Raw genomic sequence first — 54,667 nt, forward strand, 5'->3', positions numbered from 1 at the left:
CGCCCCATGCCCACAACAACGAACCGGACCGGAAGCAGTCACATGATCGGCCGGACAAGTCCTAGGGGTGTTTTGTCCTGGTGGCTCAGATGTCCCGGAACTCATAGACAAAGCTTCTGACCTGCGCAAATGACCCCTCTCGAAGATCATCTTGCACGGTTGTTGCACAAGCCGAACGGAGCAGGACTCACGCGGCCCTGGTGTAGGCGCTCCGGACCGCGATGCGGACCTTGGAACCGGCTCCCACGACCCGGTGCACGTATTTACGCAGGGTAAACGCGGGATCGGCGTGTCCGAGTCGGTCCGCAAGCGTGTACACGTCTACCCCGCCGTTGATCATCATCGACGCGTACAGGTGTCGGAGCGCGTGCATCATCACGTCGCGGGACTTCTCCCAGCGTCGTCCCTTCGCGTCGGGCTCAAGGGGCTTGATGAGGCCGGCCGACGCCAGGGCGGGCTTCCAGCGGTAGGAGTTGAACCAATTCGACTGAATGGCGGTCTTCTCCCGGGTGTAGAAGATCAGCCGCACCGTGACCGGGTCGCCGCCTTTGCTGCCCCACGGTCGGGTCACCTCGACCGGCGGGTACTTCTCCATGTGCTCGCGCAGGGGGATGGCCACGTCGTCGGTCAACTCGACCCACCGGTCCTTCGGATCCTCGTCGCTTCCACCCTTGGGGAGGGCATATGCCAGGAACGAGCCGTCGTGGACTACTTGCCGTTGCACGTGCACCATCGGGCCGTCCGGGTGCGCCCAGTCGATGTCATCTGGAGACAGGCCGAATATCTCTCCTTGACGAAGACCCAGGCCGCGACCGCAGTCGACGAGTGCCTTGTAACGGTCCGGCAATTCGGCGCGGATCTTCTCGGTGTCATCCCAGGCGAGGGTCAGATCTGCCCGGCCGCCACCTCCTCGCTTCGGCTTGGCGTCCTGCACCGATTTGGCGAGGCACGGATTTTTGTGTATCAGGCTGTCGTCCACGGCCAGGTCAAAGACAGCCCGAAGATTGTCGAAGACCAGGCGCAGCGTGGAACTTTCGAGCAGCCTGCGACGGTCGTGCAGCCAGTCCAGCAAAGACGAGGCGTTCACGTCCTTTACGCGCATCTTCCCAACTGCGGTAGGAACGACGTGCAGGAGAATCCGCTCCTTGTGGCGTCGGTAAGTCCGTGGATTCTTGTGTTCGTGCCCCTTGAGCCACGTAAGGGCGAGTTCACCGACCCTGACCTCCCCGGCGCGAGGGTTGATGTACGAACCGTCGTCTACTCCGGACCGCATCTTGGTCTCATGCCTGCGGGCTTCGACCTCGGTGCGGAACAGCTCTGTCTGCTGTACATCTTCCCTGTTGCGCCATCGGGCCTGCCACCGCTTCCCCGTCCCGTGATCCCGCGTCGGAACTTTGCCGTGTTCCTTGCAGGTCGACTCCCCGTCTTTCGGGCGCGACTTGTGCCAGCGGTCGTACGGCATCGACTCAACTCCTAGTTTCCAACGGCCCTTTGAGTCTATTTGTGGACTCTTTTTAATCAGGGCCATCGTCGACGGCGAGATTGTCTGCCCGTTCATCGCGCCCTGAGTGAATTGGATGTTGATCCAGGCGAGCTGAAGATGTCAAATGCATTCTTGGGGTCTTCGCGACAAAGGGTGCAGAGTGGTAGAGAAGATTTCACCTAGGCAAATGCTCGCTGAGGGTTCGACGAGGGCTCGCCGAACCCTCAGGGAAGATTCGCCTGTGTCCTTCGAGAGTTCGCAAGAGTCGTAGGCGTTTCGTCGAAAGGCCCTCTGTTTGGTCCGGCCGGAATTTAATGCAAACGTCCTGTGCACCACCACGGCGGAATACCGCTCACGTGGTTCTTTCCTGCCCGCTTCGAACCGTTCTGGAGTGCCCATGCGTCGAACCACTGCCCGCGCGGAAGAAGCCGCTAGTGGCGCGGGGGACCGTTGTCCCTTGATGAGCGCGGAGGAGCTGGCCGACTTCCTGGGCGTACCTCTGAATACGGTCTACATATGGAATCACCGACACCAGGGTCCGCGAGCCCACAAGGTCGGCCGCTATTTGCGCTACCGCTGGTCGGAGGTAGAGGCATGGCTGGAAGCTCAAGCGGTGAATCGCGCGACCTGATCGGCCAAGATTGGCTGGTGCCCTTGTCCTTGGTCGGGCGACAGAACCCGGCGTACAGCCCGACTCGTCTGCCGCCACCAGCGGCTTTGCCTTGAGAAGGGCCTCTGGCCTGCGTCGGAGGCTCTTTCTAGTGACGCGCCATCCTGAAACGGCACGGCCCTACGCCCGGTCGCGCCTGAGAGTCGTCTCGCTGAGCCCGAGGGCCATGCTGCCCATGAGCTGACGAGCGAAGTCCTCCAGAATCGAGGGGTTGGTAGCGAGGAACTCCATGACCCGCTCGGTTCGCTGCTCAGGCGAAAGCTCTTTCAGATCCTGCTGCCATGCCAGGGTGGCAGCACCCCCATCCTCGACCTCGGCATTCACGATGAGGCTCCAGAGCGCCTGCTGGGCGTCCTCACGAGCGAGCCAAGTCATGAACATCTGCTGGAACTGCTGGCTCGTCACAGTGACCTTCGGGTCGCTGGGCGCGGTGGCCAGATCTTGGGAAGGCGCGTCCGCCTCGACCCCCGGGACGGCAGCAGGAGGTGTCGTCGTGGCCCCGGCCCGCAAGGCCTTCTTCTGGGCTCTGCGGGCCTGTTGCTTCAGCACCAAGGCTTCGCCCTGGGCAACGAGGACCGGCGCGGCCCGGGTGTGCCACCAGTGGGCAACGTGAGGTTTTGCGATTTCTACGAGACTCTCGATGGTCTGGCCCGTGATGTCAGCCACGGCCTGTTGGCCGGGGGTGAGCTGAGGACGCTGATCCTCCACGTACTCGGTGACGTAGACGATCTCGGGCTTGTCTGTGAAACATGACTCCTTTTCGGCCTTCAGGCGGATCTCGACGTGCTCCGGTCCCTTGTCACTCGTCTTGGGAGTGAACCCACGGCTCCAGCCTTTGCTCTTCCGCGAGTCGGCGAGGTGCTCGCCCTTGGGGATACGAACAACTGCGTCGACCTCGTCGTACTCCTGGTCCTCGGCCATGCGTCCTCGTCAGTGCTCGGGTCTTCCTCGGCGCTCGGTCGACGAGGAAGTCGCGGTAGTAGAACCTCACTCATGACCGTAGCTGCAGCGTCCGACGATTTGGCAGGTTCGGCGAGCATCGCATCAGCCGCCACAGAGCCGCAGGTCCAAGGTTGTCACCAGTCCCCTTGCCGGATCCGCTCGTCGGACACGATCCCGTAGACGTACCGCCCAGAACGTTCGGGGCATCGTGGAATCTCCGACGGCCCCGCGATCGGCCATGCCTCCAGCGCTGACCTGATCTCGTGCCACTGCACGTTGCGCCGGCTCTCGACGATGACCAGGGTGTAGTGGTTGGTCCGGTAGGTGAAGGGCTTGCCGGTCTTCGTGTAGAAGACCTCGCCCTGGTGCTCCTCGATCCGAGGCCTCGCCGTCTCCATGTTGGGACCGACCGGCACCGGCTCGGGCGGAGGTGGCGGCGGCACTGGATGCCCTGCCCACCGGAGCCGTTCCTCCGGCGTTGGCTCCCGGCTACTCCGATGCCAGGATGCGCTCCCCGGCACGGTGGTCGAGGTGACTGCCAGCTCTGTTCCGTCCGGCAGCACCCCACGGCCAGGCTCTCGGTAGGGCTCCGCAATCCTGATGTCACGCCGCTCATAGCCGAGCCTGCTGGCAACTGACTCCAGGGTCCCCATCTGAGTGTTCCCGACGTACGACCACTGGTCCTCGCTCGCATCGTCCGAGAACTCCACGACGCCGACCAGGTAGACCCCGTTCTCGTTCGGGTCGCCGAAGAGCTGCCGCAAGCGGTCGGGTCCAAAGTCGCCCATCATCTATCCGTCCACCCCTGCATCGCCGCTGTCAGATTCTCCGTCGATTAATGCGATCACAGTCTCCCTTGCGGCTGAGTCGCGTGCTGTGCCATCCGGGACCCGATCACAGCCACCCTGCTGAGCACCTCGGTGGCTTCCTTGAGTGTGGTTGAGGGCGGCAGCACGAAGCGCGCGCCGAACTCGACTTCACCGCTGAGCTTGGCCTGCTTCTCGCCGTAGCCAGCGCCGAGGAACGCTGGAGCACCGAGTGCCTTGAGTCTAGCCACGCCATCCTTCTCCCACTGCAAGGTCTTGCGCGGCGGATGGGGTCTCCACGGAATCCAGTCCTCTTGGGCGAGGTACTCCTGCCAGAGCAGCGCCAGGTGATCCCAGTCGAAGGCCTTGGAGGAGGTGACTCGCTGCTGCGCGAGGAAGAAGCGGAAGTCGACCCCGCGAAGCCCGCTGCTGTCGACGAGCTTGCCAACCTCCTGAGTCGGCAAGCTCTCGGTGGCGTCCCAACGGACGGTGTAGCCGCTGCCCGGAATCGGGGCGTCCACGATCGCGACGTACAGGCCACCGGAGCCGATCTCCCGGATGGCCTTCGATGAGCCGCCGGGCAAGGCGACGTTGTCGTACATATAGGCAGCACGAAGCCGGAGGGCGAGGTACAGGTCGATACCGTCGATCTGATTCCAGATTGTGTGGCCATCCACCTCCGGCACCTGGGACTCGATGTGGCTCGTCCAGGCTGTAGCGGTCGTCGCGGCCCACGGTACCGGGGACGAGGCGAAGGGAGCGATGAGCTCCTCCCAGGTGAGGTTCTGCCAGTCCTGGGCATGGGTGGTGTCGAGACGGATGCGCTGAAGCGAGACCGCCACGAACCGGCAGTCGTCTCGGTCCTCCTCGGCGACGTATCTGTAGTACCGCTCCAACTGTTCAATTCCGAGGCCGGCAAGCAGCTTCACTTCGACGACAGCGACAACCTGACCGTTCGCCTCCACCACCAGGTCGGGGCGATCCGATGCCTTCCGGCCCGGCGACTTCGAGACCTCCCGACGGATCTGGAGCGGGCCAACAGCGTCGATGCCGAGGACGGAGCGGGTGATCGCCTGGTCGGCATTCATGAGGGTGGCGAGCAGATCGCTCCACGCGTTCTCGCTGTTGATCGAGAGCAGGAAGCGAAGGTCCGGAAGACTGCTCACTCGCTGCCCTCTCCCAGCTCCGCGTCGATGTTGAGCACGCGGATCCTGGACTGCGACTGCGCGAGGAGCACCGCAGCGTTCTCGGCAAGGCGACGGGCGGACTTGAGCCGCAGGTCCAGCTCGACATCGTCACCCCAGCGGACTGACGTTGCGATGGCGAATGCGATCGAACCACCGGACTCCAAGTGGCCGACGATCTCCTTGTGGATGCGGCGGCTGGTGCGCTGACTAGAGCGATCCGTCTTGGCGTTGCGGTAGTTGCTGGCTCGCCTGGCCAGCTCCACGGACTCCCCGATGTAGAGCACGCGGATGCCGTCGTCGTCCACACCGAAATCGTAGCGGTAGAGCCCTGGCGCTCGCGGGAGTCCGGGAAACCTCGGCAGGCCGGCTTCGTCCAGCGTGATCGGGCCGGCGCTCAGCCACGAGAACGCAACGCGGACGTCGAGTGCCTCCAGTTCCTTGAGCTGGGACTCGTCGAAAGGCCCACGACGAGACGCGCCGGTCAGCAGCGGGATTGAGCCGCTCTCGGTGGCCGAGGTTCCGGCACCGATCAAGAACCCGAGGTTCTGCAGCCACCGCCGAGAGGCATGCGACTGAAACCGGCTGCGTTTGGCACCTGTCGCAAGGGAGATGACCTGCTTGACCGGCCAATGCACACCATCTACTTCGACCCAGTACTCGCGGATCTCCTCGGGCACGTGACCAGCGAGACGCCTACGAACAAGGGTGGGCGTCAGCTCGAAGGATTCGCCATCGAGGGTGAACTGCATGGAACGGAGGTTAGCCTCAATCGTTCATGAGTTCTCATCAGTTCGCTGACGGGGACGCTGTGCGTGTGGGGTGCGGCTTTCCGGGGGTGAGGCCGCTCCTCCCGGACGACCAGCCGCATCCCTCTGGGCCAGGTGCCCAGGTCGGGCATATCGGTGATCTCCGCGGCCCAGGCGCCGGGCCGTTCGGTGCCGCCGGGGTATTAGGGCTGGCGTCCACGCCTTCTTAGGGATCTTCAGTACGGCCTGGTGGATGGCGTCGGTGATGGTCATTCCGACGGAATACGACAGCCACTGCCCATCAGGCGTGGATGCTGCCGCCGGAGTCGGTGCGGATCAGTGTCTGCCGTCCCAGCCGCAGAGCCTTGAGGAGTTGTGCCAGGGCGAGTCGGGCGGTTTCGATGTGGTCCGCGGCGGTGTTGAAGCCTGCGTTGCCGGGCCGCAGCAGGGAGGCCACCGGCTCCCCGGACCCGGCCTGGCCGTGGTCGACGAACGCGACGAGGGGGTGGTGGCCGAAGGTCTTCTTCAGGGTCGCGGTGGCGTCCTGTTTCTCGGAGTGCGCGAGGGTCAGCACTCCGCCGATGTCCACGATCACCTGGCCGTCGGTGGCCGGACTGTTCGCACCGGCCAGCTCCCAGACCCGCCCCGTGCTCGGGAACGTGCGCCCCGGATCGCCGCGTGGGCTTTCGGGCCGGATGCGGCGGGTCTGTCGATGACACGGGAGACTGTGGGATCGGAGGCCACCGGGCCGAACATCCGGCTCGGCCCGCAGCATGCCGTTGTCGGCCAGACAGCCCCCGCCGAGTGCGACGGCCAAGGCCACATCCAGCAGGATCTTCCCCGGATCGTGCACGGCCCGCGGCTTGCGCCACGGCGGGAGTGCCACCGATATCGCGGTGTTCAGACCGGACTTGCGGACCATCTCGGCCAGCAGCACCGCCCCGGCCTGTGAGTGGAGCCTTTCGCCATTGTTGAGGGCGAGCTCGGTGATGGCCAACAAAGTAGAGAAGCCGTATTCTTGCTGTTCAGAAGCGCGTCTCGCCTACGTGACCACCCGTCGGACAACTCGCTTCATGAAAGCGCGAGGTTAGCGGTCAAACTGCGGGGCGGCGCAGAACTGACCCAGAACGGAGACGCCGTGACGGACCTCCCCGAAGAGGGCCAGCCCATCGAGGCCGTATCGACGGTGTACAGCGGCACCACCTTCCGTTCTCGGCTCGAAGCCGACTGGGCCCGCACCCTCGACACCCAAAGCATCCTCTGGCAGTACGAGCCCGAGCAATTCACCTTGCCGTCAGGGGCGCATTACCTGCCGGACTTCTGGCTGCCCGAGATCGGGACATGGCTTGAGGTCAAGGGGCCAGCCACCCCCCGCAAGGAAAAGGCCGTCGAGCTGGGCAAGGCGCGCGCCTGCCGTTGCGACGGCCCCTGCGCCTGCGCGTGGCCCGGTGGCGAGATGGTCCTCCTTGGCTGGGTCGCGGAACGCGCCCACGGCGACATCAACGTGGCTCGTAGCCGGTCGGGCTACGCCAGTTGGGCTGCCGCTCACGGGCCCAGCGCGTACTTCGCGTTGTGCCCCTGGTGCGGGCTCAGACAGTGGATCACCCTGCGCCGTCCGTGGAAGTGCCGCGCCTGTCGCCGCAGTCTGGAAAGCGAGGAGCTGTACCAGCCCCACGACCGTGTGCTGCCTTTCGGGAGCGGCTCGGGGTGGTCTCCTGCGGACACGGTGGCCATCCGCAGGGAGATCGCCGAACAGATAGCTGAGGCAGAGGCCGCTGACTCGGAGGACTCTCGCTCGGAGGCCCCGTACGAAGCGTGAGGGCGCGGGCGCGTAATGCTCGCCCACTCGCGGGTGAAGGTCCACTCTCGCCCGGCATCGACTGGGCGCCGTGTTGCCGCCACGAGGCGGCGACACTTCGACGGCTCCCCAGGGACGGTCGGCTGGGGGCGCTGAACCCGGCAGGCCTGGAACAGATTCGCGCGCCCGGCGTTTTCAAATCATGGCGGCTCGAACACTACGGGCCGCCTCCGCCCCTCTCGCTGGCCTGCGTCGAACACATGGGTAGGGTCGTGGTACCCGAGGTGGAGAGGTAGCCACATGGACCCCGAGATCGTGATCGCGCAGACGACGAGTGACGACGAGGAGCAGGCGAAGACCCTCGCCAGAGGCGCTGTTGAGAGCAAACTGGCGGCGGGCGTTCACATCGATGCGCCCATCACCGCCTTCTACTGGTGGCAGGGGAAGGTCGAAGCGGCTCAGGAGTGGCGGATCTCCTACATGACGTCGGCGGATCGCCTCCCCGCGCTTGAGGCATGGCTGCACGAGAGGCACCCGTACGACGTCCCCCAGTGGGTCACGCTGCCTGTGACCGGAGGGTCGGAGGCGTACTTGTCCTGGGTCGTCGACGAGACGCGTCCGCAGTAGAGGTCACCACCGCAGCGCCTCGCTCTCACCGAGCCCGTGCGCTTGGACGCTTCACAGCGTCGCGAACGTCAGCAGGTGGCTGGCCAGAGCATGCTCGCTGTCGGGAAGCCCGGCAGCGATGGTCTGCGCCCGCTGACGGCCCATGGTGTTGGGCTTCGACTCCGCCGCTGCTGCGAACTGGTGCGCGACGTGGGCCCCGCGGTCTACGTCGCCGCCGCGCAGAAGTGCGGACGCCAGGTCCCCCAGGACGACCACACCGGACTCGGGTAGTCCACCGCCGAGGCGCTCGACTGCGGAGTCGGCCGTGGCCGTCAGCTCCTGACGCTTGAGTTCGCCGTAGACCGAGAGGGTCAAGGAGTCCATCCGGTACGGCGTCACGAAGCGGACCCACGCCTGCTCGCTCGTATGGTCGGCGAAGTCATAGGCGAACCTGGCCTGGTCCAGCGCGCGAAGGGCGGCGGCGTCATCGCCCGACTGAGCGGCCTCCTCCGCGTACCGGCCCAGGGCCCATGCTGCGGCGGTTGCATTGCCACGTCCGCGTACGTCCTGAGCTGCCTGCGAGAGCATCTCCAGCGCCTTAGCAGGGCTGGGCGCACCGTAGCTCGCGTAGCCCAGAGCCAGGGCGCGCAGAGGGGGGTGCCCAGCCTTCTTCGCGCACTCCGAGGTCACTCCGTAATAGGAAGTGGCCTTGTCGTGCTCGCCGAGGTCCCAGGCAACCCATCCGGCAAGAGCAGCGGTCTCTCCCGCCGCGATGGTCAGCGCTCGCTCGTGGGTTCCGGCGCGGGGGAGGGCTGCGGTGATCGCGTCCAAGTGCGCCTCGACCCGAGACTGCAGGCTGAGCGCGCTCTCGTTCAGCTCGTCCACGTGCAACCGGGCCGCATGATCGATAAGCACCCCCGCGGACTCAGGGTCGATCTTGGAACCCTTGCTGAGTGCGTAGGCCAGCCGGCCCCACGGCTCGGCAGCCGCAGCCGCACCGATGACTGCGCCTCCCAGCAGTGTTCGGCGTTTCACGTCGTCCAGGTCCTCCGCCTCGGCCTTGTTCTTCTCTCGCCGCCTTGCGCGGGCGGCTTTCGCCTCGCGCAGCAGCGGCTCCAGCGGGACGCCACAGGCCAAAGCGATGTTCCCCAGGGTGTGGTCCGTCGGAACGTTGGCACCGTTCTCGTACCGGTTCACCTCTCGGCGGGTCATCGTTGCCCGGCCGGAAGCGGCGTTGATCGCACCGGCCTGCTCGTCCTGCGTCCGATTTGCGTTACGCCGCAGGTGACGGAGCAGCTCGGCAAATGGATCCACTGCCATGAGTCTGACCCCTATCCGTGGGAGAAAGCCAATACTCCCCTCAACTCCCCCCTGATTTTCCCCCCTTGACAAAGATTTCCCCCCTCCGGTTTCCCCTGTTCCGGATCGCGCAGCCACGGTGCGATGTGCGCATGACCACGCACCGGACAGCAACGCCACCCCGACCTGGGGGCGACGACGGTGGCGCCCACGCCGTCGGCGCCGCGACCGCTCGGTGTCCGCTGGCCTCTCACGTCTTCGAGATGGCCATGGAGCCGATGGATGTGCACGTCGCTCAAGCACGACGAACCACGGCCACCGTCCTGAAGCAGTGGTCGTTGCCGGAGGCGCCGGCAGAAGACGCCCGGCTCGTCGTCTCGGAGTTGGTATCCAACGCGATCATCCACGGTTCCGGGGATGTCCGACTGCGACTGCGACACGACGACCACGAGCTTCGAATCCGAGTCACCGACGACAGCACCGCACCGGCGAGGCGACGACGTGCAAGTGCCGCCAGCCTCGGTGGTCGAGGGCTGCACCTCGTCGCCTGCCTGTCGCTTCGGTGGGGCGTCGCGGACGGCGGCCGAACTACGTACGCGGTCATCCCCACTCTCACGGAGGCGCTCCCATGTCGCCGCACGACGCAGTCAAGCACGGACCCGACGTGTTGAGCCTCGTTGCCTTCGACCGGGGTCGTGGGAAGCACACGGGCGGTGGGTCGCCGATCGCTGGCGATGACCACCCGAGATGGCCACGCACCCCTCTCCGGGTGGAGCGCGAGTCCCGAGCTGGCCAACTCCGAGGCGTCCGTGAGCACTTCCTCCGACAGGTCGTCGACACGCAGGACGATCAGCCGCTGCGAGTGCTGGCGTACAGCTTGGTACCGAGTCCGAGGGCCCGACCTGACGAGGACTGGGGGACGCTACAGGCTGAGGCCGACCAGCTCGGTTACGCGATCGCCGCTCGGCTCCACGATGTGGCCGTCCCGGTGACCACTACGTACTTCCCGGCATCCAGTGTGAGTCAGGGCGTCTACACGCCGCCTTGGGATCGACCTGGTTGGCGGGAAGCCGAGCGGCAGCTCCGAGAGGGCTTGGCCGACGGCGTGATCGTCCTCGACCGGCACAACATCAGCTCCGATGACGACGAATACCACGCTGTGATCAAACATCTGGGCGAGCACTGCCGGGCGTTTCTCCACCTCGTGATCTCCGAGGAGCCTGTCGCGCCGACTTGAAGGCGTCCACTGCGCTGGATGGACGGGAAGGGCTGGGGCTGGCGGCAGATCAGCGCCCAAGCCCTCCTGATCGCCACCGTGAGCGTCGCGCTCGCCTTCACCTTCAAATACACCTGACCGAGGGCTGACCATGACTTTCGAGAGACACACCGATCGTGCGCCGCGCCTCCTGCCGCACCGCGAGCAGGGCGAAGCGCTCCTCGCCATCCGGGAGGCCGCCCCGACGGCGCCCAGCGAAGAGAGCATCGACCTCTTCGCCGTGCCCGCCGGTGAGGTTCAGGGGCGTGGCTTCGACCTATCGCGCTTTCACTGGCTCTCACGCCTGCCGGCCGCGCCGAACGGATCGGTCTCGCCTTCGACTGACGGCCCGCCGGACGCGGCCCGATTGGCCCTGCCCAGCACCCCGAGTTGGAACTCGAACCGGCCTCGGCCCTCTGAGGCGCATCGGCCACCCCTGACGAGAGGATGATCATGACCGCTCCCACTCACGAATCGCCACCGGCTCCGGCCGCGCCGAACGACCACAGGTCGCACGCTCTTCTCCTCGACCTCGACGGCGTCCTGCTCGACACGCGTCCCGTGATGCGGAAGGCGTGGCAGAGGGTCCAGGAGATCCATGGCGTCGCGCTCCCCTTCCGTGACTACGAGCGCCACCTGGGCCGGGAGTTCGGCGACATCATGCAGCGGCTGGGTGTGACCGATGCCGAGGCGGTTCGCCGGACGTACGAGGCGGAGTCCGTGGCCACCGCGCACCTCGCGGAGGAGTTCGCCGGCATCGTCGAGACGCTCCACGCCTTCGTGGCCGCCGACTGGCGGCTGGGCGTCGTGACGTCCAAGCACGTCGACCGGGCGGCCCCGCTCCTCGCGCGCCTCGGGTGTCCCTTCGCGACCATCCGCACGCCCGCCGGAGCGGGCCGGACGAAGCCGGCCCCGGACCCGCTCCTCCTGGCGCTGGTCGACCTGGGAGTCGACCCTGCCTCCGCCGTCTACGTGGGTGACATGGCGGTCGACCAGGAGTCGGCCGCACGCGCCGGCGTCCCCTATGTACACGCTGGATGGGGCTACGGGCAGCCGACGGCTCCCAACCCCGAGACGGCCGCGTCCCCCCAGGAACTGCTGAGCCTCCTCCCCACCAAGCAGCTCGTCGAGGGGAGCACGGTGTGAGTCCCCGCACGACTGGTGGCCTCGGCCTGGTCCGCTCCTCCAACGCCGGGAAGCCGACGTGGACGCTCGTCGGAACCGGCGCCCTCGCGCACGCGCGAACCGACCACATCCACACCACGGACCTGGAAGCGACGACCGTCGACAAGCAGGTACTGCGCGCCGGCGTCGCAGACGTCATGGCCGCCCTCGACCACTACAGCGCCAAACTGGCCTCCACCCCGGGCGGAGCCGACTGGCTCCACGTCCAGCACGTCCCCGTGCGACGCTTCGTCGCCGAGATCGTGCGCAAGCTCCTGGCCCTGAACTCCTGGGCACCGTTCGCCTCCGCCCCAGGGCCCCTGACCCTGGCCCCGTACGAAGGACTCGTGGGACTGCGTTCGAGCAGCTCGCGTGAGTACCTGGCCTACACCGTGACGTGGTCCGGCGTCGCGTACGTGCTCGGTGCTGCGGCACCGCACAACCCGACCCGCTCCGCCCAGCTCCGCAACCGCGCCCGGACGACTACGGCGAACACGGAGCCGAGTCCGCTCCCCTCGGATCTCGGACGGCAGGACGTTCTGGCGCTGTCGTGGACCTCCCGCCACGCGGCCACGCTGACCCCGGTTCTCGCCGAACTGGCGCGCGGCGGGCAGAGGAGTCTCCTGCTCGATCTCGCCACTGATGCCGCCGAGCGGTGCAGCGCGGGATCGGTCACGGGTATCGAGCTGCGCTCGGCCCCGAGCGACCTCTTCACCCTCTCCGGCACCGCCGAGGGCTTCCACCGTCCCGACGACGAGCACGTCGTCCAGGTGGAAGGCCACGGTGTCCAACTTGCCCGGCTCATAAGGCTTTTGTCGGTGCTCTTGGAGACCAGCGGGGGCTGCACGCAGCCGTCGTGGCGGACGGTCATGCGGGCGGAAAGCTGGCTCGACGACATCCTGTCGACCACCCGGCCGCACACCGTCCTGCTGAGCAACGACACCAGCCCCCTGGGCGTGCTGGCCGCGCACGCCGCCGAGCGGCACGAGGCGAACTCGGTGAACGTCCAGCACGGGGCGTGGACGGCGGAATCGGTCGCCTGGCCGGCCCTGCACAGCCGCGACATCATCGTCATGGGCGAGAGGGACCTCGCCCTGGGCCGAGAGTGGGCGCGCCACCCCCAGGCCGAGGTGCATGTCCTCGGGCAGCCCCGCTTCGACGTCCTCGCCAGCCTGAGCCGCCAGGCACAGCGCCGATACCTGGAGAAGCTGCTTGCTCCGGGGGGCCGCCGCGCGCCCGCCCGGATCGCGGTGTGGGCCTGCCAGCCCTTCAACCCCGATCACCTCAACTCCCACGCGGACCTCCTCCTGGACGGGCTCGCCGAGGCGGACGGTGACTGGGGGCTCGTCATCGCTCCACACCCGGCGCAGGGAGCCGACGCCTTCAACGCTCTGGTGAAGCGGGCCGGCGGGACGACCCTCGCGGTGGCCGATCCCCGGGTCGGAGCACGAGGCTGCCTCGCCGGCGCTGACGCAGTAGCGAGCGCGTACTCGACGTGCGGGATCGAAGCCGCACTGCTCGGCATCCCGGTCTTCGAAATCGGCCCGCCGGGCGAACGCACCTTGAGCCTGACCGGTCACGGACTGGCGACCCGGTGCGAGGCCACTGGTGACGTCTCCGAAGCGCTCTCCGGCGTGCGCGGGGGCCCTACGCCGATCCCGCGGGCGGCCCTGGACGCGGTCTGCCGGTGGCGCGGCGACAGCGCCGCTCGGATCGCCCGGCTCATCACCGACCGCGCCACCTCCGGCCCGAGGGCCGACGACTCCACCCACCACCACCCGGGCGCCGCTGCGTCGCCCCAGGACGAAGGAGCATCCGTCCGATGACATCCCTCACGGCCGACAGCATCGCCGAGCTGTTCTCCGGCGCCGTCACGCTGGCCAAATCCGGCGAGAAGATCAGCCCCCGGGGCATGGCCACCCACGAAGTCCGCGACGTGCACCTGCTGCTCACCCAGCCGCGCGCCCGCCTGCTCTACGCCCCGCCCGCCCGGATCGTGAATCCGGCCTTTGCCGTCGCCGAAACGGTCTGGCACCTGTCCGGATCCGACGCCCCGTGGATCTTCGACTACAACAACCGGCTGCGGCAATTCGCCGACGACGGCGTCCTCCTGGGGGCGTACGGACCGAGGATGCGGAACTGGGGCGGCAAGGTCGACCAACTCGCCCGCGTTGTGGAGATCCTCCAAGCCGACCCCGACTCCCGGCGAGCCCTGATCCAGCTCTACGACCCGGCCCAGGACGCCGCAGGGCACAAGGACGTGCCCTGCACCCTCGGGTTCCGGTTCCACCTGCGCGCCGGCCGCCTGCACATGGCGACCATGATGCGCGGCCAGGACGTATGGATCGGCATGCCGTACGACGTGTTCTTCTACACCGTGTTGCACGAGCTGGTCGCCGGATGGCTCGACGCGGAGCTCGGCGAGTTCCACCTGCACATCGGCTCGCTGCACATCTACGACGAGCACATCGAGCAGGCCGACGCGCTGGCCTCGCTCTCGGCGAGCGAGGTCATGCCCGACCTGCGAACGCCCTGGACGGGCTTCTCCGGTCTGCTCGACCAGGTCGAGGCCCGCGACGTGACCGGCCATCCCGGCTGGGACGCGATGGCCGAGACGCTGCGCAGTTACCGGTTATGGAAGGACGGCAAGCGCGAGCAGGCGTGGCGGGCGGCCGACGCGATCGACGGGCCCCTCGGCCAGGCCCTCACCGCCTGGTACGGAGAGCTGGAGCGTCGTTCGGCCAAGCGAGCCGTGACGGCCGGATCGAGGTGACCGCCGCTATGAAGCGCACCCCCTCCGTCGTCCTCGGCCTGTGCTCGTACACCCATGACTCCTCGGCCGCCCTTCTCGTGGACGGCGAACTCGTCGGCTTCGTCGAGGAGGAACGCCTCTCCGAGCAGAAGCACACCAAGCTCTACCCGGCTCGCGCCGTGGGCTGGCTCCTCGACCAGGCCAAGCTGAGCGCCACCGACGTGGACGCCGTCGCCTACAACTTCCAGCCCGCCCGCTACCTCGCCGAGTCGCCCGCCGCCCTGCGCATGGCGCTCTCGCCGATGACACGCGACCGGAGCCTGGCCCGCGCCCACGGGTTCGCCAAGGTCGCCCTGCGGACCCGGCGGCGGCTGCGCGTCCTCGGCAGCCAGTTCCCTTCGGCCCGCGTCACACCGGTCCTGCACCACCGCGCCCATCAGCTCACGGCCTTCGCCTCCTCCGGCTGGGAGGAAGCCGCCGTACTCGTGGTCGACAGCCTTGGCGAGCGGCAGACCACCACCATCGCCCACGGCCACGGCGTTCAGCGCCCTCGCGTCCAGACCCTGGAAGCGATCAACGACCCGGACTCCCTCGGGTACGTGTACGGCGCCGTCACCGAGCACCTGGGCTGGCGGCGGGGCGACGAGGAGGGCACCGTCATGGCGCTGGCTGCCCTCGGTGACCCCGCCCGGTTCCGCCACCTGTTCACCACGGCCGTCCGCACGACGGCCACGGGCTTCCGCATCCACCCCGGCTACTTCCCGACGCGCACCCTCACCTCGGGATACCCGAGGACATCCCGGCGGTTCATCGCCGAGACCTGCCCCGAGCGGCACCCGAGCGAACCGCTCACCGACGTCCACCGAGACCTGGCGGCTGCCCTCCAGGAGCGGACCGAGCAGGTGATGGTCCACCTCGCCCGCCGCGCTCGTGTGCTCACCGGCTCCCGGCGCCTGTGCGTGGGTGGCGGCGTCGCCACGAACTGCGTGAGCATCGGGAAGATCATCGAGGCTGGCATCTTCGACGAGGTGTTCGTCCCGCCGGCACCGGGGGACGCCGGAACCGCGATCGGGGCCGCCCTCGCCGTGCACGTCGACGCGCGTACGCCTCGCCCGGTCGCCGGCATCGCCCGCCGCTGTTACCTCGGCCCCTCCTACGAGGACCAGCCCCTCGACCTGACTCCCTGGCCCGGCCTCCACCAGAAGACCCTTGGCATCGAGACCGCCGAGTTCCTCGCCGACCAGCTCGCACACGGCGTGATCGCCGGACTCTTCCAGGGAGGGGTCGAAGCCGGGCCGCGCGCTCTGGGCAACCGCTCGATCCTCGCCTCCCCGCTGGAGCCCGGCGTCGTCGAGCGGCTGAACGCCACCGTGAAGTTCCGCGAGCCGTTCCGGCCCTTCGCCCCTATGGTCCCCGCCGAGCGCGCCGCCGAGTTCTTCACCCTCGGCCAGCCGGCGCCGTACATGTCGATGGCCTCCGGGGTGACAGACCTGACGCGCGAGCGGGTGCCGGCCATCGTGCACGCCAACGGCACCTCCCGCCTGCAGACCGTCACCCGGTTGCAGAACCCGTTCATGCACGCGGTGCTGACCGCCTTCGGCCGCCGGACCGGCGTACCCGTGCTGATCAACACCTCCCTCAACGTCAAGGGCAAGCCGATCTGCGGGACGCCCGAGATGGCCCTGGACTGCCTGGCCAGCTCCGGCCTCGACGCCCTGCTCCTCGAAGGGCGGTGGATCACCAAATGAAGATCGGGTACAGCTTCTGGGGCTTCCTCGGTAACGGCGTCACCGACACCCCCGACGGAGGCCGCAGCCACCGCCGCCCCTTCATTGACGCCCTCATTGCCCGCGGTCACGAGATCGTCTTCCTCCAGCCCGACCGCGACCGCCTCGAAGCCGACGACGACCTCGGCGGCGCGTACACCTTCGACGACGGCCTGCCTGGCATCGACGCCCTGTTCCTGGAGTGGCGCTGGGCCATCCCCGGCCGCAACACCACCGTGTGCGGCAGCGAGGGGCACACCTGCGACCTCCACCGGCAGGCCCAGCTCATCAAGCACTACACGGCCCGGTCTCAGACGCCCACCGTCATCTGGGACAAGGACCGCACCCTGCGCGCCGAGAGCGTGTGGCGCCGTACGGCCCACACCCGCGTCTGCGAGGCCGCGCTCGCCCCGACTCTCGGCGCGCACTCGCTGCTCTTCCCCGTCGCCGAGGACCTCCTCGCCCAGGCCGATCCCCTCATCCTGGCGGCGCGGCCTCGGGATCTCGCGCTCGGCTACGTGGGCAACCAGTACGACCGCGACGAGCCCTTCGACCGCTTCTTCGCCCCGGCCGCCGCCCGCGTCGAGCACCTGGTCGCCGGGAAGTGGACGAAGACCGGCCGCTGGCCGCACGTCCGCTTCGCGGGCCGGATCCCGTTCGAGGACGCTGCCGGCGTCTACGGCCGGTCCCTGGCCACGGTGCTCATGCTGCCCGAGCGGTACGCCGCCGTCGGGCAGATGACCCAGCGCATCTTCGAGGCCGTGCTCGCCGGCTGCCTGCCGCTGGCCCCGGCGGACATCCGCTTCGCCGACCGGTTCGTCCCGAAGGAACTGGTCGTGCGCTCCGGCAGCGACGTGCTCGAACGCCTCTCCTACCTGCGCGAGATCGCCGGCACCGAGCAGCACGCCGCCCTGATCGCCGCGTGCGTCGACCGCCTGCGCCTGTTCGGCCTGTGCAAGCAGGTCAACACCCTGGAGTCCGTCCTGCACGGCCTCCTCCAGTCCACCGCGACCGAGCGGGGAACTGCCTGATGCAGACCGCTCGATCGACCACGGCGCGCGGATTCTCCGGGCGCGTCCCGGAGGATGGGTCCGCCGGACACCCGAACCTCTCTACGCTGGAGCACCATGAAGAAGGTCGCCATCGTCGGCTGCGGAGGCAGCGGCAAATCCCACGTGGCCCGCGAACTGGGCACGATCCTCGACGCCCCGGTGACGCACCTGGACGCCGCGTTCTACGACGACGAGTGGAACGCGTTGCCCATGGACAAGTTCACCGACGTGCAGCGCGAGCTGGTCGCGCAGCCGCGGTGGGTGATCGACGGCAACTACAACTCGACGCTGCAGGTACGGCTCGAAGCCTGCGACACGGTGGTTCTGATGGACGTGTCGACCGTGGCGGCGCTGTACGGGATCTTCTCCCGGCAGATCCGGCACGGGGCCGGGCACAAGGGCAACGGGGTGCACAACCGCATCCACTGGGGCGTGATCAAGTACGTCGCCACGTACCGGCGCAAGATGCGGCCCCGCGTGATGGCGAAGATCGAGGAGTTCGGCTCCGGCACCAACGTGGTGCTGCTGGCCAACCGGCGCCAGACGCGCCGCTGGCTGCGGAAGGTCGCCGCCGAGCAGTCCTGACCGGTCCGCGCTCCCGGTCAGGGGGTGCGGCATGAACGAGCCCAACCCGTTCCTGGACCCCGCCCGGCAGTCGGAGCTGTACGGACACGCCTCGCGGCTGGCCGGGCGGACAAGCGCCCTGATGCGCGCCAAGACCGCCGGACACCCGGTGCCCGAGACGATCGTCAGCCTGGTGCAGACCCACCATGCCCGGCCCGACCGGCTCGGCGTGGTGCTCGACATCGGCTGCGGTCGCGGCACGAGCAGCCTCGTCATCGCCGAGCAGCTCCGGCCCATGCGCGTCGTGGGCCTGGACGCCGCCCCCTCCCTGCTCGCCCAAGCCCGCGAGCGCGTTAAGGACCTGCCCGACAGCACGGTGGAGTTCGTCGAAGGCGACTTCCACGACCTCCCTCTGCCCGACGGGTCGAGCGACGTCGTCGTCGCGGCGTTCTGCCTCTACCACTCGCCGCGCCCCGAGGACGTCGTCGGGCAGATCGCCAGGGTCCTCGCCCCCGGTGGTGTGGCCGTGCTCGTCACCAAAGGCCTCGACAGCTACCGGGAGATGGACCAGCTGGTCGCCTCCGCCGGTCTCGATCCGCGTGCCGCCCAGCACGAGAGCCTCTACACCGCAGCCCACAGCGGCAACCTCGCCGTGGTGGCCGCCTCCTCGCTCGACGTGATCGCCGTCCTGGACGAGAAGCACGTCTTCACCTTCGACGGCCACGACCACACGGCGCAGTACCTGGCCACCAATCCCAAGTACGACCTGGCGCCCGGCTTGTACGGCAACCCCGGGGCCTTGGCGGCGACCCTGCACGAGTTCCTTCCCGACCAGCCGCTGACCACCCGGTCCCGGATCACCTTCGTCGTCGCCCAGCCGAAGGAAGGAGGTGAGCCGGCATGAGCCCCGCCTCGTTCACCAAGCGCTACGCGGAACCGGAGCGCGCGGCGGGGGCGGTGCGCCACTACCGGTGGCTCACCGCGTACGCCAAGCCGCTGCGGCAGCCGGCCCTCCACACTGCCGGACCGCAGTCCCTGACGTTCGAACGGATCGAGGGCCGCCCCGTACGTCCCGAGGACCTCCCGCGTGTGGCGGAACTGCTCGGCCACGCCCACGGTGCCGCCTGGGCCAGCGACCTGCACTCCGCGTCGCTGGACACCCCGCACCACTTCGAGGACGGCACGCAGTTCGACGACTACCTCGGTCCCCGGAGGGTCGCTCTGCGGCGACGCCACGAGCAGGGCTACCTGCCGAACAAGACGGCACTACACGCGATGCTCGGCCTGCTGCAAGCGACCGCCGAGGGACCGTGCGCCTTCTACAAGGACAGCAACCCGCGGAACTTCATCATCACCAGCACGCAGGACATCGTCGCCGTCGACACCGACGACCTGTCCCTCGCCCCGCTGGGCTACGACCTCGCCAAGCTCGTCGCGACGCTCCACCTGACCTACGGGCCGCTCACGGACCAAGCCGTCACCACCGCCCTGCTCGCCTACAACGCGGCAGCCCGACGCCACGACGCCCGGCTGGGCACCACGGACCGGGGTCAGCTCGACAGCTTCCTCGGCCTGCACGCCGTGCTCACCGCCCCGTACGTCGGCCGCAACGGCTACCACTACAGCCTGCCCCTCCGTTTCAGCCACCGAGGAGCCTCATGATCACCACCGAACTCGTCTTCGTCCGGCACGGCCAGGCCCAGTGCAACGCCGACGGCCTCGTCGGGGGCCCGCGCACCTGCACCGGCCTGACCAACCTCGGGTACGCCCAAGCCGAACAGGCCGCACGCCGCCTGGCCACCGAGCACCTGAAGAAGCCCTTCGACGTCATCTACACCGGCCCGCGGATCCGCCTCGTCCAGACCGGCGAGATCATCGCCCAGACGCTCCAGATCCCCGTGCACCACGACGACCGACTCGACGGCCCGGTCCACGGCGACGCCGACGGCCGGCCCTGGGACGCGGTGAAGACGGCCGCCGACGGCGGCCCGCACGCCCACCCCGACACACCCTGGGCCAACGGCTCCGACACCTGGAACGGGTTCCTGGAGCGCGCCAGCAGGAACCTGAGCCAGCTCATCGAGGAGAACCACGGCAAGCGCGTCGTCTTCGCCGCCCACGGGGAGACGGTGATCACCGCACACACCCTGCTGCTCGGCATCCCGATCGGCTCGCCCGCCGGGTTCACCCACAACCACGCCTCCATCACCCGCTGGCAGCACCACCGCAACCGCCTGGGCCAGACCCGCTGGATGCTCGACCGGCACAACGACACCGAGCACCTCAGTCTCCTCACGCCGGAGCCGACCCCGTGATCGCGACCTCGCGCGACCCCCGGATACAACTGGCGCACCTTCTCCTCGGCGCAGTCGACATCGCAGCGGACCCCGCTCTCCCGCCCCGCGTCGTACGCCTAGTGGCCGGCGACGGGCGTCAGTTCATCGCGAAGCAGCACGCGGAGCGAGACCGGTACACCGGAGAACTCCACGCCTACGGGGCGTGGGGCACCCATCTGACCGGTCATGCGCCGGAGTTGGTCGGCCGGGATGACGCCACCCGCACCCTGCTGCTCACCGCACTCGCAGGCGACCGCGCTGACACCTTCGCTCCGGGCTCGCCCGAGGAGGAGCTGGCCCACCACGAGGCCGGGCACGTGTTGGGCAAGCTGCACCGGGCCACGGCCATGCCCCAGGGCGGTGCCGTCGGCGCCTCGCTCGCCGAGCGGTTCCAGGGGTGGATCGACCGGGCCATCCACGCCGACCTGCTCGACGCGGCCGAGGAGAACCTGCTGAAGCACCACGCGGTGATCCTGGGCGCCAGCCACATGGACAGCGCGATCTGCCACCTCGACTATCAGCCGCGCAACTGGCTGCTCGGCGACACCTTCGGCATCTACGACTTCGAGCACATGCGACGCGACGCCCGGGTCCGCGACTTCGCCCGGCTCGAATTCCGACGCTGGCAGGCCGCACCCCACCTCCGCACCGCCTTCTTCGACGGATACGGACGCTCGCCCAACGACACCGAACGCCGCCTCCTGGAGTCCTTCGGCGCCATCGAGGCGGCCACATCCCTGGTCAAGGGCCACCAGGAGAACGACACCGCCCTCAGCGCGCACGGCAGAACCGTCCTGTCCCGGCTCACCTGACCAGCCCCTTAGACGACACCTCTCTGGAGATCCCCGTGCCACAGCACGAGCAGCCCTCGACCAACGCTTACCCCCGACGGGCCGTGGTGACCGGCTCCGCCGGATTCATCGGCTCCCACCTCGCCCACGCCCTCGTCCAGGCCGGCACCACCGTGATCGGCGTGGACCGCCGAGACCCCTCCACCGACCCGACGGCCGCCGCCAACCTCGCCGCGCTGCGGGGCCGCCAGGGATACCACCACGTCACGGCCGACCTCCTCCACTGCGCGATCGACCCGCTCCTGATCGACGCCGACGCGGTCTTCCACCTTGCCGGCATCCCCGGCGTGCGGCCCTCCTGGGGACCGCAGTTCGGCGACTACCTCGCGTCCAACGTGCTGGCCACCCACCGCGTCCTCGAAGCCTCCACCCGGACCGGCGTCCCCCGACTGGTCGTCGCCTCCTCCTCCAGCGTCTACGGTCCGACCGACGGCGACGCGAGCCTCGAGACCGACCGCCCCAATCCCGCCTCCCCGTACGCCGTGACCAAGCTGGCCGAGGAGCAGCTCTGCCTCGCCTACGCCGAGCGTCCCGGCGGCCCCAGCGTCGTCGCCCTGCGGTACTTCACCGTCTACGGCCCCCGGCAGCGCGCCGACATGTTCACCCACCGCGCCCTGTACGCCGCCCTGACCGGACAGCCCCTGCGCCTGTACGGAGACGGCCACCAGCGCCGCGACTTCACCTACATCGACGACGTGGTCGCCGCCACGATCGCCGCCAGCGTCGTCCCGAACGCTCACGGCCCCATCAACGTCGGCGGCGGCTCGAACGCATCGCTGCTGGACGTGGTCAACATCGCCAACAGCCTCACCGGCCGCGAGATCCAGCTCCACCAGGACCACGTGCGCAACGGGGACGTTCTCGTCACGCGTGCCGACCCCAGCCGTGCGGGAGAGGTCCTCGGCTGGCAGCCGCGCGTCGACCTCCACAGCGGACTGCGCGCGCACATGCAGGCTCTGGCCGCCCCGGTGCCGGACTACAGCCGGGCCGCGTAGCCCTACGCCTCGGAACCCGAGAGGAGTGCCCATGGAAACCCCCGAGCGAGCACGGCTGGACGCCTTCTTCCGGAGGATCACCGCACAGTTCCCCGCCGGGCAGGCGATCACGACGCTGGTCATCACCCACCTGCTCCCGGAACGACCGGCGTTCTTGCACGCCATGACCGCGGTGTCCACGATCGGCGCCGTCCTCCCCAAGCCCCGGTCGATCCACCAGCCGACCCTCGACACCGTCCGCCGCACCCTGCCGGTCCACGACCTGAGCCGGGAGCGGTTCACCGACGAGACCCAGGCCCTGCACTACCTGGAGGACACGGCCGGCGGCCAGGACGTCGTCCTGGTCGACATCGGCGGGTACTTCGCGGCCAGCCTCGACACCCTCGTGAACAAGTTCTCTGGGCGCATCCTCGGCGTCGTCGAGGACACCGAGAACGGACACCAGCGGTACGCCGCTCTCGGCTCGCTGCCGTGCCCGGTCGTGTCCGTGGCCCGCTCACCGCTCAAGGACTGCGAGGACCACCTCGTCGGCCGGTCCATCGTGTTCTCCACCGACGCCCTCGTCCGCGCCCGCGGGGACATCCTCACGAGCCGCAGCGCCTGTGTCATCGGCTTCGGCAAGATCGGCCGCTCGATTGCGCAGACCCTGCGCGCCCAGGACCTGCGCGTCACCGTGTACGACAACGACGCGGTCAAGCGGGTACAGGCGCACGCCCTCGGCTTCCGCACCAGCTCGTCCACCACCGAGGCCGTCCACGACGCGGAACTCGTCCTGTGCGCCACTGGCAATCTCGCCCTCCGGCACGAGGATTTCGCCGCCCTGCGCAACGGCGCCTACCTCGGATCGGTGACCTCTTCCGAGGACGAACTCGAACTCAGCAGCCTTGATGACCTCTACGAACGCCAGCCCGTCGAATCGCAGTTGACTCGATACGAGGTCACTGGCCACTACTTCTACGTCCTCGCCGACGGGGGTGCCGTCAACTTCGTGCATGGCGCCGCCGTCGGCACCTACATCCACCTCGTCCAGGCCGAGATACTCGCCGCCACCGCCGCACTCAGCCACGCGCGATTCCAGCCCGGACTGCACGAGATGCCGGCGGCCGACCGCGACACCATCGCCAGAACCTGGCTCCGCCACTTCGAAAGGTGACCTCGTTGCCTCCCTCCACCGAACACGTCCGCGCCGTCACGGAGGCGTACCTCGCCCGCCACCCGGACGAGCGCGCTTCCCTGACGATGCTGTTCGCCGTGCTCGCTGGCGCGGACGATCCCACCAGCCGCAAGACCTTCCCCGCCCACGTGACCTGCAGCGCCATCCTCATCAACGGTGAACGGCACGTGCTCCACATCCTGCACAAGGCGTCCGGGAAGCTGCTGGCGCCCGGCGGGCACAACGAACCGTCCGACCAGCTCCTGCGCGACGCAGCCCTGCGCGAGCTGCACGAGGAGGCCGGCATCCCGCCCAGCGCCGTCGTCGCCCTCGCCGGCCACGAGGACATCCCCCTCGACATCGACGTGCACGCGATCGACGCGAACCCGTCGAAGAACGAGCCGGCCCATCACCACGTGGACTTCCGCTGGGCCTTCCACCTCGGGGCCGATCACGCGGTGACGCTGCAGGAGGAGGAGGTCGACGGCTACCAGTGGCGGCCGTTCGCGACTACCGCCTCACCCACCGTCCGCGCCAAGCTCGCCCAGCTCACCTGAAGCCCCCCGAACCCGACCACCAGGAGGACGCCGTGGCCGCCACCACAGCCCGACCGACCGACGCCGAACGGCGCCGGCACATCGCCGTCATACCCTGCCGCTGGGGTGCCTCCCGCTTCCCCGGCAAACCACTGGCCCTCCTCGGCGGCAAGCCGCTGCTCTGGCACGTCCACCAGCGCTGCCTGGAGGCCCAACGCCTCGCAGGGGCCGTCGTCGCAACGGACGACGAACGCATCGAAGCAGCGTGCCGCGAACTCGGCATCGACAGCATCCGTACCGGGGAGCACCTCACCGGCACCGACCGCGTCGCGGAGGTCGCCGAACGTCTGCCAGCCGACGGATACATCAACGTCCAGGGCGACGAGCCGTTCATCTCGCCGACCGCCATCGACGTCGTCTCCGAAGCCCTGGAATTCACTCCGCCCGGCACCTTCGCCGTGAACGCCTACACCGAGCTGGTCGACGTCGGCGCCGTCCTGGACCACAACGTCGTCAAGGTCGTAGTGACGGCCCGCAGCGAGGCCCTCATGTTCTCGCGCCAGCCCATCCCGTACCCAAGGGGCGACCGGCCGAAGTACCTGCGTCAACTGGGCCTCTACGGCTTCACAGGCAAGGCTCTCCAACACTTCCGTCAGCTCCAGCAAGGGCCCCTGGAGCGTGCCGAAGGAGTAGAGATGCTGCGTTTCGTCGAACACGGCCACGCCGTACAGATGGTCCCTGTCCTGGACGACGGTGTAGCGGTAGACACCCCTGAGGATCTGACGCGAGCCGAGCGCTTCCTCGATCAGCTCGACGGAGCGGTTCATAGGCGTGGGACCGCACGGCCTTCTGCACGGTGGGACGGAATCACCTCATCCGCGACTCGTGTCCGATCTTCGGAAAGCCCCCGCTCTCACTCCTAGCGAACAGCAGCTCCGGGGCCTGCCTACTCGCCCCCAGAGCGGCTCACTCGCTAAGCGACCCTCGGGCTAATTAAGGACGGGAAGCGAGGTCAGACCGCGTACAAGACGGGCGTGCCGCCACTGAAGCTGGTCGGGCGGTGCGGCGAGCCGCAGGCCTGGGAACCGTGCCAGTACCGCGCGCAGCGCGATTTCGGCCTCGGCCTTGGCCAGCGGAGCGCCGACGCAGCGGTGGATGCCGTGCCCGAAGGCGAGGTGGCCGGCAGCGCCCCGGTCCGCATCGAGTTGGTCCGGTGACGGGAACCGTTCCGGGTCGCGGTTGGCGGCTCCGAGGACGACCAAGACCGGTGCGCCTGTTGGGATGTCAGTGCCGCCGAGTGTGACGGCCTCGGTGGTGTACCGGAAGGTGGCCGTGCTGACGGGGGAGTCGAATCGAAGCAGTTCGTCCAGCACCGCAGGGATGTCGTCCGGGTTCTGGCGGAGGCGGTCGAGTTCGGCCGGGTGCTGGAGCAGGGACAGGGTTGCGTTGCCGAGGAAGTTGGTGGTGGTCTCGTGGCCGGCCACGAGCAGGAGCACCGCGAGAGAGACCAGTTCCTCCTCACTGAGCCGGTCGTCGCCGTCGCGAACCGAGATGAGGCGGTCGAGGAGCGAGCTGCCGTGGTGTCGGCGCTTGACGGCGATGAGGTCTGTCATGTAGTCGGCCAGGGAGTGCGAGGCCGCGTCGATGACGCCCGGCTGTCCCGCCGCGAACAGTTCGCCGGACCAGCGCCGGATGTCGGGCCGGTCTTCCTCCGGTACTCCGAGCAGTTCGCAGATCACGATGACGGGTAGCGGGACGGCCAAGCCGGTCACGAAGTCGAAGGGCTCACCGACAGGCCACTTGTCCAGCAGGTCGTCGGTGACCCTGGCGATGAACGGGCGCAGTTCCGCGACCGCCCCGGTCGTGAACGCCCTGGTGACCAGCTTGCGCAGCCGGGTGTGCCTGGGCGGGTCGCTCGACAGCATGTTGTGCGCCACCGCGGGGTGGAGGCGCCGCTTTGATTCCTTGCCCGCGAAGAACGCGGCGGTGTCCTTCGAGAGCCGGGCGTCGGCGAGCGCTTCCCTGGCTTCGGCGTATCCGGTGACCAGGTAGCTGAGGCGCCCACCGGACCCGCTGGGTACGGCCTGTACGGGGCATGCCGAGCGCATGGCCGCGTAAGTGGGGTAGGGATCTTGGAGAAAGCGGGGGTCCTGAGTCGGGTCGGTCATGTCTTCAGGTTCCAATCGTTCGTGGCCGGCCGTCGACGCCGACACGCCCGACGTGGGCGTAGGCGTCGGCCACCAGGAGGAGCCACTGTGTGTCGGCCCGAAGATCCTCGCGGGCGGCGGCGTCTACCGACGGAGGTGCGACTTCGTCCGCGTACCGGCCAGCCTTCGAGTCTGCCAGTGCAGCTCGAACCACAGCCGCCTCCACAGCGGCGGCGCCCTGCTCGGTAGCGGTGTGGAAGTTCGACGCCGCGCTCTCCTGCACCCTGCGCGACCGGTACGGCCGGAGGGCGAGGATGCCGTCGCTGATCTCGATGACGCGCCGCTGCAGTCGGAAGTCGGAGTCGTCGGAGATGCCTTCGATGTCCTCGGCCGGCGACAGGACGATCTGCGGCATCGCGGTTGACAGGTCCTGCCAGAGGGGGCGGAGCGTCTCGAAGGACCGGGTTTCCCAGCGACGACGGCGGGCTTGGTTGATCGGGTAGAGGACAGCAGGCCACGTGAGGCCGAGACAGATCAGCAGGACGGCGAGCGCCGGCGAGGTGACGCTGAAGGCGCACGTCGAGGTCACGAGCGATGAGCACTGCGCGTGCGTTTCGTCGCCCAGCCCCAGACCGAGGCCTACGGTGCGCGTCAGCTTGTAGACGACGTAGACGAGAGCGAACACGCAGCCTGCCGCTGCCATCCGCAATCCGACCCGGATGCTGTCGCGCCGAGTCGCCTTCGACTGGCGTACGGCTTGCCTCAGGAAGTCGACCACGGAGAACCCGAGGAAGGAGGTGTAGGGGAGTAGGTAGAGCGCGTAGACCTGCGGAGAACGAGCTGTCAGCTGCTCGTAGGCGAACAGCGCGGTCATGGTGACGACCGACGCGGTGAGCAGGGCGAGACGGACCCTGATGCGTTGCCGCGCCTCGTAGGGTTCGAGGTTGAGCTGGAAGGAAACGGCCAGGACCGCTGTGGCGGCACCCAGAGAAGCGCAGTTACTCAGCAGTCGGCCGATGTGCGGCACGATCGCCTCCGCGACGTTCCTGAACAGCGGCGCATAGGAGGCGAAGGCCATGGCGAAGGAGCCGAGAAGCGCGCCCATGGCCGACGTACCGGTCGGCCGGGGCGTTCCGCGTCCGAGCACCCAGTAGCTGGCTATGGACGCGAGCAGCAACGCCATCCCGAGGAAGACAGCATTCGTCATGCGCGGAGGCGACCTCTCCTGATGGGCTGGGCGAAGAGAGCTTCCCAGCTGTCCGGGCCCCTCTCGGGGCGGTGCGGAGGGGCCTCACGTTCGCGGTAGATGCGTTGGCGGACGACCGTCGCCATCATCTCCGCCTCACGCTCGTCAGCAGTCGAGTAACTCGTCCGCCCGGACATACGCATCACCAGCGTCGGGTTGACCCCCAGGGAGCGGGCCGTGTCCGCGTTGACCTCCAGGCTTCCCGGATGGTCGCAGTACACGTGGCACAGCTCGTGCGTGAGGATGTGCCGCTGGTGGTGGACGGACGTGCCCTCCTCGTAGAAGAGGAGATCGGCGTCCGGGGTCTCGATTCTCATTCCGCACGGCGCTTCGACAGCGCCGAGCGTGCTCAGCGGCTGCAGGACGATGGGCTTCCCGCGAAGCTCGGCTATGGCCTCGCTCAACTGGCGGGTGGTGAATCGGTGCGGCAGACGTAGGAGGTCGATCTGCTCTTCGCACGATGCGCGCAGTCGACGCGTGTCGACTTCTGGCAAGGACACGGTGCTCCCCTTCGGCCTCGGCGGTGCGTCAACTTGTGGGTGGACGGAAGCCCCGAGGATGCCAAGAGAAGGCAGGAACTCACTCTTCCTGGAAGTGGCGGTTCCGATTACGCATGGTGATTGACGGAGGGGGTGAGCCTTCCCGGTCGCACCTCCTCACCGTTTGCCGGAAACGCAAGGGGCCGGTGATTTGGGCGCGAGGCGGTTCGCACTCTGAGTAGTTGACTACTTGATTATCCGTTATGTCTGACTACGCTGAATGACTGAACCATGATCGACCGGATGGGAGGTTGGACTCCCTATGGCGCATGTCACCCGGTGAGCGCATCCTAGGCTCGCCCTTATGGACGTGCGGGGCGGGCGGGTCGCGGGTGGCGAAGGTGGCGGCGAGTCGCTGCCTGAGCTGCTGCGATCGTGGCGGCGGCGGGTGAATCCCGATGAGATCCCCGGGTTGGCCTCTCCGGGCCGTAGGGCGAAGGGTCTGACGCAGCGTGACGTGGCTCGGCTGACCGGGGTGAGTGAACGCTGGTACGGGGCGCTGGAGCGGGGCATGGACGCCAAGTACTCCGCTGACTTTCTCGATCGACTCTCGTCGGTGCTGGGGCTGAGTCGCGCTGAGCGCGATGCCCTGTACCTGATGGCGGTGGGCCATCCGCCGGTGGTCGCCGCAGTTCCGGAGGTCGATGCGGCGGCGGAGATGGACGAGCTGCTGCAGCGGTTTCTGGACGGCCAGGCCCCCGATCCCGCCTTCGTCACGGACCTCGCCTGGAACGTGATCGGTTACAACGAGCCGCTGCTGGACTGGTTTCCGTGGGCGGCTCACCAGGCGAATCAGATGCGATGGGCCTTTCTCAGTCCGGAGGCTCGCGAGCAGCTTGTGAACTGGGAGCAGGACTGGGCTCGCTCCTACCTGGGGCAGATCCGCTACGAGCGCGCCCGCCATCCGGACCACGAAGCGCTGCGACAGCTGGAGCGCGACATCCTCACGAGTTCCCCGGCCGCACGGCAGATGTGGGACCGCCGCGAGGTGGTCGAACACGCCGACGGAGACCTGCGCAGGCTTCGACTTCCCCACCATCGGGGCCGAGAAGTCGGCGTGCGGATCATGGCCCTGCGGCCCATGCGCAGCGACCTTCTCCGGGTGATCGTGCTGATGGAAACCGACTCTGAACCTGTCGAGACGTGATCGACGGGAGCGGTACGCACCTCTGTGTGCGGCCAAGCCCTTACTCGTCGTCGAGCAGTCCCGACGCTTCCGACTCGTCGGGCATTCCTTCCAGTCTTCGGGCCTGGTCGATCACGGTGTTCACCATGTTCAGGCTCGAAGCGCTGAGGCCGTTCGCGCGCAGAGCGACCCGGCGCACCCCCTGGTCGCGCATGGCGGCGACCAACTGGATCTCGGCACGCTGGCGCTCCGCCTCCTCCTCGTCGAAGAAATAGCCCGGGCTCACGCCGAAGAAACCGGCCAACGCGCGGATGGTCTGCATCTTCGGGTTCGAGTTGGTGCCGGTGCGGAGCTGCTGGATGGCGCTTGCGGAGATGGTGACGCCGGAGGTGTCACGGATGCCCTGCGAGACCTCCGCGTAGGTGTAAGGGCCGCGGCCCTTCGGGTGCACCTCTCGGAACAGGTAGTCGAGCAACTCCGAGAAGGTGCGCTCGCGCGATTCGGTCATCTCCAGATCTCCGTCATGGCGGCCATCATATCCACCTCAGTGGTGATCATGGTTACCCAGGTCCAGTGTCTCGCCATTGCAGTTGACGGCATGGCGTAACTGCAATGTACGTTGTGCATCGAAAGTATCCATTGCAGTGTTTCGCTGCTGGTGGGGGCTGGTTCATGGAAGCTGGACTTGGACCGAGGGTCGCCCTATGGTCCTGGTGCCCACAGGCGGAGATCACTGGCCGACGGAACAGCCGGGAGGGGAAGGAGACGAGCACGCGCGGGTCATGACGACCGCGGGGTGCACAGGGGTGCATGAGACCGGCGCCCGGGAGCTACCAACTCCCGAGCACCGGGCCGACACCCCGAGGGGTACCGATCCACATCTCGCGGGCGGCGGGGCTTTTGCACGAGAACCGCCGCACCGCGTTCCTACGAACAACGGAGTATCACATGCTCGCCACGCCGAGCGTCAACCCAGCCTGCCCGGATACCCGACGACAGCACCGTCTCGCTGCTCAGCTCGCAGAGATGATCCCGGGCGCGGCCACGATCCGAGTCAGCCTCACCGACCCGAGCCGGGCGTGGCCCCACCCGAGCGCCGCTATCCGGGACGAGGGCGGGAAGGCCCTGGAGGTGAGCCGGACGACGGCGACGGTCGCCGCCCGCTGGATCCTGCGGGTCTGGCCGGAGGCGGACTGGACCCGGCCGCACACCTTCGACATCCAGCGCGCCGCCCTCACTTGCAGCGACCTTGTCGCCGCCGGTCGGAGCCGCTGACATGGCCCGGATACGCACCATCAAGCCGGAGGCGTTCTTCTCCGAGTCGCTCGCCGAAGTGAGCGTCGAGGCCGAGCGGACCTTCTTCGGCCTCCTCACGCAGGCCGACGACCACGGACGGCACCGCGACAACGCCGCGATCATCGCTGGGCTCCTGTGGCCCCTGCGCGCCGAGCACACCTCGGTCCACGTCGAGGACGATCTCCACCAGCTCGCGAGCGCCGGCCTGATCTGCCGGTACACCGGCTGCGACGGCCGCCGCTACCTCCACATCGTGACCTGGTCCGAGCACCAGAAGATCGACAAACCGAGCCAGTCCCGCCTGCCATCGTGCCCGCAGCACCAGGCTGGCGGCCGGTGCGGCCCCTGCAAGGGCAACTGCACCAAGCAGACCGAGGGCTCGCCCACCACTCCCGGAGGACTCGCCGAGACCTCGCCGAACGCTCCCCGACCCCTCGATCTGCCCGCCCAGGCCACCTCGACGTCTCCCGGGCACGCGATTGTGTCCCCGGCCGACCGGCAGGCAGCCACCGATCACCTGGTCGACGTCCCTGGCGGCTCCCGATCGGAAACCCCAGGTCAGGAGGCATTCCCCGAGGACTCCTCGAACCTTCCCCGAAGCCTGCCCGAAGGCTCGGCGCCTGGATCTAGGATCTTGGATCCTGGATCTCTTGTCCCTACGGGGCGCACAGCGCCCGCAGCCGGCATCTCCGCCAAGGACCTCGTCGGGGAGTACGTCGCCGGGTGCGACCAGCGCCCCCCGAGCGACGTGATCGGGCACCTCGGTCGGATCATCAAGAAGCTCCTGGACGAGGGCATCGCTCCGGTGCACATCCGAGCCGGGCTGGCGAATTTCACGGCGAACCCGAAGCACCCGAGCGTGCTGACCAGCATGGTCAACGAGGCGATGAACGCTCGCTCCGGCGGTTTGGCGCGGCCGGGAATGCGGCCTAACGTGCCCGCCCACCAGGCGTGGACCAACCCGGTCAACGCTTCCGCCGCCTACGCCGAGGAGCTGTGATGCACACCCGTCACCGCGAACCGCAGCTCCTCGGCAGCGAAGCCACCCTGGAGCGCGTGGCCAGGATCCTGGCCGCCCGCAACATCGACCCGGCCTCCGCCACGCTCGCCGACGACGCCGAGTCCTTCTCCCCGCTGGACGCCCTGTTGGCCGGGATGCCCCCGCGCTACCAGGCGGCTGTCGCCGACCACCCCACGGTCCTGGACTGGGTCCGGAAGGTCACCGAGGCAGCCGTCGCCCCCAGCCGAGGAGCCCGTCGACAGGTCACCACCGGACCTAGCCTGCTGATGGCCGGAGTCGTCGGCGCGGGCAAGACACACCAGGCGTACGGCGCAGTCCGAGCGCTGGTGCAGAGCGGCGTCGGTGTTCGCTGGCGCGCGACCACCGCTGCCGACCTCTACGCCGATCTCCGCCCCCGGCCCGGGGTCGACAGCGAGCGGGAACTGGCGGCGGTCAGCCGCTGCCCGCTGCTGATCATCGACGACCTCGGCGCGGCCAAAGCCAGCGAGTGGGTCGAGGAAGTTACGTACCGGCTGATCAACCGGCGGTACAACTACGAACTCCCCACGCTGATCACCACCAACCTGGCGATCAAGGACCTCCGCTCCTACCTCGGGGACCGCGTCGCCAGCAGGCTCGCGCAGATGACCAACCGAGTCGAGTTCGAGGCCGTCGACCGCAGACGCCACAGCGCCGCCGCCTGACCCTCCACAGGCCACCCCGCCGGACCGCGCCCCCGCCGCGCCGCCCCGGGCACCTGCCGCCAGCGCACCTCTCCGCCGACGCCCCTGCGCGCGGAGAGCGATCGGAGCACCCCGCATGACAAGCACGATGAACAGCCCTGCCCGCCACCGCCAGCTCGGCGACCACACCTGGCAGGCCGACGCCGTCTGCCAGAGCACGGAGTACAACCCGGTGGACCCCGAAGCCTTCTTCCCCGAGCCCGACGAGACCGCCAAGATCGCCACGGCCAAGGCCCTGTGCGGCCAGTGCCCGGTGCGCCGCACCTGCCTGGATGCCGCCCTGGAGAGCGGCACCACCGACGGTATCCGTGGCGGACTCACCGAGGAGGAGCGGCGGCCACTGCACGAGAAGATCGCGCACCGCCTCGACTACAGCCGCGTCAACGACACCATCGGCGGACGCGACATCCACCTCACCAAGGCCGAGCGCCGCGCAGTCGTCTACGCCGCCTTCCGCCACGGGGTAAGCGAGCAGCGCCTGGCCTGGCTTCTGAAGATCACCGAAGAGCACGCCCAGAAGCTCTACCGCGAGACCCGCCGGGCCTTGCGCAACCGAGACCTGAACCAGACAGCGAAGACCGCTTCGCCACCCGACGACAGCGGCGAGCACCTGAACCGTGACGACTTCGGGACGGCGGCATGAACACCAGGAGGCTGGCGAAGCCAGCGCACGTATCCGGCTGGGATCGCGCGGCCGTCGTTGCCCTCGGGGGCGCGGGATGCGCGCTGTCGTACGACGCCCTACAGCAGATGGCCGTCGCCATCCACATCCGGGGCTTCCTCACCTTCGCCTTTCCCCTGGTGATCGACGGGTTCATCGCCTACGGCATCCGAGCCCTCCTGGTCCTGCGCGACGCACCGCTGCGCGCTCGGCTCTACGTCTGGACGCTCTTCGGTACGGCCACCGCCGCCAGCATCTGGGCCAACGCACTCCACGCGGTTCGCATCAACCAGGACACGGTCGCCGGCACCGGCCTCCGGCTCGGTAACGCGGTGGTCGCGGTGCTCTCCACCATCGCCCCGCTCGCACTGGCCGGAGCGGTCCACCTCTACATCCTCATTGCCCGGGGCCCGGTCAAGGACACTGACCGGCAGAACCTCGGTCAGCCCGGTCACCTCGGTCAGACCGATCGGGGCGACGCCATCGAGGTCACCCGGACCGACCGAGCCGGTCAGCAGCGGTCAGCGGCCGGTCAGGTCAAGTCCGGTCAGTCGGTCACCGCTCTGACCGACCGGCTGCCGCTGTCCCCGACCGACGAGGACACCGCCACCCGGTCAGCGACCGGAGACTCGGCCCCGGCCACCAGCGGCCAGTCGGTCACCGACCACCGCAACCGGAGCCACGGTGCCCCTGACCTGCCGGGACAGGCGGACAAGGGGCGGACGGTCGCTGACCGCCCCGACAGTGCGGCCCCGGTCGGTGATGGCCAGGGCAGCCCGGCGGCGGTCAGTGCCCCGCCGGTCACCTCGCCGCCGGTCACTGACCGGGCCGCTCGGCCGACTGGTGACCGGCGTCCTGACCCAGACACCGAGGAGCTGCTGAAGATCGCCCGGTCGGCGGTCAGGGCCGAGGACAAACTGACCCGCAAGGTGGTCGCCCAGGCGATCCGAGGTCAGCAGATCCCGCTGTCCAGCGACACCCTGACCGCGCTGATGGCCCAGCTGCGCGAGCAGCACCGCCAGCCGGTCACCTCCTCCCGGCCCTGACCGAACCTCCACGGAGTGGGTGACCAAGCCGGTCACCCCGGCCGGTCACCCGCTCCGCATGTCTCCGAGACACCCCGCCACAGCAGAAGCGGAGAGCACCCGATGCGCACTCACCCGGCCACGCCCGCCGAAGTCGACTCCTGGCTGACCGTCCTGCACCAGCACGGACACCTCCACCGCGCCCAGTCCGGCCCCGACACCACCTGGATCGTGCAACGCGAGCAGCACGACCGGCCCTGGACCCTGCACCACCCCGTCCTGGCCATGGACTGGATCGAGGAACTCGTCCGCGAAATCCAGCAGCAGGACCCGGAGACGAGCCGGTGAACACCAACGACCCGGTGGCCACCCCCGCTGGACAGCAGCGTGACCCCACCACGGCTCCTGGCGGAGCAAGCTATCGCGTACGACGGTCCTACGGCCCGTCGTACGCACTTGCCCCCGCCCAGGAGGGCGGGGGAAGCCCGGCTGGTCCCCGAGCGAGGGCGCACGGGGACCAGCCGGGCAACCGGCACCAGGGGGCGCCGGTCACCGGGGGAGAAGCAGATGACCCTGCCGACCGCGAGCAGCCGAGCCCGAGCACGCCCGCCTTCCCCGACCGCACCCCGCGCCGCCGTAGCCGCAACCCGAGCGAGCGCGCCCGCAAGACGACCACCCGCCTCTCCGACACCGAGAAAGCCGAGATCACCGACGCCGCCACCCAGCGCGGCGTCACCGTCGCCCGCTTCCTCGCCACCGCCGGCCTGAGCGCCGCCCGCGGACGCGCCGCCGTGCACAGCAACGACCAGCTCGACACCGCCATCGACGAACTCGCCGCTCTACGCACCGCGCTGGCCCGGATCGGCAACAACATCAACCAGATCGCCTTCGTCCTCAACAGCGGTGGCCAGCCGCGCGCCGGTGAACTCGAACACGCGCTGGGCACGCTGACCGGACTTCTCGCCCGCGTCGATGACGCGGCGAACGACCTGGTGACCCGGCGGCTGTGATGGTTCCCGACATCGGACGCGGCTCCCGCACCCACGGCCTCCTCGTCTACCTGTACGGCCCCGGACGGCGCGAGGAGCACACCGACGCGCACCTCGTCGGCTCCTGGGACGGCTTCGCCCCCGACCCCGGCCGCGACACCGGCCTCGACCCCGACCCGAAGGTCACCCTCGCCCGGCTCACCGCCGCCCTGGACCTGCGGGTCAAGCAGGCCGGCGACCGCGCGCCCGCCAAGCACGTCTGGCACTGTTCGGTCCGTACCGCCCCCGGGGACCGGCGGCTGGACGACGAGGAGTGGAACGCCGTCGCCCAGCGCATCGTCCACGCCACCGGCATCTCCCCGGCCGGAGACCCCGACGGTTGCCGGTGGATCGCCGTCCGCCACGCGGAGGACCACATCCACATCGTCGCCACCCTCGTACGCGGCGACCTGCGCAACCCGCGCCTGAACTACGACTTCAACAAGGCCCAGGCCGAATGCCGCCGCATCGAGAAGGAGATGGGCCTGCGGCGCCTGAACGCCGGCGACGGAACCGCAGCGAAGAATCCCAGCAGCGCCGAGAAGTTCAAGGCCGAGCGCACCGGCCGCCCGGAGAGCTCGCGCGAGACGCTCCGTGAGGCCGTTCGTCGAGCCGTGGCGGGAGCGGATTCGGAAGAGGAGTTCTTCACGCGGCTCCGAGAGGCGGGGGTGCGGGTGAAGCTGCGGCACGCTCCGTCCGGTGACGCGCTCGGCTACAACGTGGCCCTGCCCGGCGACCGCAACCGCGACGGAGACCCGGTCTGGTACCCCGGCTCCAAACTGGCCCCCGACCTCTCCCTTCCGAAGATCCGCCTACGCCTCACCGACGGGGCCGCCGAGCCGAGCGCGCCCGCGGTCGGCGCTGACCGGACGAACTGGTCACCGCCCGCCCGTCAACGACGCAACGCAGTCGTCATCGCCGAGCGCTCGGCCACGCTTCTGGAACGCGACGACGGCGGCGAGGCCGCCGCCCAGCTCGTCGGCGTCGGAGAACTCCTCGACGCGGTGGCCCAGACCTCACCGGCCCCCACCCGCGCCGAGCTGGCCGCCGCAGCTCGCGCCTTCGAGCGGGCGACCCGCAGTCATGTCCGCGCAGAACGCGCCGACACCAGGGCTCTCCGCTCAGCCGCCCGGGGCATTGTCCAGGCCGGCGGAGCGCTCGGCCGAGGCGAGGACGGCGGCACCACCGCCATGCTCGTCTCCACCCTCGTCCTGGTCACCCTCGCCGCCGCCCGCTGGCACTCCGCGCGTGGACACGCCCAGCAGGCCCACGCCTCCCGACAAGCAGCCGCGCACCTGCGCACCGCCTACCGGCAGGCCGCTGCCACCCCTATGCGAGTGCTGCACGACCAAGGCCGGGCCCTTCCAGAAGCCCAGCGCCGCACGCACGAAGCCACCCTTCGCGCCGTCCTGCCGGAGAAGGTCGTGCAGGCAGAGGGCATGGAAGCGAGGACCGACGCCTTGATCGCCACCCTCGCCCAAGCCGAGCGGGCAGGCCACGACTCCGAAGCCCTCCTGCGCCAGGCCATCGACATGCGCGAACTCGACAGCGCCGATGAGGTGAACGACGTCCTGGTCTGGCGCCTGCGGCGCATCGCCCAGCTCCCGGCACACCCGGGCGAAGGTGCCCGTCGGTCGCAGGCCGCCACCCGCCAGGCCACCACGCCGAGCAGCCGCACCAGCGAACGGAACGCGACGGCAGCCGCACCGCTCGGGACTGTTCAAGACCCCAACCGCCGCTCGCCACGTCGCTGACCAGGTCGAACCGGTAGTCGACCATCGACCGAGCGGACGCCGCGAAATGTATGGACAGCCGGTTCCACCGGCTGTTACGGATGAAGACAGGACCCACAACCGGGAGATGACGCTCGTGCTCAGAACCACCACCCGCACCACGGAGCCGGCACCTGCGCTGCCCGTCCTCCCCACTGGTACCAACCCGCTGCTGCAGCTCCAGGCCGAGACGCGGCCCGCCGACGGACCCGGGGCGATTCGCTGCGTCGGCCACTCACGCGAACTCGCTCTCGGGGGCATCCCCGTGATGTGCTCCGCCTGCTGTGCCCGACGCGACTGGCTGCTCATCAACCACGGGCGCAACGTCTGGGTCCGCTGCCGGTGCGGCAACCAGTGGCTCGAGCCCGAGATCGGCCGCGCCGACTTCGACGCCCTGGTCGGCGGCCCGCACGGGACGACCTACCCGAGTGTCGAGGTGGGCCTGGCCGCGCTCGGGTTCGACGGCGTATTCGCCGGCATCTATATGGAGTAGGCGAGCACCGGAACGAATAAGCGGAGGCTGGGGCACCAGCCCCCTGGTTCGCCGCTTCTGATCTTCAGCTGCTGGCGGGCGCCGGGTCGGCAGCTTGAGCCTCTGCGAAGGTGCCGTAGTCGGTCGATCGGTCTAGCAGGCTGAAGTCCATGTCACCGGCGGTGAACCGGCTGGTGTAGTAGTGCCCGGTCGCAGTCTTGGGGTGGAGACCGGTGACCGCTATTCGACAGGCCCCTTCGTGCCGCGGGCTTCGATGCTGGTGCTCCACGCGGGGCGTGTTGTCGTACAGGAATCCGATCTCGGCAGTTCCCGAGTTCTCGGGGGCGCCGATGGTGGCGTTGCTCGACCGCGAGGTGCTTTCCTTCGTGCGGAGCGTGGCGTGCAGGCTCCAGAAGGTCTGCTCGATCGTCATGTACGTAATGATCGGACCACGGTTCCCTCCCTCCGGGATGTGGCTCTCCGAGCTCGGGACAAGCACTACCCGCCAGGTGCCCGTGACCCAGGCACGGCCGGTGAAGCGGTGGATGACGGGCCAGCGCCAGGCCCACTTGTCGAAGACGACGGTGCCGTAGCCCACGAGGGCCGGGATGTACGCGAAGAGGTACCGGAACTCGGACGGGTACAGGCCCAGGACGACCAGGACGACCGTGTAGAGGGTGGCGGCGATGGTGGCGCCGACGCGGATGGTGGTCGCGGTGTTCATCGTCAGCTCTCGTAGTTTAGGTAGCGCCACGCGCGCTCGATCAGCTCGCGCGCGTCCTTCTCCGTCCACTTCTGGCCCTCGCCGAACACCTTCTTGATCCCGTTCGGCTCCACCATGCGCAGATAGCTGAACCAGGCCCCCGTGAGTTGCTGATAGACCTCTCGCAGGCTCTCACGGACCACAGCGTCTAGGCTGCCATCGAGGAGCAAGACGTTGTCCGGGACGTTGTAGATCAGGCACTCGGAGAAGTAGGACGGAAGGGCTTTGATCACGCCCTCGGCGGCGAGGTCGTTCTCGACGTTCTTCAGCACCCGCACCACGATCTTGTACCGGTACTTGGTGTTGGTGTTCTTCGTGCGGCCGTTGACCAGCTGGAGCTCGGGCCAGTTGATGACACGCTTGCCGTTGCGCCCGTAGACGACGCTGCCCACGTACTCGCCGCCGGGAGCCGTGGTGTCGTAGGCCACCCACTTGAAGCACGGCACCACGTCGATGCTGGGACGGCTGCCCACAACCTCCGGAACGTACACGGCGAGGTTGTGGTCCGTGTCCACCCAACCGAAGTGGTTGGTGAGCGCGTCCTCGACCTCCTGACGGAGCCTCTGCCGGGTCCACGGCCCCGCGTACCTGGCTGGCTGTCCAAACCACCAAGCCGCCAGCCCCTCCGTATGGATGGGGTCGTTTAGCTTCACCATGATGTCGACGTCGCTGTCACCGCGGACGTTGGTGTTGTTGGGGTACGAGCCCTTCGACGCCACCGTTATGTCGAGCCCCTGGAACGGTTCGTGCCGGAGTACTGCCTGTTTCACCATCCGCTCGGCGCGCTCCAGCCTGAGCTGTTCGGAAGCACCCGGAGGGTTCTTCCATTTGTTAATCAAAGCGATCCGCTGCTCATACGTCAACTGCCGTGCCACGAACGCCTCCAGGCTCCGGCGCGCCCTGCGCCGTCCACAGCGTACGAGCGGGCACTGACAGCGACGCCGCGGCCGGCGTCAGAGATGGCTCACCAACCAGACGTCTGGGTCTCTAGCCGGGGGCGACAGCGCCAGACGCCCCCGAGAACTGACGCGCCACCGTTCAGCACGCCACGGGCTCTGGGGAAATCAGCTCATCGCATCCCCGCGGCACGGCTTCTTGGAGTCGCCCCTCACATCGACCTGATGTCCGCAGTGATAGGAGACCGTGGTCAGGGGGAACACGGTCGGAGAACTCCGGTAGATCTGAGGTATGAACCTCAACGACCTCAGCTCGCTTATGGATCGTCGTCAGGACGGCGGCCTCAGCTTCGAACGCTTCCGATCCGAGCCGGCATTGACCGCACTGCGGTGGCCGGACGACGTGCTGAAGGACTTCCTGTTCGACCATGGCGACAACGGCCTCTTCGTAGACGACTACGGAGCGCTCGACCTGACCGCGATCACCTGGACGCTGGAGACGATTCCGTCCGCGAGCTTCCACAAAATGCCGACCGGTGAGAGCGAAGTCGGACTGATCGAACACTTCGCCAAAGACCCGCTGCACTGGGTCGCAGTGCGAGCCCCGGAAGTCGGCAGGCACTGGGAAGATCACGGGACGTGGTTGCGCCCGCCGCTCCTCATCGACCGGGGTCTCTTGGCCCCGGCGAGCAACGGGCTGCAGGTCCTGGAGGGCCGAACTCGTGTCGGTGTCTTGCGTGGCCGCATCCGCGAGCAGCTGCACGTCGCCCCCGAACACCAGGCGTGGGTGGGGCGCTCGTGAGGACTTACCGCGTCTGGCTGCGTGCGCTGCGAACACCGAGTGCCTCTCGTAGAGATGCGGATGAATGAGTACGCGTCTGTACCCGGCCCGCGCCGGGACCTGGCGAGGTACAAGGACCGGTGGCCCTCGGGTTGGGAGCATGTCCTGCCCTGCCAGGTTTCCCGTTGACCATGCTGATCGGGACCTAGAGCCAGCAGGACTTCACCGGCTCCCTGGATGACCCGGCGCGCGAGACCTTGACGGGCACGAGCACTGGGACATGCTCGGTGGCGATTTCGACGGCCAAGCAAAGCCGCCCCCCGCCTGAACGGCTTGGGTGGCCTGCGGCTCTCGATCAGACTTCGGCTAGTCGGTTAGAGAGGTCGAGGGCGTCGGTCGCGAAAGAGAGGGCGGCGCACAGGCCGGTCACCTCGTACAGGGTCGGACGGACTAGGCGCGGCCAGTCGTCCGGGGCGGCGGGCCAGGAACCGAGAAGCACCTCGACCTTGGTCAGCCCCAGGTACGTCGTGACGTCCCAGCCGCTGCGCGAGGCGGGCTCCCAGCGCAGTCGGATGCGCCCGAGGGGAAGTTGAAGGGTTTCGGCAGCGAGCCAGGTGATGTCGAGGGGGCCGTCGGGGCGGGTGGAGATGCGCTGGAGAAGCGCGCTGTGCACGCCGTGCGGCATGGGGCGGGCCGCGACAGTGTGCAGCGCGAGGCGGGGCTCGGGGCGCGAGAGTGACGAGATCGGAAGCCTCCGTGGTGGTAGGGAAGCGATCAGGCCCAGGTGAGGGCGTCGCGCGCCCCCACCGGGAGGTAGTCCTCCTGGCCGTCGTCGGCGATGTACGCCTTGCCGTCGCGGACAACGACCTCGGCCCCCACGAAGTGGGCGAAGGGGAAATCGGGGTTGATGGCGAGACGGACCGGCAGATTGGGGTCGATTTCCTGGAGCTGGCGGAGCAGGTGGCCGACGGTCAGGTACTGGGGCAAGGGAGTCTCCGTGAACGCTGGACATTGACGGGGCTGGTCGGCCCGACGACGGGGAGTCGTCGAGCCGTCGGTGGATGTATGAGCGGAGCCTGATCGGCGGTCAGCACGAGGAGTTGGTGACCAGGGCGGCGAGGAATCTGGCAACGGCCTCGGAGGGGGTGTGGAGACCGAACTCCTGGACCCATGCGTCGCCATCGGCGGGCTGCACCCAGACGTGCCAAACGATGTTGCGCTGCCAGGCCGACGGGTCTTCGGGGAGCCAGCCGACGTAGACACAGCCGTCGGGGCTGGTCGCGTGGACGTTGGCCTCAGGGGTGCCGACGATCGCCCACCCAAGTGCGTCCAGGAGATCGAGCACCGGGCCCGCACCGTGGTCGGCGGAGAGCCAGTGGAGAGCGTCCGCCGTGGGACGGACAACGGCCGGAAGGAGGGTGGCAGAGGTGCTCACGGTTAGATGGATCCCTTCGTTGACCTGCGGTTTTCCCGACACCCGTACGTTGGCATGTGGCATGCCGAAGTGCGTAGTCGTTTCCCAGCGAGGACGTCTGCCGTGGGCGAACTCGGGTCGTCGGCAGGTGACGGGAGACCGGGGAATGGACAGGCCAACGCGGTTGTCCTACATGGGTTGCGGTGACGGGCCGCAGGCGAGCGAAGGGGGACAGCGATGGCCGAGACGAGCAGACACTGGGACGGCGCTGGGTTGGAGCGCAAGATCCGCGCGGCCGGGCGGCCGTGGACCGTGGGCGACATCGCGATGGTCGCCGACGGCCAGTGGGGAGTTGGCGCACAGCCCGACCAGTGGCCGGACGAGGAGACGGTGGAGCGCCGGGTCGCCGAAGGCCGGCGAGTGGAGCTGACGATGGAGGAGCTGGCCCGCGCGGTGGGCCCCCGGGCCGAAGAGGGCCACCGCGACGAGAATCGGAGCTAAGCGTTCAACGTCGGGGCCCCGTTGTGGGCGATGGCCCGACGACAGCCGCCGGAGAGGACGGTTCGGGCACGGCCCCCGGGGCGTGCCGCGTCTGCCCGGAGCGGGCGACAGCAGCCTGTGCCAGCCGAACCGCCGGTGCCTCAACCTCGGGTGCGGCGGCCTCTCGAGCCTCCACCACGCGCCGGATCGCCTGGAGGTACGCACGGCTCTCCGCGTGGGCGACGCGGAGGCTGACCGCCGTTTCGGTGATCCGGTCGAGTTTGTAGAAGTCAGGCACGTACCCATGCCGGGACAGGGCGTGAAGACGGTCCTGGTGAACGGTTACCGCGTTGTCCGTGATGGCCAGGGCCGTTCGGGTGTGCATGGCGCAGCGCAGGAGCGGGTCGTCGCTGGGGCGGCGGACCCCGAGGACCTCAAGAGCTTCGATGGGCTGGCCCCAGGCGTTCTCGATCATGGCCGTGGCCTGGTCGAGCATGGTGGTGGGCATGGTGGAACTCCTGTTGGGCAGGGACGGTCGCGCGTGGAGTGCGGCTTGGGGTGGGAGTCATCGTCCGCGCCGGGGCGCCGGCGAGCTGGCCGGCAGCCGGGCAGAGGTCGCGGGCGCGGGGTGTCCCGTCCGTTTCTGCGCCGCCCCCGTGGAGCGGCTCTGGGCGGCCATCACTCGGAGGTCGGCTGCTGTGCGCGGTGCCCGCGCGGCACGGTGTACGGCCTGGGTGACCGCGGTGCGGCGTACGTCCAGCGGAGTCGGAGCGCGCGAGACCTGAGCCTCGGCGATCGACGTGGCCGAAGCGACAGGGGTCGTAGTGACCAGGTGCTGCATACGCCGGTCGACTTGGTGGCGTTCGCGGACCACCGGGGTCGACTTCGCCATCACAGCGGCGGTTGCGGTGATCAAATGGGACGGTGTGCGGGCAGTGAAGGTCGCTTCGGCACGAGTGCCCCAGCCCGGCGGGCCGGCCCACAGCTCGACGGTCCTGCGGTCGGAACCGTAGCCGCGCCGATCGATAAGGATGCCCGCTTGGTCGTCAGGAGCGATGATTTCGACGGTGCCGAGTTCAGCTCCGTCAAGGTTCCAGCCGGCATCGGTCAGCGGCCGGACGGTGTCCCTCCAAGGGGCGGTTGGCCCTGTCAAGAAGCGGCCGAGGGTGTCGGAAGCGAGGGCTTCGTCGTAGTCCTGGACCAGTGCGGCGGTGAGGCCGGCGACCATCTCGGCCGGGGTGACGTGGTTGAACGTCGCCGTCCAGCGAGGCGCCGAGAAGGCGTCCTCGGCTGCGCTGATCTTCCACAGTTCGAAGTCGTCGCCAAACCAGCCGATCCGAATCCGTTGGTCGGGAGAGGTTACGAGGAGCTGGCAGGGACCCTCATCGAGGTACTGATGAGGCCAGTGGGCGACGGGCGCGAAGCCAGCCTCGCCGGTCCCGTTGGAACCAGCCAGATACATAGGGCTGACCAGTACCTCTTGGTACCGGGTCGGGTCATCAGGGGCGTACATGGTCGAGTCTCCGGAAGCGAAGGAGGAGAACGGATCCGCGTGAGCAGCGGTGGGAGCCGCCGGTGCGCACGCGGATGCCGTGGCGGCGGCAGGTGGCCTCTAGGGACTGTCTCTCAGATCCGTCTGTGGGATCGTCGTGCTCATGATCGAGTCGTGGGTTGTCGATGACGGCAGCGCTGTGCAGGTGGTGCTGGAGACCCTCCGGGCGAAAATCGGCGAGGGACAGCTTGAGACCTGGCTGGCCAGTTCATCCGGCCGCAAGTTGGCCTTCGTGACCAACGCCGAGCGCGCGCTGGTGGTGTTGATGGATGGTGAGGATGATGCTGGCGAGCACGCCGTCGACCCTGGAGCTGAGGGATCGAGCGGCGGTTTCGTTCTGTCCAATGGGCAGTACGACGAATACCCGGACGTGGACACCGTGCCGCTTGAAGAAGCGTTCAGGATCGTCGACCACATCGTCAGCAGGGGGACTTGGCCCGCAGACGCGCGCCGGGCGGTCGACCGTTGATCGAGCCAGCTACTGCCGAATCCAGATGAGGATGGCGGCAAAGTGGAGTGCGGCCTGATAGGCAATGGCGAGCTTGTCCGTTCGCATCGCCAGGCCGCGCCACTGCTTCAGCCGGTTGATGCATCGCTCGACAGCATTGCGCTGCTTGTACGTCTCAGCATCGAAACCAGGCGGGCGTCCTCCTGCGCTGCCTCGCCGTAGGCGGTGTCTTACCTGGTCGGCGGGCTGCGGAATGACGGCACGGATGCCGCGACGCCGGAGGTGCCTGCGGATCGCGCGGGAAGAGTACGCGCGATCCGCGAGGACAGTCTCTGGTCGAGTCCTCGGTCTCCCGACTGTGCTCCGGGGCACCCGGATCCTCGCCATGACAGCCTCGAAGGTCTGTGCGTCTCCGGCCTGGCCCGCGGTGACATGGAAGCCCAACGGTCGCGCCTGGCCGTCACTGGCAAGGTGAACTTTCGTGCTCAAGCCACCACGTGAGCGTCCGAGTGCATGATCGTCGGGTTCGGCCCGATCGGGATCCCCTTTTTCCTGGCTCCGGCGGCGTGCTGGTGAGCCCGACAGACTGTTGAGTCCACGGACACCGTCCAGCCCAACTCGTCGCCAGCGTCCGCAGCGGTCAGGACGGCCGTGAGGATCCGTTCCCAGGTGCCGTCAACGGCCCACCTGATCAGGCGCTTGTGTGCAGTCTGGAACGAGCCGAGTTCGGCAGGCAGGTCCCGCCAGGGCGAGCAGGTTCGGTACATCCACGCGATGGCCTCAAGGGTTCGACGGTGGTCGGCCCACCGTCGCCCACGGACCGGGTCGGCCGGCATCAACGGCTCGATCCGGGCCCACATCAAATCAGTGATCACCAACCGGACAGACACATCCGATCAACTGACCAACCCACCAAAGAGACACGCTCTAGTTCTCACTCCCATCACCGGCCCCGGCCCGGTGCCGACCGAGCGGTCACGGCCGCCAGCACCCGCGGTTGCGGCTGTGGCGCGTGGCTGAACATGACGTTGGACGTGGCGGTGCTACGCCGTAGGGCCGCCGCGGTCCGGGCGCTGTCGGCTCCCGCCCCAGCGGAATGCCGACGTGGGTGCGCGTGGCTGCCGCTGTCGGACGCGGTGCCGCTGTTCCACTTCGCAGCGCGAAGGGCTGGCTCCAGTGCTCGACACTCGCGTAGACGGCCCCCAACGCCTGGCCGGCATCGGTGAGCACGTAAGGGTCTCCGTGCCGGGAGCCCGTCCGCGTGACCAGGCCATCGGCCTGAAGCCGGACAAGTCGCTGCCGTGCGAGGCCGCAGTCCAGACCGGCCGCCTCGGCGATGTGAACGAACCGCATCTGGCCGTCAGCCGGGTCGAGGGCCTGAATCACGGCAGTTGAGTGCCGAAGATGCAAGCGGCGCAGCGCGTCCTCGACACGCTCGGCTTCGGCCATCGGTTCCTGTGTCAGGTGGGTGCGGGACCAGTCCGACACCGTGCGGAGGACGGGGGCCAGAGACGTGCCGAGCGTGCTGAGCCGGTACGGCGCGCCCCGCCGGTCGTCTTCGCGGATCACCAGTCCGTCAGCGTGCATCGTGGCCAGCCGTTTGCCGACGAACTGCTCACTGACGAAGGGGAGCTGCGCAGCAACGTCGCGGACGCGCACGGGGCCGTTCACCTGGGCCAGGGTCATCGCGGTCCAGGTGGTCCACTTGGGCCCGATCCGGGCGAGAGCCTCCTCGACGCGCTGGGCGTCGATGGAAGCGATGGAGAGGGTGGGAGGCAGGCCGGGGGTAGCCATGGTGGGGTCCTTATCGGGATGAGGTCAGCGTGAGCGGGGGGTCGCGAGGGAGGTCCTGGCGACGGGCGTGGCGGCCGAGTCGGAGAGCGCGCCTGACGTGGTCCGCGTGGTGGTGCGGCCGAGGGCGGCGGACACCCGGGAGGTCGTCGCGCGACCATCACGCAGGGCGGCTTCCCCCTGCGCAGTGAGGGAGAGGAGCTGGCCGGGCCGGTACACGTTCTCGGTGATGTCCTGATGCAGTAGCCCGTCGGCGACCAGCCGCTGCACGGTCTGCGGGAAGACCGCCGGGTCCTGCCACTGGGCCTTCTCCCGCGAGATGTACGGGTCCTCGCCGATCGCGTTGCGGCGAAAGCGAACACTCCCGGCCGCAACCGTTTCGAGGGCTACCAGCCCGCGCTCCCCGGCGACGGCCCAGTCGTCGTCCCGGTGGGGCCTCGTCTTCTGGCCCGGCCCGTGGCTCTTGTTGCTCGCGTGTTGAGCAGGCTCGGGCGAGGAAAGAAGCCGGCGGTAGGCGGACAGGGACTCGACGAGCTGGCTGTATGCCCGGTCCTGCTGGGCCAGGCCGTCTCCGAGGTCCGGGAGAGCTGTGCGCAGCAGCGCGTACGAGACCTGGGCTCGGCCGACTTCACCCCGACCAGTGCCTTCGAGCAGCCGCTGAGCGCGCTGGACCGCGTTGAGCACGCTCTCGTGTCGCTCGTCCAGCGCCGCTGCGGCTTCGATGACGCGTGTAGCGGCCTGGTGCAGCGGCTCCTCCGGACCATGTGCGAGAGCGTGCACGCTGACATCCCCGACACCGAGCACTTCGACGACGAGATAAGGCCCAGGGTGTGTGTCTGCGTCGGACGGGTTCACTCCGTCGTCTCCATCCGGGCGAGCAGGGAGCGAACCAGAGCGGGCAGGCTCCCGGGATCGTTGTCGAGCCGAGGGCGGTCGCTCACTTCGCTGAGGAGATCGGCGTCATCGAGCAGGCCGCTGGAGATCTCCATGCAGGCGTCGGTGATCCGGGCGGCGGCGAGCAGCGACTGGGAGAGAACCTCGACGTAGTCGTCCGGCGCGAGGCCGGCGGCCTCGGCTGCGCTGCGGACCGCCTCCAACTCAAGTGCGTTGAAGGCGAAGTCGAACTCGTCGTCCCGCTCAGTACCACCGGGCGCGGCGACGATCGGGGCGCGTGGCTCCGTGGGTATGCCCACGCGGGTACAGATCTCATCGACCGAGGAGGTCAGCTCGGCGAACGACTCGGTGAGCCACCCCAGCGCGGAGGCATAGGAGGCCAGAGCGAACAGGCCCGCCGAACCAGCAGGGCGTGGCTCGGTGGCCACGAAGCCCTCGAACCGGTCGTTCAGCTCGGTGATCACGCGGGGCCCAGCGGCCAGCGGACCCAAGACGGGATGCAGGTAGGAGCGGGCGGCGGCCGTCGGGTACTCGGCGGCAGGGATGCCGCCGACGTTCTGAGCGGCCTCGGTGAGGAGATCCGCCAGCTCTGAACGGGTGAGCGCAGTACGGTCGTTGGTCATCGCTGGGCAACCTTTCGAGAAGCAGTGGCCGAGGGCGGCGCTGGTGACGGGGCAGCCGCGCGGCCCGTTGTCGGCCGTTCGGTGGTGAGCGTCGAGCGAGACCGGGCGGCCTGCACGCGGGCCTCCGTGGCGGAGTCCGGGCCGACCCCTTGCTGGGGCTCGGTCCGGAGGTGGGCCGCGCGGTAGACCGCGTAGTCCTTCCGGCTGCCAGCCGCCACGAGGTAGATCTCGCGCTTGTGGGTCGAGGTCGGTGGCGCTTGGCGGAACTGGATGACCAGCCGGTAAGAGACCTCCGGGTCGACGTACACCTTGTGGAAGCCGGCGAGGCGGCCCTTCAACGGCAAGCAGTCGTCGCTTCCGTGGACCAGGTTCTGCAGCTCCAGCAAGGCCAAATCGCGCATCTCAGAGGGGAGTTCCCGCAGGTCGGCGATGGCGTCAGGGTGCGCGGCGAAGGCGAAGCGGGCGCGGCTCACAGCAGCCTCCCTTGGACCGCGCGCTGGACCGGTACCGCCGCTGACGCGCGGGGCGCGTCGAGCCCGGTCTGCGGTGTCGGAGAGGTGCCGGCGGACCGGGAAAGGGCGATGCGGGCGATGCGGGCCCGGACGACAGCACCGTTGTGGTCGCTGTACTCCGGAGGCTCGGGCAGCGGTTCACTGCGCTCGTCCAGCCAGGTCTGGGCGACGCCGACGTCGGGGAAGGCGCCTTCGCGCATCGTGTACGTGCCGGCACCGTGGTTCCACTCCTCGTAGAAGAGGCGAACCGGTGCCTGGGTGGCCTGGGAGTCGTTGACGAGTGTCCACGCCTCGCTGGGGTTGTTGTCAGAGGTGTAGGTGTCGAGGACCTGGATCTGCTGTTCCACCTGGAGGGTGAGGTCGTCGGCGGGCTCGATGTAGTCGCTACCGCGCAGTGCGATCCGTTCGAGCGGGCAGCCGCGTTCTGCCAGCCAGTTCTGTGCGAAGGACGCCGTGGCGTGGTGACTCGTCTCGAACGTGAACGTGGACTGCCGCAGATCCCGAGCGACCGCGATCGCAACGAGCTGTGGCTCGCCGGGTATCCCCCAGGTGACTGATCGGTCGTGGGCGAGGACGAAGCTGTGCGAACCGTTGGGCGTGGTGTGGTGTTGGGACAGCACCGTCAAGTCGCCAGCCCAGAGAGCCTCCATCGCTTCCTCGGAGTCGTCGTCGACCGGCGAGAGATCGTCGAGGTCGGAGTCGAGGATGTCGTTCACGCCGCCACCCCCGCCTGCTCGGGCGCCGGGGTGGCCAGCACCCGGTGGTTGGGGCGAGTTGCGCTGGTCGTGCAGGCCGCGAAGGGTCCGTCGGGTGCACGCAGGTGCGCCAGGGTCTGGTCCAGGTGGTCGCGGTGCCAGGTCGAGGGGCCGGACAGGCCGGCCTCCGTGTCGGTGAACTGCTGCCAGGCGAGCCAGAGTGCGTGGAGCCGGGCGACGGCCTCGGGGTGTTCGTGCCAGTGCGCGCACCAGGGACGGCTCGTGCTGATCTCCCGGCCGTACACCGGCAGGAAGAGGTAGTTCACCCAGTCGCTGAGGGCAGCGAGTTCGACGGCGTATTCCTTGCCGCCCAGGGCGAGGATGGACACCGAGGCGGGGCCGTCGGGCTTCTTGCCGTCAGCCGCCTCGGCTTCCGGAGTGCCGTCCGGCGGCTGGATGGCGCCGGATTCGGGCTCGGAGCCGAGGCGGTCGAGGATGACGCCGTGCTGCCTGACCTCGGCCATGGTCTTGGCGAGGGTGCTGGCGAGGTCGTCGAGGTCTGCGTCGGGGACGCGGTACGGCTCGGGGCCTAGGGAGGTCGGGCTGGTGTCGGCCATGGGGCTGTGCTCCATCTGTGAGACGGCGACATGCCCGAGAGGATCCGGAGAATCTGCGGTTTGGCCCGGCCGGAAGAACGCGGTAGTGGAGCGCTATCGGTCGGCGCAGCGAGGACAGCGGGGGAAGGGTGGTGCCAGCAACTGCAGGGCGCGCGCGGCCTGTTGTGGGACGACGCCGTTGCCGAGCGCGGTGAGCTGCGCTGGACGGCCGAGCCCCGGAGTCGCGGTGACCCAGCCGGCGTCGAGGCCCTGCATCCACTCCACGAAGTCCGCGCGGAGCCGACCGGCCGCGTCGGTGGGAGCCGGGGCAGGACGGGTGAGGCTCTCCCATAGGGTGATGGCGGATCCGTACGCTCCCCATCGCCGGTCCGCGCCCCCGCCTCCGGCGTCTCCTCCGCCCAGAGGGGCAGGATCACCGCCGACAAGGGAGGCCGCCATCCCTTCCCGGGGCGGCGGCCCGGGGTGCCCGTGTCGCTGGCCCTCGGCGTCGGCAACAGAGACGCAGCCGCACTGGGCAGGGTCATGTCGCCATTGCCGTGCCGCTGGTTCGGCGAACCCTTGATTCCGTCCGACGCCTTCGGGGTCGGCAGCAGCAGCCACTCGACCTCGTCGGCCAGGTTCGGACCGTGCCCCCCGCTCTTCCGCTTCGATGGATGCTGGCTGCCGCCGTTCTTCCCGATGTTGCTGGTCGGCGTCTTCAGCAGGGTGCCCGGCGGGCCATGCGGCGAGGAAGGTCCGCTCGCGGCGGTGCGGGGCCCCGACGTCAGAGGCGCGAAGCACGAGCCACTTCGCGTCGTACCCGAGGTCGGCCAGGGATCCGAGTACGGCACCGAGTGCCCGCAGAGCAGGCTGACCTGCGGTGTCTCCCAGACACCACGGGCAGGGTTCCACGTCGCCAGGGGAACCGGCGGGGGAGGTGAGGAGGCCGCGCACATTCTCGATCACAACCAGGCAGGGTCGGAGGGCTGCGACCGCACGGACGACGTGCAGCCAGAGCCCGGAGCGGGTCTGGGCGTTGAGTCCGGCCCGGCGGCCGGCGACCGAGACGTCTTTGACAGGGGAAGCCGGCCGTCAGGACGCACACCCGGGGGACGGTGGACCAGCCGACGGCGGTGATATCGCCCAGGTTCGGGACGCCGGGCCAGTGGCGGGCCAGGATGCGTGAGGCGTTCGGGTCGACCTCGGCATGCCAGGCGAGCGTGCCGCCGAGCGCGGACTGCACACCCAGGTCGAGGCCGCCGTACCCCGAGCAGAGAGACCCGATCAACGGGGTGGCGAGGCTCGGGGCCGTGACGCGTAGGTCCGGCGCGGCTGCGGAGACGGGGTAGATCAAGGCGAGTTCCAGGGGCAGAAGAGGCTGGTGGGGAGGGGGCCTCACGGGTGGCCGCGCGAGGGTGGTCGGGCTGCTGACAGCGTGGGGAGACGGCTGGCCGGGGCTGGGGGTGACGCGCCTGGGCGGGGTGTGCTGCGGGCGCGGGCGGCCTTCACTCGGTCGGGCGGCGGCTCGGCCGCCGACGGAGCGGATGCCGTGGTCTTCGGAGCCGGACTGCTGTTTGCGGTGGCCCAGCGGGCACGTACCTCGTCGAGCGGACTGAGTTCGTGCAGGGCGTGGTTGATCAGCCGGCCGGGCCCCAGAACCTCGTCCTGGGCCAGGGTCCGGATGGCTCGCGCGGAGGCGGCGGCGGTGCGGGTGACGGAGGAGCGCATCACCCGCTGTCCGAACCAGTCAGCGCTTCCGGGGACCATGCCTTCGCAGACGGCTGTCAGCTGCTCGCTCGACACAGTGCCGTCGGCCAGCAGACCGCGTCGCTGGGCCTCCCAGAGCAGGGTGATCCGGTCGATGGGTTCGCCTCGGTGGTGCAGCGCGCCCAGGCACCGGTAGAGCTGCCCGTGGGTCGGGTCGGCGAAGTCTCCCGGCCGCAGCCAGGCCACCACCTCGCCCATGGCCCCCGGCTGTTCGGCGAGGACGGCCAGGAGGAACCGCTCGTCCTCGGCGACTTGGCCGCTCTGCGCCGGAGGCGGGATGTCCGTGGCGGCGGAGGGCCCAGCGGTGGGTGGGACCAGTCGAGGGTCGGTTCCCCAGCGTCGTGCAAGGTCGGTGAGTACGCCGGTCAGGACGTCCGCCGTGCGCAAGGCTCCCTCGACCTCGCCCTGGACGGCGTCGGCCCGAGCCGCCTGGTGGAGACGAATCGCGTGCTGGGCGACGGTGCGGTGGATCGCCCCCTCCAGCACCATGCGTCCGTACACCGGGGCGTGCTCTGTTCGGGGACACGCCTGGATCAGGGTGTGGGCGTACGCCGCGGTCAGCCCGCGCACGTGCTGTCCGGCCTCCTCGACCGCGTCGGTCACCCACGACAGCGGCAACGGACCATCGGCCGAGAGCGCGGGATGCCCGTCGTTGCGCAGCTTGCGGAGGGCGTCGAACAGCGCCTGGTGGATAGGCCGATAGAAGTGGTCGGCAGCGAGCCACTCCAGGTGCGTGAGCTGCTCGGGGTCGAGGAGTGCGGCGCCGAGGACCGCCTGCTCGGCGCTCATCAGCGGGTTCACCGCCGGCCTCCGGGATCAACGGAGGACGCCTCGTCCTGCCGGATGAGGAGGTTGGCGACTGACCGGTCGGCAGCGGCCATTGACAGGGAGAAGTCGTCCAGGGCAGCGGTGAAGGCGGGATCGGAGGCGGGGATCGAGTCGGCCCCGCCGTCAAGCCACCACCGGCCACCGCGCAGGACGACCGGAGCGTGGGCCAACCGCCCCTGCTGTGGTGTGGGCGCGCTCATGCCGACAGTCCAAGATCGTCCTGGTCGATGCTCTTCGCGAGGGCGCGCTCGGTGATGGCCTTCGTGGCGCGAGCGGAAGCCGGGCCGACGACCTTGGCGGAGGGCTCCTTGTACCAGGGCTTGAGGTTGAGCATGGCGACCCGGATGCCGGTGGCCAGCAGCAGCACCTTGCCCTTGGGCAGGGCGCGGATGGCGTCCGGCGGAAGGATCCGCTCGGTGCGCATGCTCACCGAGGTGGACTTGCCGCCCTCGCTGGTCGACACCGAGGTGGTCTGGACGTCGTGATCGCCGACCTGGCGGCTGAGCCGGTCGGCGAAGTCCGCGTCATCGATGCCAGACCCGATGATCTTGATGGTGGCGGCGGAGTACAGGGCGTCCATACCGGCCTCGCCCCAGCACCGCTGGCCCTGACGGTAGGACTGCAGGATCGTCATCGGGATGACGCCTCGGCTGCCCAGGTGGCTGTAGAGATCAGGGAGGTCCGAGATGCGGCAGACATTCGCCGCCTCGTCGAGGACGCAAAGGGCGGGCGGGTCGAGTCGCCCGCCGGAGCGCTCGGCGACGATCACGGCCGCGCGCATCACGGCGTCGGCCGCCGCCGCGATGATCGCGGACGCACTGCCGCCGCCGTCCTTGCTCAGCAGATACAGGGTGTCGCGGGAGGTGGCGAAGGCGAACGGCTGGAACTCGGGGAGGTCCTCGTTCGGGGTGACCCAGGCGGCGACGTCCGGGTCGAGCAGGCAGCTCGCGTACTGCCTCGCCGTCTCATAGATGCCGTCGCGCGTTTCGGTCGCGCCGGAGACGGTGCCCTGGAGCTGGGCGGCGACGGCATGGTGGCCGGCGTCGGTGAGCAGGTCCACCGGGGTGCGGTCGGCCGGCATCGCGAGCCAGGCCAGGACGTCGGTGATCGGCCGCCGGTGGGACGCGGCGGCGAGGAAGAGGGCACCGAGGGTGTTGCTCGCGGCGGTGGACCAGAAGTCGGAGCCGCTGGACTCGTCCACGCTCGCGGTCACGAAGTGCCCCGCCAACCTCTTCGCCCCGGCGAGATCGCGGGCGTCAGCGAGGATGTCCCACCACATCTCGCGCGGGTGGTGGGCGATCTGCTGCGGATCGAGGATCCAGATCGTGCCGACCTCGGCACGGGCGTCCACGGTTGTGGTGAAGGCGTCGTTCGCGGCTTTGTTGCTGGTGAGTAGGACCGGGCCCGGTGCTGAGAGGATCGCGGGGATCGCCAGCCCGGACGTCTTGCCGGAACGCGGGGCCATGATCGCGACGATCACGTCCTCCCAAGACGCGCGGACCTCCGCACGACCGGAATCGAGGGTGCCGAGCAGGATGCCGCGGTCAGCGGGCAGGACCTCTTTTACTCTCCCGGCCGCCCAGGCTCGGGCGCAGGCTCTTCGCCTTGGCGACGATCTCCTTGTCCAGCAGCGGTGCCAGGTCCGCCTTGCGGGCGAGGCCGGACTTGGACCCGGCACGCCAGCGCATCCACAGCACCGCAGCGGTGACGACCAGGGCAACGGTGAGCAAGCCGGGGACGACGCGGGCACCGACCACCAGCATGCTGGTGCTCAAGGCCGGCCACACCACTTCCGGATGCAGCAGTGCGTCCGTGACGCGGAAGGGGGCCCATATCCCGCTCCCGACAAACGTATTGGTGAGATTCCCGGTCAGCCAGGCCAGGGAGCCGAAAGCCATGACGGCGCCGAGGACGCCGAACAGCAGGTAGAGGAGCGCGTCCGACCCGGTGGTGGTCGAGGGCGCGCTGGTGCGCGGGGAAGGCACGGCGGTTCCTTGGGTGTGCGAGCGGGCAGGGGCGGGGCGCGCTCGGCTCTCGTGCAGCTCATGGGGGTATTCCTGGACGTCTGAGGCGGAACGTTTCAGCGGGGTCGGCCGGCAGAACGAGGCGCGGGCGGAGGTGCTGCGGTGGCCGGCGGACTGCCGGTCGACGGCGATGTTCCGGCGCGCGGCGAGGAGGAGCGGGCCGCCCGCTGCCGGTCTGAATCGAAGTTCCGGGCAGAGGACGGCACAGGAGCAGCCTCGGTACCGAGGACGTCGTCGAGCAACTCCCGGCTGCGCAGGACGTTGACCATCTGGTGGTGCCGGGGGTCCGTGCGCTCTGCGGGACAGGCAGCGAGACCGTCCTCGGCGACTTCCAACTGCTCACGGGCGTCCTGGAGCATTCCGTACGCGGCTGCCAGCCGCGTCCACGTCTCGAAAGTCGGATGGTGATGCGGGTCGTCGAAGTCGAGACGGGCGCGAGTCCAATCGGCGGCAGAGGCGACGAGTTCGGTCAGCTCGGGCAGAGCCCCGACCAGTGCGCCGTTGACCTCCTCGATGATGCCCGCCACCTCATCGGGCGAGGCGTCCTCGTGGAGGCGAGAAATCATCCCGCGGACCGAGTACGGATCGGCGGAAGCGCTAGACAGGCGCCTGACCTGCAGCGGCTTGTCAGAGCCCGGTGCCGCGCTGCGGTGGGCGAGCCGGATGTTGTGCTGCATGGCCGCACCGACGGCCTCGCCGATGCTGGAGTAGTACTCGGGCACGCTTGCCTCTTCGGGTGAGTGGTCCTTGACGGGTGAGTCGAGCGGTGGCGCGCGACGTACTGGTGGCCGACGGCGAAGAGAGCGGCCGGAATCACCGTCGGGGGGTTGCGGCGCGCGGCGGGTGACCCGTCGGAGTGAGCGGCGCCGTCTGAGAACCGGACGCCGACGAGACCTTGGCCTGATTCGCCGCAGGAGAAGTGGCCAGAGCGGCACCTCGGTGATCACGGACGGTCCGTGCTGCCGAGTAACTCGTCGAAGCGGCGCCGACTCGGCGTAGCTCGGCCTCGGAATCGACGAGTTCAGACTGGGCCGAGCTGACGAACTCCGAGGCGAAGCCGAACCGGTCGGCGAGCGCATACGCGTCGTCGTCCAAGTCGTTGACCTGTTCTCCCGCTGCTTCCAGCGCCTCCCAGACACGCTCCAGCGCACCGTGCTCGGGGTGAAGGAGGTGGTCAACTGCCCGCTGAAGGCTGGCCCCGTCTTCGGCCGCACGGATCTGGTCCGTGATGCTGAGAAGTTCGGCTCCGGCGGCGTAGGGCCCCAGCGCATGCACCGGAGGGCTCATCCGCGCCGTGTCGAGGGACGGCGGAAGGGTGACGTCATAGCGAGCGGCTCGAAGCATCTCGGCCGCATGGCTGGCGATGGCGACCTGCTCGGCGAGCGGAGTGGTGGTGGGAAGGCGATGGCGTCGGCCGTGCCAGTCGTCAATCTGCTTGAAACCGGCGTGACGGAGGAGCTGCGCGGAGAGGCCATCGGTAGCGCCCTTGGCAACGACGCTGCCGCTGAACTCGGACGTGATGGTGATCGAGGTAGGCACGGAAGTCTCCGGGGCAGAGGGAGCGAAGGACCCGTCGGAAGTGGGCCA

63 protein-coding genes and 3 pseudogenes (1 of these 66 running past the window's edge) are annotated in these 54,667 nt (G+C 68.9%); 32 read left to right on the plus strand and 34 right to left on the minus strand.

Features of this window, described 5'->3' with window-relative positions; genetic code table 11:
- A pseudogene (locus tag QR77_RS49405) lies at positions 1-8 on the minus strand (IS5/IS1182 family transposase) (its annotated part extends 190 nt beyond the left edge of the window); the annotation flags it as partial.
- A gap of 179 nt (positions 9-187) precedes the next feature.
- Positions 188-1,462: a tyrosine-type recombinase/integrase gene (locus QR77_RS32345; RefSeq protein ID WP_040025594.1), complete on the minus strand. Its 1,275-nt coding sequence runs from the start codon at positions 1,460-1,462 to the stop codon at positions 188-190.
- Between the two features lie 481 nt (positions 1,463-1,943).
- On the opposite strand from QR77_RS32345, the gene QR77_RS44250 reads away from it, so the two are divergent.
- Entirely contained in the window at positions 1,944-2,114 is a 171-nt protein-coding gene (locus QR77_RS44250; RefSeq protein WP_319755266.1) for a helix-turn-helix domain-containing protein, read from the plus strand.
- Positions 2,115-2,273: 159 nt separating this feature from the next.
- Here QR77_RS44250 and QR77_RS32350 read toward each other — a convergent pair whose 3' ends face one another.
- The 5 genes from QR77_RS32350 to QR77_RS32370 form a co-directional block, all read right to left on the minus strand.
- On the minus strand, positions 2,274-3,074 hold the full coding sequence (locus tag QR77_RS32350) for a hypothetical protein (RefSeq protein WP_040025595.1): 801 nt from the start codon (positions 3,072-3,074) through the stop codon (positions 2,274-2,276).
- A gap of 155 nt (positions 3,075-3,229) precedes the next feature.
- Positions 3,230-3,493: a hypothetical protein gene (locus tag QR77_RS47060; RefSeq protein ID WP_160310979.1), complete on the minus strand. Its 264-nt coding sequence runs from the start codon at positions 3,491-3,493 to the stop codon at positions 3,230-3,232.
- A gap of 446 nt (positions 3,494-3,939) precedes the next feature.
- Positions 3,940-5,067 carry a PD-(D/E)XK nuclease family protein gene (locus QR77_RS32360; protein WP_040025597.1) on the minus strand — a complete coding sequence of 376 codons (1,128 nt, stop codon included), beginning with the start codon at positions 5,065-5,067 and terminating at the stop codon, positions 3,940-3,942.
- Positions 5,064-5,837: a hypothetical protein gene (locus QR77_RS32365; RefSeq protein ID WP_040025598.1), complete on the minus strand. Its 774-nt coding sequence runs from the start codon at positions 5,835-5,837 to the stop codon at positions 5,064-5,066. Before QR77_RS32365 ends, QR77_RS32360 begins: the two co-directional genes overlap by 4 nt.
- Positions 5,838-6,135: 298 nt before the next feature.
- On the minus strand, positions 6,136-6,831 hold the full coding sequence (locus QR77_RS32370; protein ID WP_052489217.1) for an IS1380 family transposase: 696 nt from the start codon (positions 6,829-6,831) through the stop codon (positions 6,136-6,138).
- Positions 6,832-6,972: 141 nt separating this feature from the next.
- Here QR77_RS32370 and QR77_RS42495 point away from each other — a divergent pair, with 141 nt between their 5' ends.
- The gene (locus QR77_RS42495) at positions 6,973-7,653 is read left to right on the plus strand and encodes a hypothetical protein (protein WP_052489218.1); all 681 of its coding nucleotides are present in this window, start codon (positions 6,973-6,975) and stop codon (positions 7,651-7,653) included.
- A gap of 279 nt (positions 7,654-7,932) precedes the next feature.
- A complete protein-coding gene (gene cutA, locus QR77_RS32380) occupies positions 7,933-8,259 on the plus strand; it encodes a divalent-cation tolerance protein CutA (protein ID WP_040025600.1) in 327 nt (108 codons plus the stop codon).
- 51 nt (positions 8,260-8,310) lie between these two features.
- On the opposite strand, the gene QR77_RS32385 is transcribed toward cutA, so the two are convergent.
- Entirely contained in the window at positions 8,311-9,558 is a 1,248-nt protein-coding gene (locus QR77_RS32385; protein ID WP_040025601.1) for a helix-turn-helix transcriptional regulator, read from the minus strand.
- 257 nt (positions 9,559-9,815) lie between these two features.
- Here QR77_RS32385 and QR77_RS44255 point away from each other — a divergent pair, with 257 nt between their 5' ends.
- The 16 genes from QR77_RS44255 (at position 9,816) to QR77_RS32460 (ending at position 24,884) form a co-directional block, all read left to right on the plus strand.
- The gene (locus QR77_RS44255) at positions 9,816-10,208 is read left to right on the plus strand and encodes an ATP-binding protein (RefSeq protein WP_236711191.1); all 393 of its coding nucleotides are present in this window, start codon (positions 9,816-9,818) and stop codon (positions 10,206-10,208) included.
- Positions 10,166-10,774, plus strand: coding sequence for a hypothetical protein (locus QR77_RS32390; protein WP_040025602.1), 609 nt, complete (start codon positions 10,166-10,168; stop codon positions 10,772-10,774). Before QR77_RS44255 ends, QR77_RS32390 begins: the two co-directional genes overlap by 43 nt.
- Positions 10,775-11,245: 471 nt before the next feature.
- On the plus strand, positions 11,246-11,938 hold the full coding sequence (locus tag QR77_RS32395) for an HAD family hydrolase (protein ID WP_236710899.1): 693 nt from the start codon (positions 11,246-11,248) through the stop codon (positions 11,936-11,938).
- Positions 11,935-13,782 carry a hypothetical protein gene (locus tag QR77_RS32400; protein WP_040025606.1) on the plus strand — a complete coding sequence of 616 codons (1,848 nt, stop codon included), beginning with the start codon at positions 11,935-11,937 and terminating at the stop codon, positions 13,780-13,782. Before QR77_RS32395 ends, QR77_RS32400 begins: the two co-directional genes overlap by 4 nt.
- Positions 13,779-14,729 carry a thymidylate synthase gene (locus tag QR77_RS32405; protein WP_040025607.1) on the plus strand — a complete coding sequence of 317 codons (951 nt, stop codon included), beginning with the start codon at positions 13,779-13,781 and terminating at the stop codon, positions 14,727-14,729. The genes QR77_RS32400 and QR77_RS32405 overlap by 4 nt, the downstream gene beginning before the upstream one ends.
- 8 nt (positions 14,730-14,737) lie before the next feature.
- On the plus strand, positions 14,738-16,456 hold the full coding sequence (locus QR77_RS32410) for a carbamoyltransferase C-terminal domain-containing protein (protein WP_040025609.1): 1,719 nt from the start codon (positions 14,738-14,740) through the stop codon (positions 16,454-16,456).
- Positions 16,453-17,505: a hypothetical protein gene (locus QR77_RS32415; protein WP_173476385.1), complete on the plus strand. Its 1,053-nt coding sequence runs from the start codon at positions 16,453-16,455 to the stop codon at positions 17,503-17,505. Before QR77_RS32410 ends, QR77_RS32415 begins: the two co-directional genes overlap by 4 nt.
- Before the next feature lie 96 nt (positions 17,506-17,601).
- A complete protein-coding gene (locus tag QR77_RS32420) occupies positions 17,602-18,111 on the plus strand; it encodes a topology modulation protein (protein ID WP_040025613.1) in 510 nt (169 codons plus the stop codon).
- Between the two features lie 31 nt (positions 18,112-18,142).
- Positions 18,143-18,994 (plus strand): class I SAM-dependent methyltransferase, encoded by an 852-nt coding sequence (locus QR77_RS32425; RefSeq protein ID WP_040025614.1) that lies wholly within the window; start codon positions 18,143-18,145, stop codon positions 18,992-18,994.
- A complete protein-coding gene (locus tag QR77_RS32430; RefSeq protein WP_040025616.1) occupies positions 18,991-19,752 on the plus strand; it encodes a phosphotransferase in 762 nt (253 codons plus the stop codon). Before QR77_RS32425 ends, QR77_RS32430 begins: the two co-directional genes overlap by 4 nt.
- A complete protein-coding gene (locus QR77_RS32435; protein ID WP_040025618.1) occupies positions 19,749-20,405 on the plus strand; it encodes a histidine phosphatase family protein in 657 nt (218 codons plus the stop codon). The genes QR77_RS32430 and QR77_RS32435 overlap by 4 nt, the downstream gene beginning before the upstream one ends.
- Complete coding sequence (locus tag QR77_RS32440; protein ID WP_040025619.1) at positions 20,402-21,238, plus strand: aminoglycoside phosphotransferase; 837 nt, start codon at positions 20,402-20,404, stop codon at positions 21,236-21,238. Before QR77_RS32435 ends, QR77_RS32440 begins: the two co-directional genes overlap by 4 nt.
- Before the next feature lie 35 nt (positions 21,239-21,273).
- Positions 21,274-22,272 carry an NAD-dependent epimerase/dehydratase family protein gene (locus QR77_RS32445; protein ID WP_236710900.1) on the plus strand — a complete coding sequence of 333 codons (999 nt, stop codon included), beginning with the start codon at positions 21,274-21,276 and terminating at the stop codon, positions 22,270-22,272.
- Between the two features lie 31 nt (positions 22,273-22,303).
- The gene (locus tag QR77_RS32450; protein ID WP_040025622.1) at positions 22,304-23,425 is read left to right on the plus strand and encodes an adenosylhomocysteinase; all 1,122 of its coding nucleotides are present in this window, start codon (positions 22,304-22,306) and stop codon (positions 23,423-23,425) included.
- Complete coding sequence (locus QR77_RS32455) at positions 23,422-23,982, plus strand: NUDIX domain-containing protein (protein WP_040025623.1); 561 nt, start codon at positions 23,422-23,424, stop codon at positions 23,980-23,982. Before QR77_RS32450 ends, QR77_RS32455 begins: the two co-directional genes overlap by 4 nt.
- A gap of 32 nt (positions 23,983-24,014) precedes the next feature.
- Positions 24,015-24,884, plus strand: a complete 870-nt coding sequence (locus tag QR77_RS32460) for a 3-deoxy-manno-octulosonate cytidylyltransferase (RefSeq protein ID WP_052489219.1) — start codon at positions 24,015-24,017, stop codon at positions 24,882-24,884.
- A 66-nt stretch (positions 24,885-24,950) separates the two neighbouring features.
- Here the strand turns inward: QR77_RS32460 and QR77_RS32465 are convergent, their stop codons facing one another.
- The 3 genes from QR77_RS32465 to QR77_RS32475 are packed head-to-tail and all read right to left on the minus strand — an operon-like array spanning position 24,951 to position 27,854.
- Entirely contained in the window at positions 24,951-26,129 is a 1,179-nt protein-coding gene (locus tag QR77_RS32465) for a cytochrome P450 (RefSeq protein ID WP_040025625.1), read from the minus strand.
- Positions 26,130-26,133: 4 nt separating this feature from the next.
- Positions 26,134-27,291, minus strand: coding sequence for an MAB_1171c family putative transporter (locus QR77_RS32470; RefSeq protein WP_236710901.1), 1,158 nt, complete (start codon positions 27,289-27,291; stop codon positions 26,134-26,136).
- Positions 27,292-27,311: 20 nt separating this feature from the next.
- A complete protein-coding gene (locus QR77_RS32475) occupies positions 27,312-27,854 on the minus strand; it encodes a regulator component (protein ID WP_173476387.1) in 543 nt (180 codons plus the stop codon).
- A 343-nt stretch (positions 27,855-28,197) separates the two neighbouring features.
- Here QR77_RS32475 and QR77_RS32480 point away from each other — a divergent pair, with 343 nt between their 5' ends.
- Positions 28,198-29,040, plus strand: coding sequence for a helix-turn-helix domain-containing protein (locus QR77_RS32480; RefSeq protein WP_078877427.1), 843 nt, complete (start codon positions 28,198-28,200; stop codon positions 29,038-29,040).
- Between the two features lie 40 nt (positions 29,041-29,080).
- Here the strand turns inward: QR77_RS32480 and QR77_RS32485 are convergent, their stop codons facing one another.
- Complete coding sequence (locus QR77_RS32485) at positions 29,081-29,527, minus strand: transcriptional regulator (RefSeq protein ID WP_040025626.1); 447 nt, start codon at positions 29,525-29,527, stop codon at positions 29,081-29,083.
- Between the two features lie 518 nt (positions 29,528-30,045).
- Between QR77_RS32485 and QR77_RS32490 the strand changes: the two genes are divergently transcribed.
- The 9 genes from QR77_RS32490 to QR77_RS32530 all read left to right on the plus strand — a co-directional run bounded on the left by QR77_RS32490 (position 30,046) and on the right by QR77_RS32530 (position 37,037).
- On the plus strand, positions 30,046-30,294 hold the full coding sequence (locus QR77_RS32490) for a transcriptional regulator (protein WP_347359804.1): 249 nt from the start codon (positions 30,046-30,048) through the stop codon (positions 30,292-30,294).
- A 1-nt stretch (position 30,295) separates the two neighbouring features.
- On the plus strand, positions 30,296-31,315 hold the full coding sequence (locus QR77_RS32495; protein WP_040025629.1) for a hypothetical protein: 1,020 nt from the start codon (positions 30,296-30,298) through the stop codon (positions 31,313-31,315).
- Positions 31,315-32,019 carry an ATP-binding protein gene (locus QR77_RS32500; protein ID WP_040025631.1) on the plus strand — a complete coding sequence of 235 codons (705 nt, stop codon included), beginning with the start codon at positions 31,315-31,317 and terminating at the stop codon, positions 32,017-32,019. The genes QR77_RS32495 and QR77_RS32500 overlap by 1 nt, the downstream gene beginning before the upstream one ends.
- Before the next feature lie 115 nt (positions 32,020-32,134).
- The gene (locus QR77_RS32505) at positions 32,135-32,701 is read left to right on the plus strand and encodes a WhiB family transcriptional regulator (protein ID WP_040025632.1); all 567 of its coding nucleotides are present in this window, start codon (positions 32,135-32,137) and stop codon (positions 32,699-32,701) included.
- The gene (locus QR77_RS32510) at positions 32,698-33,765 is read left to right on the plus strand and encodes a DUF2637 domain-containing protein (protein WP_040025634.1); all 1,068 of its coding nucleotides are present in this window, start codon (positions 32,698-32,700) and stop codon (positions 33,763-33,765) included. The genes QR77_RS32505 and QR77_RS32510 overlap by 4 nt, the downstream gene beginning before the upstream one ends.
- A 102-nt stretch (positions 33,766-33,867) precedes the next feature.
- The gene (locus QR77_RS32515) at positions 33,868-34,092 is read left to right on the plus strand and encodes a hypothetical protein (protein ID WP_003972986.1); all 225 of its coding nucleotides are present in this window, start codon (positions 33,868-33,870) and stop codon (positions 34,090-34,092) included.
- Complete coding sequence (locus QR77_RS32520; protein WP_040025635.1) at positions 34,089-34,754, plus strand: MobC family plasmid mobilization relaxosome protein; 666 nt, start codon at positions 34,089-34,091, stop codon at positions 34,752-34,754. The genes QR77_RS32515 and QR77_RS32520 overlap by 4 nt, the downstream gene beginning before the upstream one ends.
- Entirely contained in the window at positions 34,754-36,526 is a 1,773-nt protein-coding gene (locus tag QR77_RS32525) for a relaxase/mobilization nuclease domain-containing protein (protein ID WP_040025638.1), read from the plus strand. Before QR77_RS32520 ends, QR77_RS32525 begins: the two co-directional genes overlap by 1 nt.
- Before the next feature lie 106 nt (positions 36,527-36,632).
- Complete coding sequence (locus tag QR77_RS32530; RefSeq protein WP_040025640.1) at positions 36,633-37,037, plus strand: hypothetical protein; 405 nt, start codon at positions 36,633-36,635, stop codon at positions 37,035-37,037.
- 64 nt (positions 37,038-37,101) lie between these two features.
- Here QR77_RS32530 and QR77_RS32535 read toward each other — a convergent pair whose 3' ends face one another.
- Positions 37,102-37,740, minus strand: coding sequence for a hypothetical protein (locus QR77_RS32535; protein ID WP_040025641.1), 639 nt, complete (start codon positions 37,738-37,740; stop codon positions 37,102-37,104).
- Positions 37,741-37,742: 2 nt separating this feature from the next.
- Positions 37,743-38,654, minus strand: a complete 912-nt coding sequence (locus QR77_RS32540) for a nucleotidyltransferase (protein WP_150130472.1) — start codon at positions 38,652-38,654, stop codon at positions 37,743-37,745.
- A 313-nt stretch (positions 38,655-38,967) separates the two neighbouring features.
- Here QR77_RS32540 and QR77_RS32545 point away from each other — a divergent pair, with 313 nt between their 5' ends.
- Positions 38,968-39,477 carry a hypothetical protein gene (locus tag QR77_RS32545; RefSeq protein WP_040025642.1) on the plus strand — a complete coding sequence of 170 codons (510 nt, stop codon included), beginning with the start codon at positions 38,968-38,970 and terminating at the stop codon, positions 39,475-39,477.
- Between the two features lie 334 nt (positions 39,478-39,811).
- Here the strand turns inward: QR77_RS32545 and QR77_RS32550 are convergent, their stop codons facing one another.
- From QR77_RS32550 to QR77_RS32560, 3 genes are all read right to left on the minus strand, one after another.
- On the minus strand, positions 39,812-40,129 hold the full coding sequence (locus QR77_RS32550; RefSeq protein WP_236710902.1) for an esterase: 318 nt from the start codon (positions 40,127-40,129) through the stop codon (positions 39,812-39,814).
- Positions 40,130-40,230: 101 nt separating this feature from the next.
- Positions 40,231-40,443: a hypothetical protein gene (locus tag QR77_RS32555; RefSeq protein WP_040025644.1), complete on the minus strand. Its 213-nt coding sequence runs from the start codon at positions 40,441-40,443 to the stop codon at positions 40,231-40,233.
- A 100-nt stretch (positions 40,444-40,543) separates the two neighbouring features.
- Positions 40,544-40,954, minus strand: a complete 411-nt coding sequence (locus tag QR77_RS32560) for a DUF317 domain-containing protein (RefSeq protein ID WP_236710904.1) — start codon at positions 40,952-40,954, stop codon at positions 40,544-40,546.
- Between the two features lie 153 nt (positions 40,955-41,107).
- On the opposite strand from QR77_RS32560, the gene QR77_RS32565 reads away from it, so the two are divergent.
- On the plus strand, positions 41,108-41,371 hold the full coding sequence (locus tag QR77_RS32565) for a hypothetical protein (RefSeq protein WP_040025646.1): 264 nt from the start codon (positions 41,108-41,110) through the stop codon (positions 41,369-41,371).
- Between the two features lie 4 nt (positions 41,372-41,375).
- Here the strand turns inward: QR77_RS32565 and QR77_RS32570 are convergent, their stop codons facing one another.
- Positions 41,376-41,858: a hypothetical protein gene (locus QR77_RS32570; RefSeq protein ID WP_040025647.1), complete on the minus strand. Its 483-nt coding sequence runs from the start codon at positions 41,856-41,858 to the stop codon at positions 41,376-41,378.
- A 57-nt stretch (positions 41,859-41,915) separates the two neighbouring features.
- On the minus strand, positions 41,916-42,863 hold the full coding sequence (locus QR77_RS32575; protein ID WP_040025648.1) for a DUF317 domain-containing protein: 948 nt from the start codon (positions 42,861-42,863) through the stop codon (positions 41,916-41,918).
- A gap of 142 nt (positions 42,864-43,005) precedes the next feature.
- Here QR77_RS32575 and QR77_RS32580 point away from each other — a divergent pair, with 142 nt between their 5' ends.
- On the plus strand, positions 43,006-43,371 hold the full coding sequence (locus QR77_RS32580; RefSeq protein WP_040029031.1) for a hypothetical protein: 366 nt from the start codon (positions 43,006-43,008) through the stop codon (positions 43,369-43,371).
- 9 nt (positions 43,372-43,380) lie between these two features.
- On the opposite strand, the gene QR77_RS44265 is transcribed toward QR77_RS32580, so the two are convergent.
- The 15 genes and pseudogenes from QR77_RS44265 to QR77_RS32655 all read right to left on the minus strand — a co-directional run bounded on the left by QR77_RS44265 (position 43,381) and on the right by QR77_RS32655 (position 54,619).
- Positions 43,381-44,210 (minus strand): IS5 family transposase gene (locus QR77_RS44265; RefSeq protein ID WP_236711192.1). Its coding sequence is split into 2 segments (ribosomal slippage): positions 43,381-43,889 and positions 43,889-44,210, totalling 831 coding nucleotides; the frame shifts between segments, so codons are not numbered across the junction.
- A gap of 115 nt (positions 44,211-44,325) precedes the next feature.
- Positions 44,326-45,144 (minus strand): winged helix-turn-helix transcriptional regulator, encoded by an 819-nt coding sequence (locus QR77_RS42500; protein WP_236710906.1) that lies wholly within the window; start codon positions 45,142-45,144, stop codon positions 44,326-44,328.
- A 24-nt stretch (positions 45,145-45,168) separates the two neighbouring features.
- Complete coding sequence (locus QR77_RS32595; protein WP_040025649.1) at positions 45,169-45,996, minus strand: hypothetical protein; 828 nt, start codon at positions 45,994-45,996, stop codon at positions 45,169-45,171.
- Positions 45,993-46,658 carry a hypothetical protein gene (locus tag QR77_RS32600; RefSeq protein WP_040025650.1) on the minus strand — a complete coding sequence of 222 codons (666 nt, stop codon included), beginning with the start codon at positions 46,656-46,658 and terminating at the stop codon, positions 45,993-45,995. Before QR77_RS32600 ends, QR77_RS32595 begins: the two co-directional genes overlap by 4 nt.
- On the minus strand, positions 46,655-47,131 hold the full coding sequence (locus QR77_RS32605; RefSeq protein WP_040025651.1) for a hypothetical protein: 477 nt from the start codon (positions 47,129-47,131) through the stop codon (positions 46,655-46,657). The genes QR77_RS32600 and QR77_RS32605 overlap by 4 nt, the downstream gene beginning before the upstream one ends.
- On the minus strand, positions 47,128-47,886 hold the full coding sequence (locus tag QR77_RS32610) for a hypothetical protein (protein ID WP_040025652.1): 759 nt from the start codon (positions 47,884-47,886) through the stop codon (positions 47,128-47,130). Before QR77_RS32610 ends, QR77_RS32605 begins: the two co-directional genes overlap by 4 nt.
- Positions 47,883-48,482: a DUF4913 domain-containing protein gene (locus QR77_RS32615; protein ID WP_040025653.1), complete on the minus strand. Its 600-nt coding sequence runs from the start codon at positions 48,480-48,482 to the stop codon at positions 47,883-47,885. Before QR77_RS32615 ends, QR77_RS32610 begins: the two co-directional genes overlap by 4 nt.
- A gap of 93 nt (positions 48,483-48,575) precedes the next feature.
- Positions 48,576-49,481 (minus strand): annotated as a pseudogene (locus QR77_RS44270) (DNA cytosine methyltransferase); the annotation flags it as partial.
- A 112-nt stretch (positions 49,482-49,593) separates the two neighbouring features.
- Positions 49,594-49,860 (minus strand): annotated as a pseudogene (locus QR77_RS50085) (hypothetical protein); the annotation flags it as partial.
- Positions 49,857-51,029 carry a DnaB-like helicase N-terminal domain-containing protein gene (locus tag QR77_RS32630; protein ID WP_040025654.1) on the minus strand — a complete coding sequence of 391 codons (1,173 nt, stop codon included), beginning with the start codon at positions 51,027-51,029 and terminating at the stop codon, positions 49,857-49,859. The gene QR77_RS32630 and the pseudogene QR77_RS50085, both read right to left, overlap by 4 nt.
- Positions 51,026-51,256, minus strand: coding sequence for a hypothetical protein (locus QR77_RS32635; RefSeq protein WP_040025655.1), 231 nt, complete (start codon positions 51,254-51,256; stop codon positions 51,026-51,028). The genes QR77_RS32630 and QR77_RS32635 overlap by 4 nt, the downstream gene beginning before the upstream one ends.
- Positions 51,253-52,521, minus strand: a complete 1,269-nt coding sequence (locus QR77_RS32640) for a type IV secretory system conjugative DNA transfer family protein (RefSeq protein WP_236710908.1) — start codon at positions 52,519-52,521, stop codon at positions 51,253-51,255. Before QR77_RS32640 ends, QR77_RS32635 begins: the two co-directional genes overlap by 4 nt.
- Before the next feature lie 79 nt (positions 52,522-52,600).
- Positions 52,601-53,041, minus strand: a complete 441-nt coding sequence (locus QR77_RS32645; protein ID WP_040025657.1) for a hypothetical protein — start codon at positions 53,039-53,041, stop codon at positions 52,601-52,603.
- A gap of 95 nt (positions 53,042-53,136) precedes the next feature.
- On the minus strand, positions 53,137-53,802 hold the full coding sequence (locus QR77_RS32650) for a hypothetical protein (RefSeq protein WP_040025658.1): 666 nt from the start codon (positions 53,800-53,802) through the stop codon (positions 53,137-53,139).
- Positions 53,803-53,893: 91 nt separating this feature from the next.
- A complete protein-coding gene (locus QR77_RS32655) occupies positions 53,894-54,619 on the minus strand; it encodes a hypothetical protein (RefSeq protein WP_040025659.1) in 726 nt (241 codons plus the stop codon).
- Positions 54,620-54,667: the final 48 nt, after the last annotated feature.

Source organism: Streptomyces sp. 150FB (assembly GCF_000818195.1).
Classification (GTDB): Bacteria; Actinomycetota; Actinomycetes; order Streptomycetales; family Streptomycetaceae; genus Streptomyces.

What these genes read in the sequence shown, in the direction of transcription:
- QR77_RS32570 (WP_040025647.1), bottom strand. Translation starts at nt 41,858, where the DNA reads ATGCCCACCACCATGCTCGACCAGGCCACGGCCATGATCGAGAACGCC.
- QR77_RS32350 (WP_040025595.1), bottom strand. Translation starts at nt 3,074, where the DNA reads ATGGCCGAGGACCAGGAGTACGACGAGGTCGACGCAGTTGTTCGTATC.
- QR77_RS32485 (WP_040025626.1), bottom strand. Translation starts at nt 29,527, where the DNA reads ATGACCGAATCGCGCGAGCGCACCTTCTCGGAGTTGCTCGACTACCTG.
- QR77_RS32435 (WP_040025618.1), top strand. Translation starts at nt 19,749, where the DNA reads ATGATCACCACCGAACTCGTCTTCGTCCGGCACGGCCAGGCCCAGTGC.
- QR77_RS32465 (WP_040025625.1), bottom strand. Translation starts at nt 26,129, where the DNA reads ATGACCGACCCGACTCAGGACCCCCGCTTTCTCCAAGATCCCTACCCC.
- QR77_RS32575 (WP_040025648.1), bottom strand. Translation starts at nt 42,863, where the DNA reads ATGTACGCCCCTGATGACCCGACCCGGTACCAAGAGGTACTGGTCAGC.
- QR77_RS32500 (WP_040025631.1), top strand. Translation starts at nt 31,315, where the DNA reads ATGCACACCCGTCACCGCGAACCGCAGCTCCTCGGCAGCGAAGCCACC.
- QR77_RS32420 (WP_040025613.1), top strand. Translation starts at nt 17,602, where the DNA reads ATGAAGAAGGTCGCCATCGTCGGCTGCGGAGGCAGCGGCAAATCCCAC.
- QR77_RS32365 (WP_040025598.1), bottom strand. Translation starts at nt 5,837, where the DNA reads ATGCAGTTCACCCTCGATGGCGAATCCTTCGAGCTGACGCCCACCCTT.
- QR77_RS32490 (WP_347359804.1), top strand. Translation starts at nt 30,046, where the DNA reads ATGATCCCGGGCGCGGCCACGATCCGAGTCAGCCTCACCGACCCGAGC.
- QR77_RS42500 (WP_236710906.1), bottom strand. Translation starts at nt 45,144, where the DNA reads ATGGCTACCCCCGGCCTGCCTCCCACCCTCTCCATCGCTTCCATCGAC.
- QR77_RS47060 (WP_160310979.1), bottom strand. Translation starts at nt 3,493, where the DNA reads ATGGAGACGGCGAGGCCTCGGATCGAGGAGCACCAGGGCGAGGTCTTC.
- QR77_RS32640 (WP_236710908.1), bottom strand. Translation starts at nt 52,521, where the DNA reads ATGGCCCCGCGTTCCGGCAAGACGTCCGGGCTGGCGATCCCCGCGATC.
- QR77_RS32525 (WP_040025638.1), top strand. Translation starts at nt 34,754, where the DNA reads ATGGTTCCCGACATCGGACGCGGCTCCCGCACCCACGGCCTCCTCGTC.
- QR77_RS32450 (WP_040025622.1), top strand. Translation starts at nt 22,304, where the DNA reads ATGGAAACCCCCGAGCGAGCACGGCTGGACGCCTTCTTCCGGAGGATC.
- QR77_RS32615 (WP_040025653.1), bottom strand. Translation starts at nt 48,482, where the DNA reads ATGGCCGACACCAGCCCGACCTCCCTAGGCCCCGAGCCGTACCGCGTC.
- QR77_RS32515 (WP_003972986.1), top strand. Translation starts at nt 33,868, where the DNA reads ATGCGCACTCACCCGGCCACGCCCGCCGAAGTCGACTCCTGGCTGACC.
- QR77_RS32415 (WP_173476385.1), top strand. Translation starts at nt 16,453, where the DNA reads ATGAAGATCGGGTACAGCTTCTGGGGCTTCCTCGGTAACGGCGTCACC.
- QR77_RS32545 (WP_040025642.1), top strand. Translation starts at nt 38,968, where the DNA reads ATGAACCTCAACGACCTCAGCTCGCTTATGGATCGTCGTCAGGACGGC.
- QR77_RS32495 (WP_040025629.1), top strand. Translation starts at nt 30,296, where the DNA reads ATGGCCCGGATACGCACCATCAAGCCGGAGGCGTTCTTCTCCGAGTCG.
- QR77_RS32535 (WP_040025641.1), bottom strand. Translation starts at nt 37,740, where the DNA reads ATGAACACCGCGACCACCATCCGCGTCGGCGCCACCATCGCCGCCACC.
- QR77_RS32410 (WP_040025609.1), top strand. Translation starts at nt 14,738, where the DNA reads ATGAAGCGCACCCCCTCCGTCGTCCTCGGCCTGTGCTCGTACACCCAT.
- QR77_RS32600 (WP_040025650.1), bottom strand. Translation starts at nt 46,658, where the DNA reads ATGACCAACGACCGTACTGCGCTCACCCGTTCAGAGCTGGCGGATCTC.
- QR77_RS32480 (WP_078877427.1), top strand. Translation starts at nt 28,198, where the DNA reads ATGGACGTGCGGGGCGGGCGGGTCGCGGGTGGCGAAGGTGGCGGCGAG.
- QR77_RS32530 (WP_040025640.1), top strand. Translation starts at nt 36,633, where the DNA reads ATGACGCTCGTGCTCAGAACCACCACCCGCACCACGGAGCCGGCACCT.
- QR77_RS44255 (WP_236711191.1), top strand. Translation starts at nt 9,816, where the DNA reads ATGGATGTGCACGTCGCTCAAGCACGACGAACCACGGCCACCGTCCTG.
- QR77_RS44250 (WP_319755266.1), top strand. Translation starts at nt 1,944, where the DNA reads ATGAGCGCGGAGGAGCTGGCCGACTTCCTGGGCGTACCTCTGAATACG.
- QR77_RS32470 (WP_236710901.1), bottom strand. Translation starts at nt 27,291, where the DNA reads ATGGCGTTGCTGCTCGCGTCCATAGCCAGCTACTGGGTGCTCGGACGC.
- QR77_RS32395 (WP_236710899.1), top strand. Translation starts at nt 11,246, where the DNA reads ATGACCGCTCCCACTCACGAATCGCCACCGGCTCCGGCCGCGCCGAAC.
- QR77_RS32580 (WP_040029031.1), top strand. Translation starts at nt 43,006, where the DNA reads ATGATCGAGTCGTGGGTTGTCGATGACGGCAGCGCTGTGCAGGTGGTG.
- cutA (WP_040025600.1), top strand. Translation starts at nt 7,933, where the DNA reads ATGGACCCCGAGATCGTGATCGCGCAGACGACGAGTGACGACGAGGAG.
- QR77_RS32405 (WP_040025607.1), top strand. Translation starts at nt 13,779, where the DNA reads ATGACATCCCTCACGGCCGACAGCATCGCCGAGCTGTTCTCCGGCGCC.
- QR77_RS32345 (WP_040025594.1), bottom strand. Translation starts at nt 1,462, where the DNA reads ATGCCGTACGACCGCTGGCACAAGTCGCGCCCGAAAGACGGGGAGTCG.
- QR77_RS32425 (WP_040025614.1), top strand. Translation starts at nt 18,143, where the DNA reads ATGAACGAGCCCAACCCGTTCCTGGACCCCGCCCGGCAGTCGGAGCTG.
- QR77_RS32390 (WP_040025602.1), top strand. Translation starts at nt 10,166, where the DNA reads ATGTCGCCGCACGACGCAGTCAAGCACGGACCCGACGTGTTGAGCCTC.
- QR77_RS32635 (WP_040025655.1), bottom strand. Translation starts at nt 51,256, where the DNA reads ATGAGCGCGCCCACACCACAGCAGGGGCGGTTGGCCCACGCTCCGGTC.
- QR77_RS32565 (WP_040025646.1), top strand. Translation starts at nt 41,108, where the DNA reads ATGGCCGAGACGAGCAGACACTGGGACGGCGCTGGGTTGGAGCGCAAG.
- QR77_RS32430 (WP_040025616.1), top strand. Translation starts at nt 18,991, where the DNA reads ATGAGCCCCGCCTCGTTCACCAAGCGCTACGCGGAACCGGAGCGCGCG.
- QR77_RS32505 (WP_040025632.1), top strand. Translation starts at nt 32,135, where the DNA reads ATGACAAGCACGATGAACAGCCCTGCCCGCCACCGCCAGCTCGGCGAC.
- QR77_RS32510 (WP_040025634.1), top strand. Translation starts at nt 32,698, where the DNA reads ATGAACACCAGGAGGCTGGCGAAGCCAGCGCACGTATCCGGCTGGGAT.
- QR77_RS32385 (WP_040025601.1), bottom strand. Translation starts at nt 9,558, where the DNA reads ATGGCAGTGGATCCATTTGCCGAGCTGCTCCGTCACCTGCGGCGTAAC.
- QR77_RS32560 (WP_236710904.1), bottom strand. Translation starts at nt 40,954, where the DNA reads ATGCCACATGCCAACGTACGGGTGTCGGGAAAACCGCAGGTCAACGAA.